Here is a 57,671-nt window from a genome sequence, read left to right on the forward strand (position 1 = left end):
GGCCGTCAGCGATGTCGCGGTCGAGCCGGCAATGGTCAGCGAGTCGGAACCCGCGCCGAGGTCCATCGAGCCGTTGGTCAGGCCCGAGGCGATGGTCAGCGTATCCGCGGCCGAGCCACCGACGACGGTCTCGATGTTGAGGACCGACGCCGTGTTGGCGAAATCCCCGAGGGTCAGCTTGTCGCTGCCGGCGCCGAGATCGAAGGTGCCGTCGGTGACCACGGTCGACAGGGTGACGTTGTCGGCGCCCGTGCCCGCGCTGATGCTCTCGACGTTGGCGACCGACAGCTTGTTGGTCGCGCCGGTCAGGTTCAGCACGTCGGAGCCGGCACCGAGGTCGACGGAGACGTTCGAGGTGCTGCCCATCGTGACGGTATCGACGTCGGAGCCGCCGGTGACGGACTCGACGTTGGCGATCGTGGCCGTGTTGACGAAGCCGCCGAGCGTCACGGCATCGGAGCCGGCGCCGAGGTCGATCGAACCGTTGGTCAGCTGCGCGCCGACCGTCAGCGTGTCGGCGCCGAGGCCGCCGACCACGGTCTCCACATTCGCGGTCGTGAGGCTGTTGGCGCCGTTGGCGAGCGTCAGGCGATCGTTGTTCGCGCCGAGGTCGATCGAGCCGTTGGTGAGGAGCGTCTTGAGCGTCAGCGTGTCGCTGCCGTCGCTGCCGACGACGGTCTCGACGTTGGCGACCGTCAGTGTGGAGGCCGAGGAGCCCGCAACGGTAAGCGAGTCAGAACCTGCGCCGAGGTCGATCGAGCCGTTGGTCAGGCCCGAGGCGATGGTCAGCGTATCGACGTCCGAGCCGCCGACCACCGTTTCGACGCCGGTCAGCGACGCGGTGTTGGCGAAGTCGCCGAAGGTCAGCTTGTCGGACCCCGTTCCGAGATCGACGGTCAGGTCGGTCGCGGCGGAGGCGATGGTCAGCGTCTCAGCGCCGGTGCCGCCGGTCACGCTCTCGACGTTCGACAGCGTGGCGCGGTTGGTCGCGCCAAGGAAGCTCACCGTATCGCTGCCCGCGCCGAGGTTGATCGTGGCGTTGGCGGCCGAGGTGACCGTGATCGTGTCGACGTCGGAGCCGCCGACGACGGTCTCGACATTGGTCAGCGAGGCGGTGTTGGCAAAGTCGCCGAGGGTGACCTTGTCGGTGCCGGCGCCGAGGTCGATCGAGCCGTTGGTCAACTGGGTCGAGACGGTCAGGATGTCGTTGCCACCCGAGCCGGTGACAGTCTCGACGTTGGCGACCGTCAGCGTGTTCGGCAGGTTGGCGAGGGTCAGCCGGTCGCTGCCCGAGCCGAGGTCGACCAGCGCGTTGGATGCCGCAGAGCCGAGGGTGATCGTGTCGGAGCCGGTGTCACCGAGCAGGGTCTCGACGTTCGAGATCGTGGCCGAGTTGTCCACCGAGGCGAGGGTCAGCGTGTCCGAGCCCTTGCCGAGATCGACGCTGCCGCCGACCAGCGCGGTCGAGAGCGTGATCGTGTCGGTGCCCGAGCCGGCGATCACCGTCTCGGTGCTGGCGACGGTCGCGGTATTGTCGAAGTTGCCGAAGGTGACCTTGTCGTTGCCGGTACCGAGGTCGACCTTGCCGCCGGTCATCTGGGCAGCGATCGTGACCGTGTCGGCGCCGGTGTTGCCGGTGACCGTCTCGACGTTGGCGACGGTCAGCGTGTTGGCGCCGGCGGCGAGCGTCAGCGTGTCGGAGCCGTCGCCGAGGTTGATGGAGCCGTTGCTCGAGGCGGTCGACAGCGTGATCGTGTCGGTGTCGCTGCCGCCGATCAGGGTCTCGACATTGGCGAGCGTGCTGATCGTGTTGGCGAAATCGCCGAGCACAAGCTTGTCGGCGCCGCCGCCGAGGTCGACGCTGGTCGCGGCGACCGTCGTGAAGGTGATGGTGTCGGCGCCCGCGCCGGCCGTCACGGTCTGAACGTTGGCGAGCGAGACCGAGCTGGTGCCGCCCGCGAAGGTGACGCGGTTGTTGCCGGTGCCGAGGTCGATCGTCATGCCTGCGACGGCAGCGTTCACCGTCACGGCGTCGTCGCCGAGACCACCGGTCAGAGTCTCGACGTTCGAGACGCTGATCGTGTTGGTGACGTCGGCCAGCGTGAGCTGATCCTTGCCGGCGCCGAGGTCGACCGTCGAGGCGGTCGTCTGCAGCGTGATGGTGTCGGAACCGGAGTTGCCGGTCACGGTCTCGACGTTCGAGATCGACGCGGTGTTGGCGTAAGCGCCGAAGGTGACCTGGTCACTGCCGCCGCCGAGGTCGATCGAGGCGTTCGAGGCCTGGCTCGTCAGCGTGACGCTGTCGTTGCCGGTGCCGATCGAGGCCATCTGGATGGTCTCGACGTTGCCGACCGAGACGGTGTTGCCGCCGAGGGCGAGCGTCAGCGTGTCGGAGCCGGCGCCGAGGTCGACCTTGCCGTTCGAGATCGTGGCGTTGAGCGTGACGGTATCCGCGCCCGAACCGGCGAGCACAGTCTCGACGTTCGAGAACGACACGGTGTTGTCGGCCGCCGCGAGCGTCACCTGGTCGGAGCCGGCGCCGAGGTTGAACGACGCGCCGGTCAGCGCACCGACGACGGTGACGGTATCGGCACCGCTGGTGCCCGTGGTGGTCTCGACATTGGCGACGGTGACGGTGTTCGAGGCACCGCCGAGGGTCAGCGTGTCGGAGCCGTCGCCGAGGTCGAGCGAGGCGCCGGTCAGGCCGGTGCCCATGGTGATCGTGTCGGCGAGCGCGCCGCCGGTCAGGGTCTCGACGTTCGAGGCGACGAAGGTGTTGGCGAAGTCGCCGAGGTTCAGGCGGTCGTTGCCGGCACCGAGATCGATGGTGCCGCTCGCCTGCTGGGTCGCCAGCGTGACGGTATCGACGCTCGAGCCGCCGACGACGGTCTCGACATTGGCGACGGTCACCGTGTTGGTGAAGCCGCCGAGGGTCAGCTTGTCGTTGCCGACGCCGAGGTCGATCGAGCCGTTCGCGATCGCCGAGGTCAGCGTCAGCGTGTCGGCGGCGCTGCCGCCGGTGACGGTCTCGACGTTGGCAAGGCTCGCGGTATTGGCGAAGTCGCCGAGGCTCAGCGTGTCGGAGCCGGCGCCGAGGTCGACCGAGGCGTTCGAAAGCTGGGTGCCGATCGCGACCGTGTCGGAGCCGGCGTTGCCCGTGATCGTCTCGACGTTGAGCGTGGTCAGCGTGTTGTCGAAGTTGCCCAGCGTCAGCTTGTCGGAGCCGGCACCGAGGTTGACGGTCAGGACTTCGGCCTTGGTGGTCAGGGTGACCTGCTCGGCACCCGTGCCGCCGCTGATGCTTTCGACGTTGGCGGCCGAGACGGTGCTGGTCGAGCCGGCCAGCGACAGCGTGTCGGAGCCGTCGCCGAGGTCCATGAGGACGTTGGAGCCCGAGGTGACGGTGACGGTGTCGGCACCGAGGCCGCCGACCACGGTCTCGACGTTGACGACCGAGACGGAGTTGTCCTGGTCGCTCAGGTAGACCTTGTCGAGCGTGCCTGCGCCGAGGTCGATCGAGCCGTTGGTGATCTGCGTCTGCAGCGTCACGACGTCGGTGCTGGAGCCGCCGACGACGGTTTCGATGTTGGCGAGCGAGATCGAGTTGGAGCCGTTGGCGAGCGTCAGCTTGTCGTTGCCGACGCCGAGGTCGACCGAGCCGTTGGCGAGCGCGGTGGCGAGGGTAACGGTGTCGGTCGAGCTGCCGCCGACGACGGTCTCGGTGTTCAGCACCGTGGCGGTGTTGGCGAAGTCGCCGAGCGTCAGGCTGTCGGAGCCCGCGCCGAGATCGTAGCGGACGTTGCTCGCCTGGGTCGCGACGGTGATCGAGTCGGAGCCGGACGAGGCCGTGACGGTCTCGACGCCCGACACGGTCGCGGTGTTGCCGGCGCTGCTGGCGAAGGTCAGCTGGTCGGCGCCGAGGCCGAGATTGATGCTGGCATTGGACGCGGCGGTGGTCAGCTGGACCACGTCCGCGCTCGAGCCGCCGAGCACGGACTCGACGTTGGCGGCGGTGACGGTGTTGCCGGCCGAGGCGAGGGCGAGGCTGTCGGAGCCGGCGCCGAGGTCGATCGACGCAACGGCACCGCCGGTGCCGAGCGTGATCACGTCGGCGTCGGAGCCGCCGACGATGGTCTCGGTGTTGCCGACGGTCGCGGCGTTGGCGAAGTCGCCGAACGTGACCTTGTCGTTGCCGCCGCCGAGGTCGAGCGAGGCATTGACCGCGCCGGTCGTCAGGGTGACGGTGTCGCTGCCGGCGTTGCCGACGACGGTCTCGACGTTGGCGAGCGACAGCGTGTTGGTGCCGAGCGCGAGGGTCAGCTTGTCGTTGCCGTCGCCGAGGTCGGCCGACAGGCCGGTCACGGCCGAGCCGAGCGTCAGCGTATCGTTCAGCGCGCCGCCCGAGATGGTCTCGACGTTGGTGACGGTCGCGCTGTTGATTGCGTCGGCGAAGATGATCCGGTCGCTGCCCGCGCCGAGGTCGACCGAGCCGCTGGTGACGCCGGTCGTCAGCGTGATCACGTCGGAGCCGGCCGAGGCGACGACGGTCTCGACGTTCGAGACCGTGGCGGTGTTGTTGCCGGAGTTGGCGAAGGTCACCTTGTCGGAGCCGGCGCCGAGGTCGATCTGCGCGCCGACCGCCTGGGTCGACAGCGTGACGGTGTCCGCGCCCGTGCCGCCCGAGATGGTCTCGACGTTGGCGACGGTGGCGCTGTTGGCCGCGTTGGCGAGCGTGATCTGGTCGTGGCCGGCGCCGAGGTCGACCGAGACGTTGGTCAGACCGGCCGAGAAGTTGACGGTGTCGTCGCCGGTGCCGCCGGTGACGGTCTCGGTGTTCGCCACGGTCAGCGTGTTGCCGCCGGCCGCCAGTGTGAGGTTGTCACTGCCGCCGCCGAGGTCGACCGAAACGCCCGCGACCGGGGCCGACAGGGTGACGGTATCGGCACCCGTGCCGCCCGCGACGGTCTCGATGTTGGCGACCGAGATGCTGTTGGTGGCGCCCGTCAGGGTCAGCTTGTCGTTGCCGTCGCCGAGGTCGGCGGTCGCGTTGGTCACGCCGGTCGTGTAGGTGATGACGTCGTCGCCGGAGCCGCCGGAAACCGTTTCGGCGCTGCCGACCGAGGCGGTGTTGCCGCCGTCCGCGAGGGTCAGGCGGTCGGAGCCGGCGCCGAGGGAGACCGAGGCGTTGCTGGCGTTCGACGCCAGCGTGACCGTATCGGCGGCCGAGCCACCCGTGAGCGATTCCACCGAGGAGGCCGTGAGGGTATTCACAACGTCGGTCAGAACGACCTGATCCGAGCCCGTCCCGCCCGCGATCGATTCGATGTTCACCGCCGTGACCTTGTTGGCCGCGTTGGCCAGCGTCAGCGTATCGGAGCCGGCGCCGAGGTCGACCTTGCCGCCCGAAATCGCCGTGGTGAGCGCAACCGTGTCGCTGCCCGCGCCCGCGGTGATGGTCTCGACGTTGGAGAAGCTCGCGAGATTGTTGCCTCCACTCGTCATCGCGAGGGAGTCGTTTCCACCCAGCAAATCGATACTGGTTCCGGTCAGCGTCGCTGACACGGTCACGGTATCGGCTGCGGTTCCGCCGACGATGCTGTCGAAGGCGCTGGAGACGGTCGCGGTCCCTGAGACGGTAGTGGTGGTCACGGCACACCTCATTCTGAGGCATCGAGCGGGCGATACGGACGGATGACCCGGTCGACGCTGGTTCGTCCGGGCACGACGCCCGCACGATCCCTACATTTTCCCGTGATCAGTTAGGGGGTTCGTTACTAAATTTTCGGTTAACCGAATCCGGAAAATCGGATGAAAACGAAGTCTACGACAGTCCCAAAGCCGGCTTTGCGATGTGCACCGCCGCAAAAGACCCCATACACCCTGAGATTTCAATCAGTATTGATCAGTAAATACTTTGTTAATAAAATAATCCAACTTCTACGGTTTCGAATCTCGCTCGGTCATGTCACGAGTCTTCGCAATCAGAACCGCGAGTCTATCCAGGGGATCGATCGAGTCTTCGGGGAGCAGTGCGGCTAAACGCTGGGTTACGATCGGAGCGAACCTGACAATCGGGCTACAGGGCAATACTTCGACACGAAGCATCAACGTTTTCGCCAGCGTTTCGACAATTGCGGCGTGGCTCGTGTTCCTGCCGCGCGCGACGTTATAGAGCCGCTCGGTGCCGCGCTCGGCGATCGCCGCGAGCGCGCGCGCCACGTAATCGACCGCGACATAGTCCTTCTCCGAGCCGAGATCCTGGCCGAGCACGATGCGGCCGTCGACGACCGCATCGCGGATCAGCGAGCCGAGGAAGTTGGTCGGCCCCATGTCGTCGCCGAAGACATTCGACAGCCGGGCGACGCGCACGGTCGGCTCCGGCCGCGACAGGCACAGCGCCTCGCCCATCAGCTTGGAGATGTCGTAGAGATCGGACGGGTCCGACGGCTCGACCGGGATCGGCGCCTCCTCGCGCGTCGACGCCGCCGCCGAATAGACCCGGGTCGAGGACAGATAGACGAGGCTGTCGAATCGCGCCTGCCGCAGGACGTCGGCGAGCATGCCGACATGCGCCTCGACGGTCTCGAACGGGCGCTGGCGGAAATTGGCGGTCAGGCCGATGCAATAGAATACGTGGCCGAGCTCGGCACCGCGCCAGCTCTCGTCGCCGCGCCGGATCGCGCGGACGCTCCAGCCCTCGGCCTCGAGATGCGCCACCAGATGCCGGCCGACGAAGCCGGCGGCGCCGAACACGGTCGCGCGCCGGCGCGCATCGGGGGCGGCGCTCACTTGCGGCGTCCCACGACGCGCAGCGGCTGCCCGGCGACCACCGTATAGGCCGCGACCTCGCCGCGCACGACCGAGCCGGCCGCGATCACCGCGCCGCGCCGGATCAGTGCGCCGTCGAGCAGCACGACATTGGCGCCGATCCAGACATCGTCCTCGACCACGATGCCGCCGCGGCTCGGCAGGAAGCCCTGTTCCATGATCGGGCGCGAGGCATCCCCGTAGGCATGATTGGTGGCCGCGAAGGTACAGTTCGCCGCCACCGCGACCATCTCGCCGATCGTGACGCCGTTACCGGTATAGATGACGCAGCCGGAATTGATCACGCTGCGCCGGCCGATCACGACATCGCCGGCGCCGCCGGCCGGCTTGATCTTGACGAAACTGTCGATCACCACGCCGGCCTCGATGACGATCCGGCTGCCGCGGACGCTGTCCTCGATATCGGCGAGCGGCGAGATGCGGGCCTCGCGCGAGATGATCAGCGTCATGGGCCGGGCTCCGGGGCGAAATCGGCAAAGAGCGGGAAGGCGCGATCACGATCGGAGACGATCGCGCGGTCGAGAAGCGGCCAGGCGATCGCCAGATCCGGATCGTCGAAGCGGATGCCGGCCTGGGCCGCGGGCGCGTAGTCGGTCGACATGCAATAGACGACGTCGGTCAGGTCCTCGAGCGTCTGGAAGCCGTGCGCGAACCCTCTCGGCACATAGACCTGCCGGTGATCGGCGCCCGACAGCTCGATCGCGACATGCCGGCCGAAGCTCGGCGAGCCGGCTCGGACATCCACGATCACGTCGAGGATCCGCCCCCGCGCGCAGCGCACCAGCTTGGCTTCCGCCTCCGGCGCGCGCTGCAGATGCAGGCCGCGCAGGGTGCCGGCGCGGGCGTTGTGCGACAGGTTGATCTGGCGGAGCGCCGGGTCGAGGCCATGGGCCGCGAAGGTCTCGGCGCAGAAGGCGCGGGCGAACCAACCGCGATCGTCCCGGATCGGCTCGGGCTCGACGAGAAAAGCCCCGGGAAGATCGAGCGGCGTCAGGATCACGGCAGCACCCTCGCCTCCGGCAGCGGTACGATGAAGCGCCCGCCCCAGTCCCGGATCGCGGCCATCTGGCCGACGATCTCGTCGGTCAGGTTCCAGGGCAGGATCAGCACGTAATCGGGCCTCGTCTCGAAGATCCGCTCCGGCGCGTGCACGGGGATGGTGGTTCCGGGAAGGAAGCGGCCCTGCTTCGCCGGGCTGCGGTCGACCGTGTAGTCGAGGAAGTCGGTGCGGATGCCGCAGTAGTTCAGGAGTGTGTTGCCCTTGGCGGGCGCGCCGTAGCCGACGATCGAGCGGCCGTCGTTCTTCAGGCCGATCAGCAGCGACAGGAGGTTCCGCTTGGCGGCACGGACGCGGGCGGCGAAATCGGCATAGGCGTCGAGCCCGTCGAGGCCGGCGGCGGCCTCTCGGGCGCGGAAGGCGACGAGCCGCTCGGTCGGCGCGAGGCCGCGAACCGCATGGGTCAGGAACACGCGCAGGGAGCCGCCGTGGGTGGCGAGCTCCTCGACATCGAACACCGCGAGACCGTGGCGGGCGAAGGCACGCTCGATCGCCAGCAGCGAGATGTAGGAATAGTGCTCGTGGTAGATCGTGTCGAAGTAGTTCGCCTCGATCATGCGCAGGAGGTGCGGGAACTCGAAGGTCGCCACGCCCTCCGGCTTCAGCACCATTGCGACGCCGCCGATGAAGTCGTTGAGGTCGGGGACGTGGGCGATGACGTTGTTGCCGAGCACCAGATCGGCCTTGCGGCCATCCGCGGCCAGCCGCTCGGCGACGCGCACGCCGAAGAAGTCGACGACGGTCGGGATGCCGCGCTCCTTCTCGGCGACCGCGGCGACGTTGGCGGCCGGGTCGACGCCGAGGACGGGGATGCCCTTCGCCTTGAAATACTGCAGCAGATAGCCGTCGTTGGAGGCGAGTTCGATCACCTGCGAGGCCGGCCCGAGGCCGAAGCGCGGCACCATCATCTCGACATAGGCGCGCGCGTGCGCGAGCCAGCTGTCGGAATAGGACGAGAAATAGGTGTAGTCGTCGTCGAACAGCTCGTCGGCGCGGTGGAAATCCTGCAGCTGCACGAGCTTGCAGGCCGAGCAGACGAAGGTCTTCAGCGGATAGAAGGTCTCCGGCCCGTCGAGCTGGCCGGGCTTGCGCATGGCGTTGGAGATCGGCTGCATGCCGAGATCGACGAGCGAGACGTCGAGGGCCGTGCCGCAGCTTCGGCAATGCGGGCGGGCGGATCCGTCAGACACCGATGTGCTCCTCGATCTCTTCGAGCGTGCGGGCGCGCATGTCGGCGCCCGCGTAATAGGCCCTGTACCAGCCGACCGTCCGCGCCAGCGCCTCGTCGAGCGTCCAGGTCGGCGACCAGCCGAGCTTCGCCGCGGCAAGCGAGGAATCGAGCGTCAGGTGACGCGCCTCGTAGGGGTGATGGCCGTCGTCCTGCACCCAGCCGGGCGAAATGCCCCAGAGCGCGGCGAGCCGATCGACGATCTCGCGCACGGTGCGGGCATCGGCGGCCGTCGGTCCGAAGTTGATCGCCTTCGGCGCCTCGGCCGGGCGCTGAACGAGATCCTCGGCCAGCATCAGATAGGCGCCGACCGGTTCCAGAACATGCTGCCAGGGGCGGATCGCGCGCGGATTGCGCAGCGTGACCGAGCCGCCGCGCGCGAAGGCGCGCATCGCATCGGGCACCAGCCGGTCCTCGGCCCAGTCGCCACCGCCGATGATGTTGCCGGCGCGAACCGTTGCGGCCGCGATGCCCTTTTCGGCGAGGAACGCCTGCCGCCAGCACTCGACCGCGATCTCGGCGGCGGCCTTGGAGGCGCCATAGGCCTCCTTGCCGCCGAGCCGATCGGTCTCGCGATAGGGCCAGGCCCATTCGACGTTGTCGTAGACCTTGTCGGAGGTCACGGCGACGACCGCGCGGACGGTCTCGGCCCGGCGCAGCGCGTCGAGCAGGTGCACCGTGCCCATGACATTGGTCGCGAAGGTCTCGACCGGTTCCAGGCGCGCGCGCCGGACGATCGGCTGGGCGGCGAGGTGCAGCACGACCTCCGGCCGCGCCTCGACCAGCGCCGCCTCGAGCGCAGCACGGTCACGGATGTCGCCGATCAGCGACCGGCAGCCGGACGCGACGTCGGCGACGGTGAAGAGGTTCGGCTCGGTCTCGGGCGCGAGCGCGAAGCCGGTCACCTCGGCACCGAGACGGGCGAGCGCCAGTGCCAGCCAGCCGCCCTTGAAACCGGTGTGGCCGGTCAGGAACACGCGCCGGCCGCGCCAGAACGCCGGATCGGGACGGCGGGAGGCGCTCGCTTCGCTCAAGCCCAGATCCTCCAGGGCGCGCGGCCGGAATTCCACATGTCGTTCAAGAGCTGCATCTCGCGGTACGTGTCCATGCACTGCCAGAAACCGCCATGGCAGTGGACCGCCAGCTCGCCGCTCTGCGCGAGTTCCTCGAGGAGCCCGGTCTCGAGGGGCACGTTGCCGTCCGGATCGAGCCGCTCGAAGGCCTTCTTCTGGAACACGAAGTAGCCGCCGTTGATCCAGCCGGTCGCGACCTGCGGCTTCTCGGCGAAGCTCGTGATCATGCCGTTGCCGAGCGCCAGCTCGCCGAAACGCGAGGACGGATGCACGGCGGTGACGGTGGCGAGCCGGCCCATGCGCCGGTGCGTGTCGATCAGCGCGTCGATATCGACGTCGGCAACGGCGTCGCCGTAGGTCGCGAGGAACGTGTCGCCGTCGATGTGGCGCAGCGCCTTCAGCATGCGCCGGCCGGTGAGGCTTTCGAGCCCGGTCTCGGCGAGCACGACGCGGGCGTCGAGGATGTCCTCGTCGCGGCCCGGCATCACTTCCAGCGCGCCGGCGCCGCAATCGACCTCGAGGTCACGGGAGCGGTGGTGATAGTTGATGAAGTAATCGCGGATCACGTCGCCCTTGTAGCCCAGGGCGAGGATGAAGCGCTTGATGCCGTGGTGGCGGTAGTGCTTGACGATGTGCCAGAGGATCGGCCGGCCGCCGACCTCGACCATCGGCTTCGGCCGAAACTCGGTCTCCTCGCGCAAGCGCGTGCCGAGACCGCCGCAAAGAATGACCGCGTCCATGGATGCCCCGCCTTCCCCCGGCGATCGCGTGCCGCGAATCGCCTGCGGGAGCCATGTTTAGCCGATTCGGCGCGGGAACGGACGTCGTGTCAGGCCGGATCGATCCGGAATGCGCTGCCGGATCGTGCGACGCGGCCGAAACCCAGATGACCGCCGGCGATCGTCCAGCCCTCGGTCGCGGCCCGATCGAGCGTCGCGACACGGGTCGCGGCGGCGACGGCGGGATCGACGTCGAAGACGAAACCGAGCGCGGGGTCGGCGGCCTGCGGGCCGTCGAGATGGAGGGTGTCGCCTAGGATCAGCAGTCGCTCGGCGCCGGAGCCGATCAGGAAGCCGGTCTGGCCGGGCGTGTGACCCGGCAGCGCGACCGTCTCGATCTCGGGCAGGATCTCCCCTTCCTCGCCGGTCGTCACCTGTGATCCATAGGCGCGCAACAGCCGCTCGGCGACCCGGAAGCCACCGCGGCGCGCCTCCGGCGTCGCCTCGCGGGCGGCGGCATCGGTGAAGTAGGCCAATTCGCGCGCCGGGACGACGATCTCGGCGTCGGGAAACAGCGCCGCATCACCGTCGAGGAGCCCGTAGGCGTGATCGCCGTGCAGGTGGGTCAGCAGCACGGTCGGCACGTCGGCGGGTGCGATCCCTTGCGCGGCGAGAGCGGGGAGCCCCAGCCCGAGCCCCGCCGCGAAGGCGGGACCGCCGCCGGCATCGACGAGGATCACGCCCGACGGTCCGCGCAGCAGGTAGAAGTTGACGTCGAGACGCAGCGTCGGCGCACCGTGGGCCGCGATCGCGGCGGCCGTGGCCGCTTCGCCGCCCGTGTGCAGCAACGCGCCGACGGGCAGATCGATGCCGCCGTCACAGATGCGCGTGACGTCGTAGGATCCGAAGCGTCGCGGATGGTCGGACATGGGCGCCTCGTTGATGAGCCATCGATCGCGCCGCCTCGAGCGGCTGTCGGGATCGCCGGCGGCCGGCGACCCCGATCGGGCGTGGTCAGTCAGAGACCCCGACCGGTCTCGCGCATCTGATAGGCCGCGAGGTCCATGACCTTGGCGTAGTCGCGCGCCTTGAGGCGGTAGGCTTCGAAACTGTCGTGGACCTCCTTCGCCATCGGGCCGGAGGCGGCGATCTCGGCCATAACGGCGGTCGTCTCCTTGGCGAGCACCTTGACGATGTCGTCGGAGAGCGCGCGGATCTCGACGCCGTCCTTCTTGGCGACCGGCTCGAGACTCATGGTGTTGTGGAAGGTGAAGTCGGCCCAGCTCTCCGCGGCGGAGGCGAAGGCGGCGCGCTTGACGATCTCCTTCAGATCCGCTGGCAGTCCGTCGTAGAGCTTCTTGTTGACCATCACCTCCAGCGCCGGGCCGAACTCGAAGAACGACGGCATGTAGTAGTACTTGGCGACGCGGAACAGGCCGAAGGCGAGGTCGTTCCACGGGCCGACCCACTCGGCCGCGTCGATCGTGCCCGACTGCATGGCCTGGAAGATCTCGCCCGGCGGCAAGAGCACGACGTTGACGCCGAGCCGGCGCAGCACCTCGCCGCCGAGGCCGGCGATGCGCATCTTCAGGCCCTTGAAATCGTCGACGGTCTTGATCTCCTTTCGGAACCAGCCGCCGGCCTGCGGACCCGACGAGCCGGCATAGAACGGCACCACGCCGAACGGGGCGTAGGCCTTCTCCCACAACGCCTGACCGCCACCGTACCAGAGCCAGCCCATGTGCTCGTTGGCGAACAGGCCGAAGGGCACGCCGGTGAAGAAGTGGAAGCTCTTGTCCTTGCCCTGCCAGTAGTAGGGCGAGGCATGGCCCATCTCGGCCGCGCCGGAGGAAACCGCATCGAAGACTTCGAAGGGCGGCACCAGTTCGCCGGCGGCGTAGAGCTGCACGGTCAGCCGGCCGCCGGACATGGCGGTGATCATGTCCGCGACGCGCTGGGCGTTGACGCCGACGCCGGGGGCGTTCTTCGGCCAGGAGGTCGCCATCTTCCAGACGCGCTTCTCCTGCGCCTGCACGATCGCGGGGGCCGCGAGCGTCGCGGCGCCGGCCGCGGTCAGGCCGAGAAGGGAACGACGGGAAGCGGACGGACGATCGGCGCGGTCGGTCATGGCGAACCTTCTGAAATCCAGGCGGAGAATGCAGCCTCGGGCGGCCGAACCGTAGGCGCGGGGCGCGGGGCGAGCAAGAGCGGAAACGGTGACCGGGTCTTCAGTTTTCACGCTTAAGCTGGTGCATGTGGGCGGCGCGGGACTCCCTCCCGACAAGCGCCCTTCCCCTGCCTTCCTCGCAGTCATAATGTGCCGCTTCGCCCCGGCACATCCTTTCTCGGGACAGACCACGACATGGCCGCCACGCCGCGCATGGAAGACCTGATCGACTCGAATGCGCTGCGCCATCGGCTGTCGGCGCTCTGCCCCGACGGCGCCGACGGCGGACAGCCGGCGATCCGCTCCAAGGTGCTGCAGATCTTGAAAGAGGTCCGCAACGAGACCCGCGCCCGCGTCGAGCAGCTGCTGCTCGAGGACCGGCAGGGCTCGCTGTGCGCCGCCCGGCTCAGCCATGTCCAGGACGAGATGATCCGCGTCATCTACGATTTCGCGGTCGCCCACGTCTATCCGGTCAAGAACCCGTCCTCGGCCGAGCGCATGGCGGTGACCGCGGTCGGCGGCTACGGCCGCTCGACGCTGGCGCCGGGCTCGGACATCGATCTCCTGTTCCTCCTGCCCTACAAGCAGACCCCCTGGGGCGAGAGCGTCGTCGAGTACATCCTCTACATGCTGTGGGATCTCGGCCTGAAGGTCGGCCACGCGACCCGCAACGTCGAGGAATGCGTGCGGCTGTCGCGATCGGATCTGACGATCCGGACCGCGATCCTCGAGGCGCGGTTTCTCTGGGGCGAACAGGCGCTGTTCGACGATCTCGCGCATCGGTTCGATACCGAGGTCGTGCAGGGCACCGGCGCGGAATACATCGCCGCCAAGCTGCAGGAGCGCGACGAGCGGCACCGCCGGCAGGGCGGCTCGCGCTATCTGGTCGAGCCCAACATCAAGGAGGGCAAGGGGGGCCTGCGCGACCTGCAGACGCTCTACTGGATCGCGAAGTACTTCTACCGCGTGAAAGATCCGGCCGATCTCGTCGGCAAGGGCGTGTTCTCGCGTGAGGAATACCGGCGTTTCCTGCGCTGCGAGGAATTCCTCTGGGCCGTGCGCTGCCACATGCATTTCGTCACCGGCCGGCCGGAGGAGCGGCTCTCCTTCGACCTCCAGCGCGAGATCGCCGGCCGGCTCGGCTATGCCGACCGACAGGGCCTGCGCTCGGTCGAACGCTTCATGAAGCACTACTTTCTGGTCGCCAAGGACGTCGGCGACCTGACCTTGATCTTCTGCGCCGCGCTCGAGGAGCAGCACGTCAAGCACCGGCCGGTGCTGAACCGGATCATCAACCGGTTCACCAAGCGCCGGCCGAAGCCGCTCGCCGGCTCCAGGGCCTTCGTCGTCGACAACGACCGTCTGACGGTGGCCAGCGACGACGTGTTCGAGCGCGATCCGGTCGACCTGATCCGGTTCTTCCATGTCGCCGACAAGCACCGCGTCGATTTCCATCCCGATGCGTTGAAGCTGGTGACCCGGTCGTTGAAGCTGATCGATGCGGAGCTGCGCGAGAACAAGGAGGCGAACAGCCTCTTTCTCGACATCCTCTGCTCGAAGCACGAGCCGGATACCATCCTGCGCAAGATGAACGAGACCGGCGTGCTCGGCCGCTTCGTGCCGGAGTTCGGCAAGGTCGTCGCGATGATGCAGTTCAACATGTATCATCACTATACGGTCGACGAACATCTGATCCGGTCGATCCGCGAGCTGTCGGGCATCGAGAAGGGTCAGTTCCCGAACGAACTGCCGCTCGCGACCTCGCTGATGCCGGGCGTGCAGAATCGGCGGCTGCTCTATGTCGCGCTGTTCCTGCACGACATCGGCAAGGGCCGGGTCGAGGACCATTCGATCGTCGGCGCGAAGATCGCGCGCAAGCTCTGCCCGCGACTCGGCTTCTCGGCCGCCGAAACCGACACGATCGCCTGGCTGGTCGAGCAGCATCTGACCATGAGCATGGTCGCGCAGGGCCGCGACCTCAACGACCGCAAGACGATCCGCGACTTCGCCGAGACCGTGCAGAGCCCCGAGCGGCTGAAGCTGCTCCTGATCCTGACCGTCGCCGACATCCGCGCGGTCGGGCCCGGCGTGTTCAACGGCTGGAAGGGCCAGCTCCTGCGCACGCTCTACTACGAGACCGAGCCCTATCTCGCCGGCGGCCACAGCCAGATCACGCGCGACCAGCGCGTGAAGGCGGCGCAGAACGAGCTGATGGCGAGCCTCGCGGGCTGGAGCGACAAGGACAAGAAGGCTTATGTCGAGCGGCACTACGCACCCTACTGGCTGCGCGTCGACCTGCCGCGCAAGGTCGAGCAGGCGGAGTTCATCCGCGAGGCGACCAAGGCCGGCAAGAAGCTCGCGACCCGCGTCACCCCCCGCGCCTTCGAGGGCGTGACCGAGATCACCGTGCTCGCCGACGACCATCCGCGGCTTCTGTCGACCATCGCGGGCGCCTGCGCGGTCGCCGGCGCCAACATCGTCGACGCGCAGATCTATACGACCACCGACGGGCTGGCCCTCGATACCATCTTCGTCAGCCGCGAGTTCCCGGACGACGGTGACGAGCAGCGGCGCGGCAACCGGATCTCGGCGCTGATCGAGCGCACGCTCGCGGGGGAGGAACGGCTGCCCGAGCAGATCGAGCGCAAGGCGCTGGCCAAGCCGCGCCTGAAGGCCTTCGAACTGCCGACCGACGTGATCGTCAACAACTCGTGGTCCGACCGCTTCACCGTCATCGAGGTCTCCGGCCTCGACCGGCCGGGGCTGCTCTACGACCTGACGCGGGCGATCTCGGACCTCAGCCTCAACATCGCCTCGGCGCATGTCGCGACCTTCGGCGAACGGGCCGTCGACGTGTTCTACGTGACCGATCTGACCGGCCACAAACTCGACAACAAGGCGCGCGAACGCACGATCCGGGAGCGTCTGGTCAAGGCTTTTCACGGAGTCCGTGCCGAGGCCAAGGACGCGAAACGCGGCGCGGCGTGAACGCCGCCTTCCCCCATCAGACGGCCGTAGACACGGGCCGACGGAGACAGACATGACGGGTCAGCCGACCAGCCGGCCGCGGCCGATGAAGACCATCGGCATTCTCGGCGGCATGAGCGACAAGGCGACCGGCGAGTACTACCGGCTCGCCAACGCCATGATCAACCAGCGCCTCGGCGGCTGGGACAATGGCGAGATCGTCATCGTCTCGGTCAATTTCGGCAACATCGAGCACTTCGTCCGCACCGATGACTGGGAGGCGGCAAGGGCTTACGTCGATGACAAGCTCGACCGGCTCGAGGCGGCGCGGGTCGACGTGATCGTCTGCGTCTCCAACACGATGCACCGGGTGGTGGTGCCTGCCATGGCCGGTCGGCGCACGCCCTTCGTCCATATCGCCGACGCGACCGGCGCGGCGATCCGCGCACGGGGCCTGACCAAGATCGGGCTGCTCGGCACCATGCCGGTGATGGCCGGCCGCGCGCTCGCCGACCACTATCGCGATCGGTTCGGCCTCGACATCGTCGTGCCGGACGAGGCGGGGCGGACCCGGATCGACCGGATCATCTTCGACGAGCTGGTCAAGGACGTCGTGCGGCCGGAATCGCGCGAGGTCTATCGCCAGGAGATCGCCAAGCTGAAGGCGGCCGGTGCCGAGGGCATCATTCTCGGCTGCACCGAGATCTACATGCTGACCGGCCGCGGCGAGCTGGACGGCCTGCCGCTGTTCGACACCACGGAGCTGCATGTGAAAGCCGCGGTCGACGTCGCGCTCGGCGCCGTCGACAGCGCGGCCGCCGCACGCATCTGATCCGACCGACCCGATGGCGAGCCGGCTCTTCTCGAACTTCCTGACCGTCGGCGGCGCGACGCTGATCTCGCGCGTGCTCGGCTTCGTGCGCGACACGATGATCGCAGCCGAACTCGGCACCGGGCCGGTCGCGGATGCCTTCTTCGTGGCGTTCCGGCTGCCGAACCTGTTCCGCCGGCTGTTCGCGGAGGGCGCCTTCAATTCCGCCTTCGTGCCGCTCTATGCCCGCACGCTCGAGGGTGAGGGCGAGGCGGCGGCGCGGACCTTCGCCCGCGACACATTCGGCATGCTGGTCCTGTCGCTCGCCGCGGTCAGCGCGGTCGCGATGATCGGCGCACCGTGGCTGGTCGGGCTGCTCGCGCCGGGCTTCGGCGAGGAGCCGGCCAAGTTCGACCTGACCGTGTTCCTGACCCGGATCTGCTTTCCCTATCTCGCCTGCATGTCGCTGACTGGGCTGTTCGGCGGCATCCTCAACTCGCACGGCCGCTTCAAGGCGGCGGCCTTCGCGCCCGTGCTGCTCAACGTCGTGTTGATCGCGGTGCTCGTCGGCATCGCGGCGAGCGGGCAGGCGCGCACCTCGCAGGCCGGCGTTATCCTGTCCTGGGGCGTCGCCGCAGCCGGGCTCGCGCAGCTCCTGCTCGTGGTCGTGGCGGTCATGCGCGGCGGCTGGGGCTTTGTCCGGGGCGGCCGCGCTGGACCAAGGCGCTCGGGCGGCTCCTCGCGCTCGGGCTGCCGGGGCTGATCGGCGGCGGCGTCACCCAGATCAACATCGCGATCGGCACGATCATCGCCTCGCTGCAGGCGGGCGCGGTGTCCTATCTCTACTACGCCGACCGGGTCTACCAGCTGCCGCTCGGCATCGTCGGCATCGCGATCGGCGTCGTGCTGCTGCCGGAGGTCGCCCGCCGCGTCCGCGAAGGGCGGCCGGATCTCGCCTTCGAGGCCCAGAACCGCAGCCTGGAATTCGCCGCCGTGCTGACGCTGCCGGCGGCGGTGGCGCTCGTCGTCGCGGCGCATCCGATCGTCGAGGTGCTGTTCGAGCGGGGTGCTTTCGGGGCGATGGACACGACCCAGACCGCCCGCGCGCTCGCCGCCTTCGGCCTCGGTCTGCCGGCCTTCGTGCTGGTCAAGGTCCTGTCGCCGGCCTTCTTCGCCCGCGAGGACACGCGCACCCCGATGGCGATCGGCATCGTGGTGATGATCGCCAACGTGGTCGCGAGCCTGGCGCTGTTCCCGAGCCTCGGCCATGTCGCGATCGCGGTCGCGACCAGCGCGTCCGGCTGGCTCAACGCCGGGCTGCTACAGCTCGTGCTCGCCCGGCGCGGCCACTGGCGCGTCGATGGCGAGCTTCGAGGCGCGGCTGCCGCGCATCCTCATCGCCGCGCTCGCCATGGGCGTCGCTGTCGGCTTCGCCGGCAGCTGGCTCGGCCCCTGGCTCGGCGCGGAGAACCCGCTCGCGGTCAAGATCTCGGCGCTGGCGGCGCTCGTCGGCGGCGGCGCGGCGCTGTTCTTCGGTCTCGCCCATGCCATGGGCGCGGTCGATCTCGCCGCCATCCTCCGCCTCGCGCGCCGTCGCCGCTCCGACGGGTGAGACGTCCTGCGGCCGCAAGCACTTCGCAAGGGTCGCATCAGCATGTGCCGCACTTGGCAAGCGCCCCGCCTTGGCCCATAACGCGGCCGCCGCATTCCGAAGGATCGATCATGACCGCCGCCGAGACCCCCGCCGCCGCAACCGTCGCCAATCCGGGCTTCCAGCCGCTCGTCTTCTCCGGCATCCAGCCGACCGGCAACCTGCATCTCGGCAACTATCTCGGCGCGATCGTCCGCTTCGTGGCGATGCAGGAGACCCATGACTGCATCTATTGCGTCGTCGACCTGCACGCGATCACCGCCCAGCTCGTCCAGCCGGAGCTGAAGACCCAGATCCGCGAAGTGACCGCGGCCTTCCTCGCCGCCGGCATCGATCCGAAGAAGCACATCGTGTTCAACCAGAGCCGCGTCGTCGAGCATGCGGAACTGGCCTGGGTGTTCAACTGCGTGGCGCGGATGGGCTGGCTCAACCGCATGACGCAATTCAAGGACAAGGCCGGCAAGGATCGCGAGAACGTCTCGGTCGGCCTGTTCGCCTATCCGAACCTGATGTCGGCCGACATCCTGGTCTATCGCGCGACCCATGTGCCGGTCGGCGAGGACCAGAAGCAGCATGTCGAGCTCGCCCGCGACACCGCGGCGAAGTTCAACAACGACTTCGCCGAGCGCATCGCCGCGCTCGGGCTCGGCGTCGGCGAGGCGGGCGGGTTCTTCCCGCAGCCCGAACCACTGATCCAGGGCCCGGCGACGCGCGTCATGAGCTTGCGCGACGGCACCAAGAAGATGTCGAAGTCCGATCCCTCGGACTACAGCCGCATCAACCTGACCGACGACGCCGACACGATCGCGCAGAAGTTCCGCAAGGCGAAGACCGATCCGGAGCCGCTGCCGACCGAGGTGAAGGGCCTCGAAGGCCGCCCCGAGGCCGACAATCTGGTCGGCATCTACGCCGCGCTCTCGGGCGCGACGCCGGAGGCGATCCTCGCCGACTACGGCGCCGGCCAGTTCTCGCGCTTCAAGCAGGCGCTGACCGATCTCGCCGTCGACAAGCTCGGACCGGTCGGCGCCGAGATGAAGCGGCTGGTCGCCGATCCGGCCTATATCGACGCCGTGCTCAAGGACGGCGGCGAGCGTGCCAGCCTGCGCGCCCGCAAGGTGATGGACGATGTCAAGGACATCGTCGGCTTCCTGCGCTGAGGCCTCAACCTCCGAACCTGGTCCGGCGGAGCGCCGCTCCGCCGACCTCGCATCCGGGCCGACGCCGATTTCCTTCAAGACCGGCCGGCACGCGGTGCTAGACTGCCGGCCATGACCGGTCTGATCTGCCCCTCCCCCGTCTCGCAATCCGACGCGCTGGCGATGAACCCGCTCGGGGCGGACGAGGCCGCGCGGTTCTTCGTGGCGCCGCGGCTCGCCGGCCTCGATTGCCTGCGCGCGACCTACGTCACCCATGCCTACGCCCCGCACACCCACGACACCTATGTCGTCGGCACGATCGAGCGCGGTTGCGAGGCCTGGACGCTGCGCGGCGAGCGGCATTACGCCGGGCCGGGCGATCTGGTGTTCGTCAATCCGCTCGAGGTCCATGACGGCAGTCCGCATGCCGGCGGCTATTCCTATCGGACCACCTACCCGCCGGTCGCGGTGCTGCGTGAGATCGCCGAGGCGCTGACCGGGCAACGGCAGCTCGCGGATCCCTATTTTCCTGAAGCACGCGTGCACGATCCGCTGATCGCCGGGCTGTTCGCCTCCGCCCATGCGCAAGTCGAGGACGGCGACGATCCGTTCGGCGCGGAGGAGCGGTTGAACCGGGCCTATGCCGCCATGCTGGTGCGCCATGCCGGCATCCGGCCGGCGACGCTCGGCGTCGAGACCGGACCGGTCGCGCGGGCGCGGGCCCTGATCGAGGGCGCCTACGCGGGTGACCTGTCGCTCGACGCGCTCGCAGCGGAAGCCGGGCTCTCGACGCATCACCTGATCCGCGCCTTCCGCCGTGCCGTCGGCATGACGCCGCACGCCTATCTGGTCGATGTGCGCGTGCGCCGGGCCAAGGATCTGCTCCGGCGCGGCGAGACGCCGGCGGAGGTCGCCGCGACGGTCGGCTTCGCCGATCAGGCGCATCTGACGCGCGCCTTCAAGGCTCGCGTCGGCGTCGGTCCGGGGGCCTATCGCCGGGCGGCGGCGTGAAGGTTTCCCGCGGAGGAATCACGAGGCGATCCGGCGGCATTCTGGTTGGTAAGTCATAGGGTTATCCCCGCAAGCCCATGCTCGCACGGCGTTACACTCCGATGGTGTTCCCGATCGGAGTTCCGTCCCATGCGTGCTTACGACCTCGCCAAGTCCCTCTGCCCGAACGGGCGCCCGAACTACCTCGCCGCCTTCGCCGCCGGCGACGCGCTGCTCGCCGAGAAGCGGATCGACCGACCGCTCCGGCTGGCGCATTTCCTGGCCCAGGTGTTCCACGAGAGCGACGGCTTGACGGTCACCGTCGAGTCCGGCCGCTACACCGCGCAGAACCTCGCCGACATGTGGGACCGCAAGGTCTGGCGGCGCTATTTCGCCTCGCGCGAGGCGATGATCGCCATGGCCGCGCAGTGCCGGATCGACGGCGGCGAGCGGCTGTTCTCGATCGTCTATGGCGGCCGGATGGGCAATGGCGACGCGGCGACCGGCGACGGCTGGCGCTATCGGGGCCGCGGCCTGTTGCAGACCACCGGCAAGGACGCCTATCGGCGCTGTGGCGCGCTGTGCGGTGCCGACTTCGTCGCCGAGCCCGATCTCGTGCTCGACCCGCGCTATGCACTGGTGCCGGCCGCCGCAGAATGGGCCGAGGGCGGGTGCAACGCGGCCGCCGACCGCGACGATCTCGAGGCGGTCACGCGCGTTGTCAACGGCGGTACGATCGGCCTCGCCAGCCGCGCGCGCTGGCTCACGCGGGTGAAGCGGGCCATGGCGATCGGCTGAGCGGCGGGCGTGCGCGGGGCCGATTTTGTTCAAGACCGGGCCCCGCAACCGGGCCAGAGTGCGGACATGACAGACGCAATGCCTTCCCGGCCGACGGCCGCCGCCGAGATCCGACGCGCCGTGCTCGATCTGATGCCCGCGCTCGTCGCGGCGATGCCGCTCGCGCTTCTTTTCGGCGCGATCGGCACCTCGAAGGGCCTGTCGCCCTTCGAAGTCGCGCTGGCCTCGGCGACCATCTTCGCGGGCGGCGCCCAGATGGCGGCGATCGAGATGTGGCGCGAGCCGGTGCCGATCGCCGCGCTCGTCGTCTCGACGCTGCTGATCAACGCCCGTTACGTGCTGATGAGTGCCTCGATCGCGCCGAAGATCGCGCATCTGCCGCTGGTCGGTCGGCTCCTCGGCGTGCACGCGCTCGCCGACGAGAACTGGGCGCTCTACGAGACACGCGCCGTGGCCGAGGCGCGTCACGGGCGCAGGCTGACCGGCGCCTATGTCTTCGGCATGGCGGCGGTGTTCTGGCTGAACTGGGTCGCCGTCAGTTGGCTCGGCGCGCTGGCCGGGCCGCTGCTCGGCGATCCGAAACGGCTCGGCGCCGATTTCGCCTTCACCGCGATCTTCATCGCACTGGTCGTGTCCTTCGCGGGCCGCGCGAACGGCGTGATGGTCATTATCGCGAGCGGGCTCGCCGCGGCGCTCGCCTATCGCACGCTCGGCACGCCCTGGCATGTCGGGGCCGGCGCCGCCGCGGGGCTCGCCGCCGCCGCGCTGCTGCATCGGCACGAGGCACCCTCCCACGCGACGGACAGGTCGGTCCACGACCGCCGCCCCGAGGAGGCGCGGCCATGACCGCGGCGCATGCGTTTATCCATTGGGACACGCTCGCCGCGATCTTCGGCATGGCGCTCATCACCTATCTCTGCCGCGTGTCGGGCATCGCGCTCGCCGGGCGGCTGAAGCTCGGCGGGCGGGCGCTCGCGGCCTTCGAGGCGATCCCACCGGCGGTGCTGACCGCGGTGATCGCGCCGACGGTGCTGGTGACAGGGCCGGCCGAGACGATCGCGAGCCTGGTGGCGATCGCGGCGGCGACGCGCCTGCCGATGCTCGCGACGGTCGGCCTCGGCGTCGCGGCGGTGGTGGCCCTGCGCGCGAGCGGGCTCTGACGGCCCCAAGCTTTTCCGACCGGTTCGGTCCGGAATGACCGCTTGTCCGCCCCCCGGCTCGTGTGCCAGCATCCGTCCCATGGTGACGAAGCGACGCTCCCACGAAGAAGGCCACCGCCGGAAATTCCTGGTCGTGGTCGACGACACACCCGAATGCGACCGCGCGGTCGTCTATGCCTCACGCCGCGCGGCCCGGACGGGCGGCGGCGTGGTGCTCCTGTTCATCATCGACGATTCGGACTTCCGCGGCTTTCTCGGCGTCGAGCAGGCCATGCGCGCCGAGGCCCGCGAGGCGGCCGAAATGACGCTCGCCAAGGTCGGCGAGCGCGTCAAGGCGATCGCCGGCATCGAGCCGGATCAGGTGATCCGCGAGGGTACGCGCTCGGCCGAGATCCTGGCCGCGATCGAGGCCGACGAGGACATCGCGATCCTGGCGCTCGCCGCCGGTACCGGCTCCGAGGGACCGGGCCCGCTGGTCACCTCGATCGCCGGCCGCGCCTCCGGCACCTTTCCGGTGCCGATCACCATCGTGCCCGGCCACCTCGGCGACGACGAGATCGCCGCCATGGCATGAGACAGGGTATGGGACATCGGGCCGCGCGGTCCAGCCTCCGCAAAGGCGCGTAGAACCCTTCCAGAAAGCGCGGTGGCATCCGGCCCGGCGAAGCATTATATCCAATCGCACCGACAGCCGCGCCCGGACCTTGCCCCCGGCCACGCGAAGGACGAAAACCCATGTTCATCCAGACCGAAGCCACGCCCAATCCCTCGACGCTGAAGTTCGTGCCCGGCCGCACCGTGCTCGCCGAGGGCACGCGCGAGTTCCGCACCGCCACCGATGCGACGCAGTCGCCGCTCGCCGAAGCGCTGTTCTCGATCCCCGGCGTCTCGTCCGTGTTCTTCGGCAGCGACTTCGTCACCGTCACCAAGGACGGCGCCGAGTGGCCGCACCTGAAGCCGGCCGTGCTCGGCGCGATCATGGAGCACTTCACCTCCGGCGCGCCGATCCTGAAGGGTGAAGCCGAGGAGGACGCCGACGAGTTCTTCGACGCCGGCGACAGCCAGACCGTCGCGACCATCAAGGAACTGCTCGAGACGCGCGTGCGCCCGGCGGTCGCCAACGACGGCGGCGACATCACCTTCAAGGGCTTCAAGGACGGCATCGTCTATCTGAACATGAAGGGTGCCTGCGCCGGCTGCCCGTCGTCGACGGCGACGCTGCGCCACGGCATCCAGAACCTGCTGCGCCATTTTATTCCGGAAGTGCAGGAAGTCCGCGCGGCGTAAGCGGTCGCGAGGACGCCGCCCTCAGCCGGCCTTGTGTACCGCCTGACGCTTCGCGCCGACGCCGCCGAGCACGAGATCGACATGCAGGGTGACCAGCTCGTCCTGCGTCATCGGGCCGTCGGCGCGATACCAGTTGCAGATGCCGGTCAGCATGGCGAGGATCGCGAAGGCGGCGACGCGTGGCTCGGCCGCATGCAGCGCGCCGGCCGCCTGTCCTTCGCGCAGGATGTCGATCAGGATCGCCTCGTAGCGCTTACGCATCGCGACGATGATCGCGCGATTGTCCGGCTCCAGACTGCGCAGTTCCATGTTGGCGATATAGACGTTGCTCTTCAACGTCATGTGGTAGCGCAGGTGAAACGCGGCGAAGGCGGCCAGACGCGCAACCGGGTCGACGATCCCGTCGAGTGCGTCGGCGATCTTCGCCAACAGATCTTCCAGGTGCTCCCGGACGATATCGAACAGCAGATCCTGCTTCGTATCGAAATACTTGTAGAGCGAGCCGGGCTGCAGGCCGACTTCCGCCGCGAGCTGACGCAGGCTCATCGCCTCGAAGCCGTGCTCGTAGATGAGCCGGATGCCCGCCGCGCGGATCGCTTCCGCCGTCTTCGGGCCGCTGGAGCCGACCGTCCTCGCCATTCCGCCCTTGCGCTCCCCGCAAACAGAAACCCCGATCCGGTCAGCATACCGGATCGGGGCACAAGAACAAAACAATCGTTCGATTCCGCCGGCTCGAGCGCCCTTGGCTCAGGCCTTGGCGCCGATCGACGGGCTGAAGTGCATCAGGCTCAGGATCTCGAAGGCCATCTGCGCGCCGGCATGGGCGGTGTTGGTGGTGGCGTCGTAGGGCGGCGAGACCTCGACCATGTCGCCACCGACCAGATTGACGCCCTTGAGGCCGCGCAGGATCGCCTGCGCCTCGCGGGTGGTCAGACCGCCGATCTCCGGCGTGCCGGTGCCGGGCGCGAAGGCGGGATCGATCGAGTCGATATCGAAGCTCAGATAGGTCGGGCCGTCGCCGACCACGGCGAGCGCCTTGGCGATCACCGCCTCGAGGCCGAGGCCGGCGATCTCCTCGGCATGGATCACGGTCATGCCGCTCGCGTAGGAGAACTCCCAGAGATATTCCGCCGCGCCGCGAATACCGATCTGGATCGTCCGCTTCGGATCGAGCACGCCGTCGAGCACGGCCTGGCGGAACGGGCCGCCATGGTGGAAGCGGCAGGAATCGAACTCGCCGGACGTATCGCAATGGGCGTCGATGTGGATCATGCCGACCGGCCGGTCGCGGCCGAGCGCGCGCAGGATCGGGTGCGAAATCGAATGATCGCCGCCGATCGACAGCGGCGCGACGCCGGCCGCGACGATCTTGGCCGTGGTCGCCTCGATGTCCTCATGGGCCATTTCGAGCCGGAACCGGCTGCGAAACGGCACGTCGCCGATGTCGGCCACCGCCATTTCCATGACGGGGGCGGTGCGCAGCACGTGATTGTAGGGGCCGATGCGCTCGATGGCGCGCACCGCGCGCGGACCGAAGCGGCAGCCGTTGCGGTTGGTGATGCCGAGGTCCATCGGCACGCCGATCAGCGCGACGTCGAGGCCGGCGAGCCCCTCGGCCGGGTTCTTCCAGTCGATCGCGCGATACGGCGCGTCAAGCAGCGTCGGCAACCCGGCATAGGGCGCCGAGCGCGTGCCGGACGGGTCGATGATCCGCGCGGCGACCGCCTTGAACTCCGGATCGTGGATCACTGGCCCGGCCTCCGGGCCGAACAGCTTGCGCAGGCGTTCCAAATCGTTCGGCTCGGTCATCGTGGGATCCCTCGGGGCGTTTCGGGCGGCCAGCCGGCAATGGAACGCTCGGGTGGGCCAGCCCGCTGGTCTTTGTCTCAGGCGGGCCAGCCCGTTGATCTTTGTCTCAGGCGGGCCAACCCGCCAGCTCATCCCTCAGGCGGGCCAGCCCGCCCAGGTCTCGCCGACGAGCTTGCGGGCCTGCATGTGCCGGCGCGGATGATTGATGCTGTCGACGGCGAGCAGGCGGTCGCCGGCGAAATAGGCGACCGAGAACTTCTCGCTCGCCGGATCGCCATCGACCTCGTAGCGGTCGTGGCCGGTCGAGAGGCCGACGATCTGAAGCTTCAGATCATACTGGTCGGACCAGAACCACGGCACCGGGTCGTAGACGACGGTCTCGCCGAGCGTGGTCGCGACCGCGGCCTTGGCCTGGTCGATGGCATTCTGAACGCTCTCGAGCCGGATCGAACGGCCGAAGCGCGCCGAATCGAAGCGCGTGCAGTCGCCGGCCGCGAAGACGTTCTCGGCGCTGGTCCGCGCGCCCTGATCGACACGGATTCCATCCGCGACGTCCAGGCCGGCCGCTTCGGCGAGGCGGGTTTCCGGCAGGGCGCCGATCGAGATCAGCACGACATCGGCCTCGACCCGGCCGCCATCGGCGAGCGCGACAGCGCGGACCCGATCGGTGCCCTCGATGCCGACGACGCCGGTCGCGGTGCGCAGGTCGACGCCGGCGCGGCGATGCTTGGCCGTGAAGAATTCGGAGACCACCGGCGCGACGACGCGGCCGAGCACGCGCTCGGCCGCTTCCAGCACGACGACCTCATGGCCGAGCGCGCGGGCGACCGCCGCGGTCTCGAGGCCGATATAGCCGCCGCCGATCACGACCAGACGGGCGCCGGGCGTCAGCGCGGCCTTGATGCGCGCCGCGTCGGCGAGGCCGCGCAGGGTCAGGACGCCGGGGAGATCGGCGCCGGGGATCGGCAGCGGGCGCGGCCGCATGCCGGTCGCGATCAGGAGCTTGCCATAGGGCAGCGTCGTGCCGTCGGCCAGATGCACACGCGCGGCGGCGGTATCGATCGCCTCGGCGCGGACGCCGATCCGCAGATCGACGCCCCAGTCGCGGTAGACCGTCTCGGGCCGGAACAGCAACCGATCGGCATCCATCTCGCCGGTCAGATACTTCTTCGACAAGGGCGGGCGCTGGTAGGGCAGCACCGGCTCGTCGCCGACGAGCGCGATCGGCCCCTTGAAGCCCCCATTCGGGCCGGTGCTGGAGCCGCCTTGGCGAAGCGACTGGATGGCTTGGGCGGCGGCCTGGCCGGCGCCGACGATGACGATCGGATCGAGCATGGTCAGAGCTTGTAGCTCGGGTCCAGCCTGTCCAGAAGCCTCAAATGCGCAGCCCACTCCAGCAGGAGATCGCCATCGTCGAAGGCCATCTGATCGAACTGCCGACCCACGCGCTCGGCGACCGCCAGCGACGGCATGTCGAGCGCGGCGCCGGTCGCCTGGGCGGCGAGCTGCACCTCGCAGGCCTTGTCGACATAGTACATATGGCTGAACGCCTCCGCGACCGTGCGACCGACGGTCAGGAGGCCGTGGTTGCGCAGGATCAGCACCGGCTTCGAGCCGAGATCGGCGATGATGCGCTCGCGCTCGTCGAGGTCGAGCGCGATGCCCTCATAGGCGTGATAGCCGACCCGGCCATGGTACTGCATGGCGATCTGGGTCAGCGGCAGCAGACCCTCCTTGAGCGCCGAGACGGCCATGCCCGCCTTGGTGTGGGTGTGGATCACGCAGGCCGCGTCGTGGCGGCTCATGTGCACGGCGCTGTGGATCGTGAACCCCGCCGGGTTCACGCGCTCCGGCCGATGCGCGTCGACCTTGTTGCCGTCGACATCGATCTTCACCAGCGAGGAGGCGGTGATCTCGTCCCAACGCCAGCCGTAGGGGTTGATCAGGAACCGGCCCGGCTCGTCCGGAACCCGCACGGTGCAGTGGGTGTAGATCAGGTCGGTCATGCGGAAATGCGCGATCAGCCGATAGCAAGCGGCGAGCTCGACGCGCACGGCCCATTCGGCCTCGGACATGCCGGCGGGCCGGCCGGCGGACGGGGTGGCGACTGCGATGGTCATCGGAGGGACCCTCCAGGTTCGACGCGGCAGTGACAGGGCGACCGGCTCGTCGCGGCCGTCGCGACGGCCGTGCGGGAGACGGGCGCTTCGTGCGATCAGGCGATGGTCTTGCCGAGATCGCGCAGGATCTCGCGGGCGGCATTGTGGCCCGGAATGCCGGAAACGCCACCGCCCGGATGCATCGACGAACCGCAGATGTAGAGCGACTTCAGCGGCGTGCGATAGTCGGCATAGCCCGAAACCGGACGCTGGAAGAACAGCTGATCGGTCGACAACTCGCCATGGAAGATATGGCCCTGCGGCAGGTTGACGATCCGCTCGATGTCGGGCGCGACCAGGAGCTGCGCCTCGATGATGTCATTGCGGAAGCCCGGCGCGAAGCGCTCGACGGCGTCGAGCACGTTCTTCTTGAAGTTGTCCTTCTCGGTCGTCCAATCGCCGCCCTTCAGCGTATAGGGCGCATGGCCGCCGAACAGGTTGACCACGTGCTTGCCGGGAGGCGCCAGCGTGTTGTCGACGATAGTCGGCACCACCGGCGTGATGAACGGCTCCTTCGAGTACCAGCCGTATTTGGCGTCGTCGAAGGCGCGCTCGAGATAGTCGATGTCGGGCGCGATGTGCATGTAGGTCGGGTAGGAGAACGAGCCGAGCACACCGTCGCGGCGGACGCGTTCGAGGATCTTGTACTGCGGCGGGCGTTCGCAGGCGATGTTCATCTTGAACGCCGCGCCCATGGTCCGGTAGCCCTTGATCTCGCGCACCACCTCGGCCGGCAGGTTCGCCTCGCCGACGAGGTCGAGATAGAGATGCTTGGCCGAGGCGTTCGAGGCGATCGCCTTGGCGCGGTAGACCGAGCCGTCGGCGCAGAGCACCTCGGTGGCCTTGCCGTTCGAGGAGCGGATCTCCTTGACCTCGGCTTCGGTCACGATGTCGACGCCGAGCGCGGTCACCGACGAGGCCAGCGCCTGGGTGATCGAGCCCATGCCGCCCTTGATGAAGCCCCAGCCGCCGGCGCCCTCGTGCTCGCCCATGACGTGATGCATGATCACATAGGCCGAACCGGGCGTCTTCGGGCCGGCAAAGGTGCCGATCGAGGCATAGTAGGCCAGCACCGCCATGACGCGGTCGTCCTCGAACCACTCCTTCAGGAAGTCGTAGGCCGACATGGTCAGCATGTCGACGATCCGGTACATCTTGCGGCCGACCTTGCGGTATTTCCACAGGAGCTTGGCGCCGTCCTTGAATGTCTTCCAGTCGCGCCGGGCCGGATCGATCGGCGTCTCCCACAGGATCTGCCGGACGATCTTGGTCGCCTCGAGCAGATAGGCGTCGAACTCCGGATAGATCGCGGCGTCGGCCTTGGAGAACTTTCCGAACGAGGCTTGAGTCTTGGCCATGTTGTCGGAAAAGGTGATGTATTCGTCGCCGTCGTCGACCGGCGACACCATGTCCGAACAGGGCAGCACTTCGAGCCCGTGCTTCTTCAGCTCGAAATCGCGAATGATGCGCGGGTGCAGCAGGCTCATCAGGTAGGAGAAGATCGAGGCGCGGAAGCCGGGCGCGATCTCCTCGGTCACCGCCGCGCCGCCGACCATCTTGCGGCGTTCGAGCACCGCCACCTTCAGCCCGGCGCGGGCGAGATAGCCGGCGCAGACGAGGCCGTTATGGCCGCCGCCGATCACGACGGCGTCGTAGTTGCGCACGGCGGTACCCTGAACCACGGACATGGTTTCACCTCCAGAGCAAGGCCCGGTCGGAGCGACCCGCTCCGATCGGAAACGACTTGCGAGATCAAGAACCTGAGAGATCGGATCCGACCTGATCGGATCGCTCCGACGCATTGCGATCGGGGGACGGCGGGTCAGAACGACGGCGGCGTGACGGCCCAGATCACCACCGCCTCCTGCGAGGCGGACGGGTTGCGATAGCTGTGCGGACGCATCGAGGCGAAGCCGAAGCTGTCGCCGGCCTGGAGCAGGTATTTCGTGCCATCGACGGTCAGTTCGAGCGCGCCGGCGATCAGGTAGCCGGCCTCGTCTCCCTCGTGGACGTAGTCGCCGGCGCCGCTGGTCGAGCCCGGTGCCAGCCGGCAGAGCAGCAGTTCGAGCTGGCCGTCGAGCGACGGCGACAGCAGCTCGTCGACGATGCCGCCGCCGTAGTCGAGCCGCTTGCGCGCGCCGCGGCGGACCACGACGCCGTCCGCCACCGGCGCCGTTTCGGTATCCTCGCGGAAGAACCAGCCGATGGTGACGCCGAGGGCGGTCGCGATCAGGTGCAGTGCCTTGACCGAGGGCTCCGACAGGCCGCGCTCGATCTGGCTGAGCAAGCCGACCGACAGGCCGGTCTTCTCGGCGAGGGTTGCGAGCGTCACGTCCTTCTCGTGCCGCAGCGCGCGGATGTCGCCGCCGAGGCGGGTGCCGATCGCCTCGGCGCTCTCCAGCGCGGCGGCGTGTTCCGCCGCCGTCGTTGCCAAACCGTTCGACGGCGCGCTCATCGCCGCCTCACTCGGCCGCGACCGCGCGCGGACCGGTCGGCCGCAGCGCCTCGTCGCACATCCGATCGAAGGCGATGACCGCATATTCCTCGGACTTGGACAGCGGCGACTGCTTGAACGTGCCGGCGTTGATGTTCTTCTGCACCGTGGTGATCACTTCGAGATCCTCGGTGATGATCTGCGCCGACCATTCCGTGGTGGCGAAGTTCTCCTCCGCCTTCTCGGGCGAGACATCCTCGAAGAAGTACCAGTTGATGTGCTTGATCCTGCCCGGGCCGAGCGGCTCGACGGTCGCGATCGAAGACCCCCAGTCGTAGAGGTTCAGCATCAGGAACGGGAAGCGATAGAGATAGCAGCCCTGCGTGTCCCCCGGATTGCGACCGGGCGCATGCAGATGGAAGAACTTCTCTTCCGGGAACACGTTGATCTGGTATTTTTCGATGTCGAGCGTCTGGCACAGGCCCGGATGCATGGCCCGGCAGTGATAGCACTCGAGATAATTCTCGCCATAAATCTTCCAATCGACGTCGACGATCCGCTCCTTGGTGCGGAAATAATGCTGCTTCTCGAGCGGGAACGGCGCGGCGAGGTCGGCGACCGGGCCGAGCCACTCCAGGAGCGACGGGCCTTCGGTCGCGATGCGGACGAAGATCAGCCCGCGCCACTCGGTACAGTCGGCGGCGATCAGGCCCCATTCATGGGCGTCGAACTTGGTCTCGGGACCGAAGTTGACCGCCTTGTGCAGCCGGCCGTCACGGCGGTAGCTCCAGCTGTGATAGGGGCACACGACCAGGCCGCCGCAGCTGCCCGTCTCACCCTTGACCAGCTCGGCTGCGCGATGCCGGCAGACATTGTGGAAGGCGCGGACGACGCCGTCGTCTCCGCGGATCGCGAAGATGTTGTGGCCGGCGAGCGTGCCGTTCACATAGTCGCCGGGCTTGGCCATCCGCTCCGACCAGGTGAACAGCAGCCAGTTCTTCTCGAAGATCTCCTTGCGCTCCAGTTCGAAGCGCGCCGGGTCGCGATAGGCATGTGCGGGCAGCGACCATTCCGCGTCGGATCCGAGAGAGACCATCGCCAGCTCCTTTGATCGATTTATATTCACGATACTGAAGAGCGACAGCCTCGGCAAGCCGAATTTTCAGATTTGTGAATTTTCAAGCGGCCATTTCGCAGCCGTGAAAAACGCCATGCGGCGTGCCGACCGATCCCGGCCGGCGCCGACAGGCCAGCGTATGTCGGGCCGGCGGCATGACGGGCCGGCGCGCGACGCTGCGCGCCGGACCCGCTCGTCAGGTCACGATCTGCGCCGTCGGATCGTCGGCGAGCTCGGCCTTGCGGCGCGCGGCGGCCGCGCGGGCGACTTCGCGGCGGCGCATGATCTCCCAGACGACCGCGCCGGCGATGGTGATCGCAATCAGGATCAGGCCGAGCGCGTTGACCGCCGGGGTCAGGCCGGTTCGCACCTTCGAGGCGATGTAGATGGTCAGCGTGATATCGGTGCCGCGGGTGAACAGCGTGGTGTTGTAGTTCTCGAACGACTGGAAGAAGGCGAGCACGCTGCCCGCGATCAGCGATGTCTTGAGGTACGGCAGCAGGATCTTGCGGAACACCTGCGGATGCGAGGCCCCGAGGTCGAGCGCGGCCTCCTCGAGGCTGCGGTCGAAGCGCTGCAGACGGGCGAGCACCATCAGCATCACATAGGCGGTGATGAAGCTCGACTGGCCGAGCACGGCCAGATGCAGGCCGCCCTTGACGCCGAGCCGATCCCAGAACACCAGCGTGGAGATGCCGATGATCACACCGGGAGTGAGCAGCGGTGACACCATCACCGCGTAGAGGAAGTTGCGCGCGCGGCTGTGCAGGCTGTCGAGCAGCATCGCGGCGGCCGTGCCGAGCGGCACCGAGACCGCCACCACCGCGAAGCCGACGATCAGCGAGTTCCACAGGCCGTCCCACATCTGGGCGTCGGCGAACAGTGCGTCGAACCACTTCATCGTGGTGCCGGTCCACGGCGTCACCGTCGGGAACCGGCTCAGGTTGAAGGTCGCGATCGCCATTACGGCGAGTGGCGCGAGCAGGTAGAAGAAGAAGAGCCCGAGATAGGCCCGCATGAGGATGTCGCCGCCGGTGATCCGCCGCATCACGCGCCCCCTCACTTCGCGATGTCGGTGAGGCCGACGCGGAACAGCCGCATCACGCCGAGAATGAACAGCACGCAGAGCCCGAGCAGCATGAAGGCGTAGGCCGAGCCGCGCGGCCAGTCCTGACCCTCGAAGAACCACTGGTAGATCGTCTCGGTGAACCAGCGCGTGCCGGGCGAGCCGAGCAGCGCCGGCACGATATAGCTCGATGCCGCCAGCACGAAGACCATGATCGCACCGACCGCGATACCGGGCTTGGCGTGCGGGATCACGATGCGGCGGTGGATCTGCCATTCCGGCGCGCCGAGATCGCGCGCGGCCTCGACCTGATTGATGTCGAGCGTCTCGATCGCGTTCATGAGCGGGAACATCATGAACAGCAGGAAGGCGTAGGTCATGCCGATCAGCACGCCGCTGTTGCCGGAGAGCCAGCGGTAGGGCTTGTCGAAGATCCCGACGCCGACCAGCGCCGCGTTGAGCGGGCCGTTGTAGGCGAGGATGATGTACCAGGCGAAGGTGCGCAGGATCTCGTTGATCCAGAACGGCACGATCAGGAGCAGCACCAGGAAGCCGGCGCGCGCCGGCGTCGCGACCTTGGCCAGGTGCCAGGCGACCGGGTAGCAGACCGCCAGCGAGAGGAACGTCACCAGGCTCGCGCCCCAGATCGTGCGCACGAAGACCTTCAGGTCGTCGGCGAGATCAAGCGTGAAGATGTCGGTGCCGGCGAACAGCGAGGCGTAGTTCGCCAGCGTATAGACGTCCTTCGGGCCGCCGCGTTCGAGCTCGGGCACGTTCACATGGAACGAGTACTCGGCCATGACGAAATAGGGCAGCACGACCATCATCAGGAGCCAGACGGCCGTGCCGGCGATCATGATGGTGGAGAGCAGCGGACCATAGCGGTTGACGAGCCGGCTCATCGGTCAGTTCCTTCAGCGCCGAGGACCAGCGCGTCCTGGGGCGCGAAGGCGACCGTGAAGATGCTATCCTCGCCGATATGGGCGAGACACCCGTCGTTCGAGAGCTGCATCAGGATCGGCTTGCCGCCGCCCTCGATCGGCTTCAGGAACACGTTGGCGAAGCTGCCTTCGAAATCGACGTGGTCGACCGGCCGCGACAGGCGGTTCGGACCTTCGACGCCGTCGACCGGCTTCATCCGCTCCGGCCGGACCGAGACCAGCACTTTCGCGCCGACGCCGAAGCCGCGCGGGTTGCGGGCGAGGAGCGGACCGGCCACCGTGTCGATCCGCGCCTCGGCGCCCGAGACGGCGGCGATCGTGCCGGGGAAGACGTTGTTCTCGCCGACGAAGCCGGCGACGAAGGCGCTCGCCGGCTCGTCGTAGATGTCGGCCGGCGCGCCGACCTGCTCGAGCTGGCCGCGCGACATGACGCCGACACGGTCCGACATGGTCAGGGCCTCGCCCTGGTCGTGGGTGATGTAGATGAAGGTCAGGCCGGTGCGGCGCTGGATGGCGCGCAGTTCGGCGCGCATGTGCTGGCGCAGCTTCAGATCGAGCGCGGAGAGCGGCTCGTCGAGCAGCATGACCTGCGGCTCGACGGCGAGCGCACGGGCGATGGCGACGCGCTGCTTCATGCCACCGGAGAGCTCGTCGATGCGCTTGTCGGCGGCGTCGGGCAGTGCGATCAGCTCGAGCAGCTCCTGGGCGCGCTTGCGGCGCGCCTCGCGGGCGACGCCACGCATTTCGAGGCCGAAAGCGATGTTCTCGGCCACGGTCATCATCGGGAACAGCGCGAGGTTCTGGAAGATCAGCGCGGTCGGCCGCTTGTTCGGCCCGATGCCGCGCATGTCCTGGCCGCCGATCAGCACGCGGCCGGCGGTCGGGTCCATGAAGCCGGAGACCATGCGCAGGATCGTGGTCTTGCCGCAGCCCGAGGGACCGAGGAAGGAGAAGAACTCACCGGCGCGGATCTCCAGCGACACGTTCTTCACGGCCGTGAAATCGCCAAATCGCATGGTCACGCCATCGAGCGTCACGTCGCGGCTCATTCGCTTCTCCTCCAACGCCGTCGCCCCGACGGCACGAGCCTGTCCCCGCTCGACGGAATTTCACCGCCCAAAGGGAATGCGGAAGCGAGCATGAGATCCCGCACGGGGAAACGCAAGGCCGCGCCTGCGTTGAAATGCGTAGAACTTGAGCAGCGCTCAGGTCCGCCAAATATTTGATCGAATAAGGTCTTTTGCCGATTTTGACCCGGTTGGGCGAAGTGCAAGTCGCCCTGAGGCCGAAATAAATTTAACGCCGCGCCTGCCGGGGACGGGGCGTCCGCCGGCCAGGGGCGGAGCGACGAAGGCGCCTCAGGCCCGCCGGGCCCGCTCGCGGGCGACGAGACCGTCGACCCAGTCCTCGCAGACGGTGACGCCTTCAGCAGGCTGAAAACCACCGGGGTTCAGTCCGCCATCGAGCCAGAGGCCGTCGAGCAGGGAGGAGAGCCCGAGCGCCGCGCGACGGGCATCGAAGTCGACGAAACCCTCCTCGCCCGCCAGCGCGGCGAGCTCGCGCTCCAGGCTGGCGCGATAGTCCGAGAAGGTGCGCTTCTGGATCTCCTTCAGCGCCGGCGCGTGCGGCAGCATGCTCCAGAACACCACCCAGATGTTGATCAGCTTCGGGTCGAACACCCGCGGCGCGAAGGAAGCCTCGAAGAAGGCGGTCAAGCGCGCGCGTGGGCCCGCGGCGGTGGCGACGTGCTCCAGGATATTGTCGAGAATGTCGACCGAGGCGGTCTCGTAGGCCGCCGCGATCAGTTCCTCGATCCCGGCATAATGGTGATTGATCAGGCCGGGCGACACGCCGGCCTCGGCCGCGATGCGACGGGCCGAGACGCCGGCGTGGCCATGCGCCGCCAGACAGCGCAGCGTCGCGTCGACGAGCAGACCACGGCGGGTCTGCGGCTGGACGCGGCGGAACTTCGGTTCTGGTTTGATCATAAGAGCCTCGATCCCAGTCCCTCGATTCCAGTCGCTCGATCCCGACGTCCCGCTCGGGGCGTGGCCCATCCGGTCGGCGCGCCGATCCGGGGGCAGGACGAAGGCCGGGGCTTCCCCACCCCTCGATCCTTGCCGGGCAGATAGACCCCTGCTTCGGGGGCGGACAAGCCCGGCGCCGTCATCCGGCCCGCCTACCGACTGTTAAGGTTTATACGGACCCGCCGGTTCGGCTTTTAAAATGTTAGAGCAAAGTGTCGCTGGGCGCGAATCGCTGACGCAGCGGCGGCGCGAGCGACGTCGCGGCACGCGTCATCGGGCCGCGCGCCGCGCTTGCCAGCCCCCGGCGCGACTGCAATCATCCAGAAACGCGACAGTGTTTCCGTCGGCTCCGAATGGGCATTGGCAACCCGATACCGCCGCCCCCTACCACCGCCAGGGCGGTCGACCGAACCATCTTCGCAGGGAGTTTCGACATGACGACCAAGTCTCTCGTCGCCGGCGCACTGGCTGTCGCGCTGGCGGCTCCGTCTCTGGTGACCCCGTCTCCGGTGCTCGCCCAGATGAGCAAGGAGGATCAGGGCACGATCGGCGGCGCGCTGCTCGGCGGCGCGGTCGGCCTCGATGTTCGGCGGCGGCACCGGCGGCCATGTCGCCGGCGGCATCATCGGCGCCGTGGTCGGTGGCGTGATCGGCAACCAGATCGGCCGCGCGCTCGACGAGGAGGATCGCCGGCAGCTCGAGCAGATGACTCGGCGCACCATCACCACCGGCGGCGGCCAGACCTACCGCAACAGGAAGACCGGCGTCGTGGCCAAGACCCGTGTCACCAAGCAGAACAAGAACGCCAAGGGCGAGGCCTGCCGCACGGTCGAGCAGGAGGTCGTGCTCAAGGACGGCACCGTCAACCGCGACACGGTCAGCGCCTGCCGCGGCCCGAACGGCTGGGTGGTCTGACGCCTTGCGCAAGCTTCGGCGAACCGCGTCCCTGCTCGCGCTCGCGACCGTCGTCGCGGGCGCTTGCGCTTCGGCCTCGGCCGAGGAGGCGATCCGCGGCCAGTCGAAGGACCTTGCCATCACCATCGCCTCCGAGGCCGGCGAGAACTGGTGCGAGCCGATGGTGCGCATCCGGCTCGAAGCGGCCAACCCCGCGAGTTCAGCCGCGACTTCGTCGCCTTCCAGCAGATGGTCGGCCGCATCCGCGCGATCGTTCAGCCACGCTGCCAGACCGCCGAGGGCATCCGCTTCACCGGGCTGGTCGGGGAGGCCAGGGTCATCGCCGGCGAGATGCTGCGGCTGACCAACTGGCGCTATGTGCCGCTCGACCCCGCAGAGCCGGGCGAGCCGCTGTGCACCCCCGCGCTCGACGCCTCCGGCGCCTGCGCCACCCGGCGCGGCGCCTATACGACCGCGCGCGACCTGTTCTTCGCCAGTGATGCGCCGGCCGCGATGCGCTTCACGGCCTTTCTCGATCCGGACGGCGCCAGCGACCTCGAATGGAAGGTCGAACGCACGCTCGGCAAGATCAACGTGCTGCCGCGCCAGGACATTCCGGCCGGCTTCGACACGGCCGCCCTGCTGGTCGAGCGCATCCTGCAGGACGTCGAGACCGCCTGCCGGGCCGAGAAGGGCCAGGCCACCATCGCGCCGCCGGAAGACGTCAACGCCAATCTGGTCGTCCGCAGCCTGCGCTGCCGCTCGCCGAAGGCCGACCGGACCAATCAGATCGTGCTGGCCATGGGCACGGAACAGGCGATGGTGTTCACGATCGGCAGTTTCGACGGCGACGATGCGCTCGGCCGCTCGGTCGTCGCGCGGATTCTGGCCGCAGCCGATCAGCACCAGTGAGGACGGCCGCAGGGGCGCGAACCTGCGGGCGAGCCCCCCACTGGCACGCGAACCGGCCGACGAACCGGTTCCGCCCGATCGCGCCTCAGCCGAACACCCGGTATTCCGTCACCTGCCGATAGATCTCGCCCGGCCGCAGCACCGCGCTCGGGAAGCTCGGGTGGTTCGGGCTGTCGGGAAAAACCTGCGGCTCCAGGCAGAGCGCGGCGCGGCGTCCGGCGATGCGGCCATCGAGGCCGGGGCGGTCCATGGCGAGACCGCCACCGTCGTAGAACTGCAGGCCCGGCTCGGTCGAATGGACTTCAAGCGTGATCCCGGAGGTCGCGCCGGTCAGCCGCGCATGCAGGCGCGGCGTTGCGGCACGCTCCATGGCGATGACGAAGTTGTGGTCGTAGCCTGGATCGTCGGCGGTCGGATGCACCGGCCGGGGGGCACGGAAATCGAAGCGGGTGCCGTCGACGGGCGCGATCTCGCCGGTCGGGATCAGGCGATCGTCGACCGGCGTATAGGCCGCCGCCGGGATCTCGAGCGTGTGCGCAGAAATGTCCGGGCCGCCGTCAAGGTCGAAATAGCTGTGCGCGGCGAGGTTCACGAGCGTCGGCGCATCGGTGGTGGCGCCGAGCTCGATTATGAGCCGGCCCTCGCCCGCCTCGCCCGGCACCAGCGCGTAACGGCAGGTCGCCCGCACCGTGCCGGGATAGCCCTCCTCGCCATCAGGCGAGACGAGGCCGAGCGTGATCGACGTCGCGTCGACGGCCTCGACCGTCCAGATCTTGCGCGAGAAGCCGAGTGCGCCGCCGTGCAGGTGGGTGCGGCCCTTCTCGTTCAGGGTCACGCGATGCTCGACGCCGTCGAGGGTGAAGCGGCCGTCGGCGAGGCGGTTGGCGCAGCGCCCGGCGATCACGCCGAAATAGGGCGAGGCGGCGCGATAGTCTTCAACCGTCGGCAGCCCGAGCACGAGACGGCGCGGGTCGCCGGGCCGGAGCAGGCGCAGGTCCTGAATGATCGCGCCATAGGTCAGGATCGCGACCTCGAGCCGGCCGTCGGAGAGTACGATCCGGTCGACGTCGCCGTCGGGCAGCACACCGAAAGGCGTGATGGTCATCGGCATTCCCTCCCTCGTCGGCGCGTGCCTTCGGTGGACGCGCTCCGTTGTCCCGCTTGATGTACCCGAGCGCCGACGCGGGCTACAGAGCCCGCGCCGGCGGATCGTCTCGCCGGATCAGACCCAGCCGCCGTCGACGACGTAGTGCTGGTTGGTCATGCCGGAGGCCTCGTCGCTGGCCAGGAACACGACGAACTTGGAAACGTCGTCGGGTACCATTTTCCGCTTCAGGCACTGACGCGCGAAGATCTCCTTCTCGGCCTCGGGCGTGACCCAGTGGGTGAGCTGGCGCTCGGTCATGATCCAGCCCGGCGCGACCGCGTTGACGCGGACATTGTAGGGACCGTAGTCGCGGGCGAGCGAGCGGGTCAGGCCGATCACCGCCGATTTCGACGCCGTATAGGCCGCCATGCCGCCCTGGCCGATCATCCAGGAAACGCTGCCGAGATTGACGATCGCGCCGGCGCCGGCCTCGCGCATGTCGGGCAGCACGGCCTGGGCGGCGAAGAACTGGTGCTTCAGGTTCACCGCGATGCGACCGTCCCAATATTCCTCGGTGACGGTCTCGGTCGCGTGGCGCTCGTCGTGGGCGGCGTTGTTGACCAGCACCTGCACCGGGCCGAACTCCGCCTTGATCGCGGCCAGCGTCGCCTTCAGCGCCGGAATATCGGTCAGGTCGCAACGATGAAACCGGACCGTCTGGCCAACGCCGACCAGCTCGGCGGCGAGTGCCTCGGACGGGCCAACGGCGATGTCGAGGAAGGCGACCTTGGCCTTCTGGCGCGCGAAGCCGCGCACGATCGCCTCGCCGATGCCCGAGCCGCCGCCCGTGACCACCACAACCTTGCCTTCCAGATCCGGATAGATCGCCGCCATCGGCCGCCTCTCTCATCAGTTTCACCGGGCAGCGACCGCGGCCGGGCAGAGCTGCCCGGACCGGTCGGCCCCTGAAATTTGCTCCCACGCCCTGCGAACGCGGTCAGCGGAACCGCGCCCCTCGACGGTCGTTCCCCTGTCCGGGCCGCAGGCTGGATATGTCGCCACCCATGACGCTGTCGCCGTCCGCGAAAGCCGTCGGTCGAGTGTCGACATTATTTGTATGATAAATTAAGGTCCGTCCAGCCCTACCATCCGGGAGGCCACGGATCCCGGCTCCGAGCAGCATGATCATGAACAGCAAAGACACGACGACGAGCGACGCACCGGCGGCCGCCGCGACCGGGCCTGGTCGGCCGGCGCTGATCGCGCTCGATTGGGGGACCAGTTCGTTCCGCGCCGCGGTGGTCGATCGCGACGGCCGCACGATCGCCGGCCGCAGCGCCGATGCCGGCATTCTCAAGGTCGCGGACCGCGCTTTCGTCACGGTGCTCGAAGCGCGAGGTCCGACCGCTGGTCGACGTGCATGGCGCGCTGCCGATCCTGGCGAGCGGCATGATCGGCAGTCGCAACGGCTGGGTCGAGGTTGCTTACGTGCCCTGCCCGGCCGACCTCGCGGACGTGGCGGCCAGGGTCGTCACCCACCACGAGGCGGATTGGACGCTGCACTTCGTGCCAGGACTCGACCATCTCGGCCCCGGCGACGTGCCGGATGTCATGCGCGGCGAGGAGGTGCAGGTGTTCGGCGCGATCGGCGCGGGCTCGGGTCGCGTCGTGCTGCCGGGCACGCATTCGAAGTGGGTCGACATCGCCGAGGGGCGAATCACCGGCTTCCGGACCTTCATGACCGGCGAGATCTTCGCGGCGCTGCGCGCGCATACGATTCTCGGCCGTCTCGCCAGCGGCGACGGCTTCGAGGCCGACGGCTTCGCGCGCGGTGTCGCGGCGGGCTTCGCCAGTCCGGCGCTGCTGCACACGCTGTTCAGCATCCGGACCCTGCCGCTGACCGGCCGCTTGCCGGCCGAGGCGGTGGTCTCCTACCTGTCTGGCATGCTGGTCGGCGCCGAATTCGCCGGCGCCACCGCCGGGGGCGCCGAGATGGCGATCGGGACGCCGATCGTCGTGATCGGCTCGTCGACGCTCGCCGAGCGCTATCGCCTCGCCGCCGAGATCCTCGGCCTCGCGGTCACAATCGGCCCGGAGGACGCCGCCGCGCGCGGTGTCGCCGCGATCGCCCGCGCCAACGGTCTCATCTGAAACCGGCATTCCCAATCCCGCACCGTCCTGGCGAAGAACGGTGCGGTTCAGGAGCACGAGACATGACGTTCGAACAGGCCTATGCCGCCTTTCCCCTGGTCGCCATCCTGCGCGGCGTGAAGCCGGGCGAGGTGATCGACATCGCCGAGGCGCTGGTCGCGGCCGGGTTTCGGCTGATCGAGGTGCCGCTCAATTCGCCCGATCCGCTGACGAGCATTGCGACGCTGGTCCGCCATCTCGGCGATCGCGCCATGGTCGGCGCCGGAACGGTGCTCGATCCCGACATGGTCGAGCAGGTCGCCGCGACGGGGGCGAAACTGATCGTTTCGCCGAACGCCGATCCGGCCGTGATCGGCCGGGCGCGCGCGCTCGGCTGTTCGGCGCTGCCGGGTGTCGCGACACCGACGGAGGCGTTCATGGCGCTCAAGGCGGGTGCGGCGGCGCTGAAGGCCTTCCCGGCCGAGGCGATCCCGCCCGCCGCGATCAAGGCATGGCTCGCCGTCCTGCCGAAGGGGACGAACATCCTGCCGGTCGGCGGCATCGCGCCGGAGACCATGGCGTCCTATCGCGTCGCCGGGGCGACCGGCTTCGGGCTCGGCTCGGCGCTCTACAAGCCCGGACAGAGCGCGGCGGAGGTCGGCGCGGCGGCCGCGCGCTTCGCGACCGCGTGGGCCGGCTGAGCGCGACCCGGCGCCGCGGATCAGCCGACCGTATCGGGCTGGGCGCGGGCGATCAGGGCCGCCATGGCTTCGCGGGCACGCGGGCCGTCCTGCTTCTCGATCGCCTCATAGACGTCCCAGTGCTCCTGGAACGCATCCTGATCGAGCTGGCCACGGGCGCCCTTGAACTGGTTCGACCACTGGATCGTCATGCCGATCGCCGGCGACATCGAGACCAGCGGCTCGTTGTGAGCCGCGAGCAGGATGGCGTGATGGAAGTCGAGATCGGCCTGTTGCCCGGCGACATTGGACAGCCGCTCGCGCCGCATGACGGCGAGCGCGGAGGTCATGTTGGCGAGATCGGTGGCGGTGCGGCGCTGCGCGGCCAGTTCGGCAGCGCGCGGCTCGACCATGTCGCGCACCTCGTAGAGCGCGGCGACGAAGGACGGGCTCGCCTCGGCGGCGAGCAGCCAGGCGAGCACGTCGGCATCGAGGAAGTTCCAGTCGGTGCGCGGCCGGATGCGGGTGCCGATCTTCGGCCGGCTCTCGACGAGGCCCTTGGCCGCCAGAATGCGGATCGCCTCGCGATAGGCCGTGCGCGAAACGTCGAGCTTCTCGCTGAAGTCGTCCTCGTTGGGCAGGATCTCGCCGGGCGCATACTGGCCGCCGACAATGCCGACGCCGATCTTGTGCGCGATCGATCCATGCAGACGACGTCGATCGTTCGGCGCGTGCGGGGCGTGCGGGCGATCGCCGGGCGCGTTGGCGCGCTCTCGGTTGAACATGTGCCTCATAACGTCCCCAACCCCCTCCGGCATAAGCAGCAATTTCTCTATATACATTTGAATTACCTCGGGATCTTGTCAGGTCGTAGTCGTGCGTATGCCGGACATCGATGGAGCGCGATCTGCGGATCGACATGCACTTCTTCTTCGTTCGATTGCGGATATGACATCGCGGTAACGCTGAAAATTGTCAGAGGATTAACGAAATCCTTCACCAGGCGGGCGCCCCGCCGGCCGTCGGATCGGCCGCGAGGCGACCGCCCGGAACCCGGCGCGGCCTCGGCCGTTGGCCGACATCGATCCCGGCTTCGATCCAGAGGAGACCACCATGCAGACCAGCCCCACGGCCGAGGAACCGGCCGCCCGCCTCGTCGTCGATGCCCGTGACGGGCTCGGCGAAGGGTGTTTCTGGGACGCCGAGACGGCGACGCTCTGGTGGGTCGACATCGCCCGCGAGGGGCGGCTGCAGTGCTACGTCCCAGCGACCGGCGCGCACCGCCGCTTCGAGGGGCTGCATTTCCCGACCGCGATCGCGCCGCGCCGCGACGGCGGCCTGATCGTCGCCACGATGGACGGGCTGGCGGTGTTCGAGCCCGATACGGCGCACTACCGGATCGTCGCGCATCCGGGGCCGGAGCCGGAGGACAACCGCCCCAACGACGGTGCCGCCGATCCGCGCGGCCGCTTCTTCATCGGCACGATGCAGCAGAACATCGGGCCGGAGGGCGAGGATCTGCCGGTCTCGCGCGACAGCGGCCGGCTCTACCGGATCGAGTCGGACCTGTCGTTCACCGCGGTGGCCGCCGACATCGGCATCTCGAACTCGCCGATCTGGTCGCCGGACGGGAAGATCTTCTACTTCGCCGACACCAAGGCGCAGGTGATCTACGCCTACGACTACGACGCCGAAACCGGCACGATCGCCAATCGGCGCGTGTTCTCCGACGAGACGCGCTACGGCTTCCCGGACGGCTCGGCGATGGATGCGGAAGGCTGTCTGTGGAACGCGCGCTGGGATGCCGGCGTGATCCTGCGCCTCGCCCCGAGCGGTGAGATCGATCGCGTCGTCAAGGTGCCGGTCGCGCGGCCGACCTGCTGCTGCTTCGGCGGCGAGGAGATGACGACGCTGTTCGTGACCTCGTCGCGCCGCGGCCTGTCGGAGGATGCGCTCGCGCAGCAGCCGGACGCCGGCGGCGTCTTCGCGCTCGAAGTCGGCGTCGTCGGGTTGCCGCGTAACAAGTTTGGCGGCTAATCCTCGGCTTTCCCCGCGCCGTTCGGCGCTCGATACAAAAACGGCCCCGCTCACGCGGGGCCGTCGTCGTTCGTTGCATTCAGTCCGGGGCGATCACTCCAACCCCTCGAACAGCGCGGTCGACAGATAGCGCTCGGCGAAGGACGGGATGATGATCACGATGGTCTTGCCCTTGAACTCGGGGCGCTGGCCGACCTTGACGGCGGCAGCGATCGCAGCACCCGAGGAGATGCCGACCGGGATGCCCTCCAGGCGCGCCGCGAGGCGGGCGGTCTCGAAGGCCTCCTCGTTGGTGATCTGGACGACCTCGTCATAGACGTGGGTGTCGAGCACACCGGGCACGAAGCCAGCGCCGATGCCCTGGATCTTGTGCGGGCCGGGCTGGCCACCCGAGAGGATAGGCGAGGCGGTCGGCTCGACGGCGACGACATGGACGCCGGGCTTGCGCGCCTTCAGCACCTGACCGACGCCGGTGATGGTGCCGCCGGTGCCGATGCCCGAGACGAACACATCGACGCCGCCGTCGGTGTCGTTCCAGATCTCTTCGGCGGTGGTGTTGCGGTGGATCTCCGGATTGGCCGGGTTCTGGAACTGCTGCGGGATCACCGCGCCGGGGATCTCGGCGAGCAGTTCCTCGGCCTTGGCGACAGCGCCCTTCATGCCCTTCGGGCCCTCGGTCAGCACGAGTTCGGCGCCGAGCAGCTTCAGCATCTTGCGGCGCTCGATCGACATGGTCTCCGGCATGACCAGAATCAGCCGGTAGCCGCGGGCGGCGGCGACGAAGGCGAGCGCGATGCCGGTGTTTCCGGAGGTCGGCTCGATCAGGGTCGCGCCGGGCTTGATCTTGCCCTCACGCTCGAGCGCATCGATCATCGCGACACCGATGCGGTCCTTGACGCTCGCGATCGGGTTGAAGAACTCGAGCTTGGCGAGCAGATTGGCGCCGACGCCCTTGTCCTTGGCGATCTTGTCGAGGCGCACGATCGGAGTGTCGCCGATGGTCTCGGTGATCGAACCATAGATGCGCCCGCGACCCGGACGGCTTTTCTCGACGCTCATCGCGCTCTCCTCGCTCGGGGATCTCTCGATCTCGTCCCCGCTTTTTCATCGCGGGCGATCTTAGGGCGAGGCGCACCGGCGGCGCGAGTCCGGCGCTTGCGCGATTCGGCATGGGATTGGAAAATTTTTGCCGCAGCATCTCCGTAGCGCAACGCCCGTCCTGTGCGGGCGGCCGGCGTCCGCCGATTGGGGGAACACCGTTCCAAGCTTTCGGCCGTGCAACCCGATTCAGGACCGGCCGGTCGAGCCGAAGCCGCCACTGCCGCGCGCCGTGTCGGTGACTTCCGAGACCTCGACCAACCGGGCCTGCACGACGGGAGCGACAACCAGCTGGGCGATGCGCTCGCCGCGGCGGATCTCGAACGGCTCGGCGCCGAGATTGATCAGCGGCACCTTCACCTCGCCGCGATAGTCGGCGTCGATGGTGCCGGGCGCGTTCAGGACCGTGATGCCGTGCTTGACCGCCAGCCCCGAGCGCGGCCGGACCTGCGCCTCGTAGCCGGAGGGCAGCGCGATCACGAGGCCGGTCGGCACCAGCGCGCGGCCGAGCGGGGCGAGCACGAGCGGCGCATCGGCGGGCACGGCAGCGGCGAGGTCGAGGCCGGCGGCCTCGGCGGTCTGATAGGCCGGCAGGGCGAGATCGGCGCCATGGGCAAGGCGCTTCACGTCCACTTTCACGTCCCGCATATGCTCGTCCCCACGCCGTAGATGTCCGTTGCGGCGCTTGTCGACGAGCGGCCGGGCCGCGTCAAGCGGCCCGGATCACGTTGAGGGGAGCCGTACCAAGCGGCCCGGAAACGAGCCCGCGCGAGCGCGGTCACGCGCTGCCGATCAGGATACCGGTGAGAAACACCAGCGCGCCACCGAGCACGATCTGCAGCGCGGCCCGCCAGAACGGCGTATCCATGTACTTGTAGCGGATCCAGGAAATCGCCCAGAGCTCGACGATCACCAGGAGCACCGCGACCGCCGTCGCGGTCCAGAAGTTCGAGATCAGGTAGGGCAGCGCGTGGCCGAGACCGCCGATCATGGTCATGCCGCCGGACGCCAGGCCGCGGATCCAGGGCGAGCCGCGGCCGGAGAGTTCGCCGTCATCGGACAAGCCCTCGGCGAGGCCCATCGAGATGCCCGCGCCGATCGAGGCGGCGAGACCGACCAGGAACGTGTCCCAGGTGTTGTGGGTGGCGAAGGCGGTCGCGAACAGCGGCGCCAGCGTCGAGACAGAACCGTCCATCAGGCCGATCAGGCCGGGCTGCACGTACTGCAGCACGAACATGCGCCGCGCGGTCTCGTCCTCCTCGGCGCGCGCGTCGGCCGGCAGGTGGGTCAGGCCGAGCCGATGGGCGAGCGAGATGTGGCTGCGCTCGGCCTCGGCGAGATCGCCGAGCAGCTTGCGGATGCCGGCATCCGACGTCTTCTTCGCGGCCTGCAGATAGAACCGGCGCGCGCCGGCTTCCATCACCATGGCCTCGCGCCGGATGATGTCGAGGTCGAGGTGCTGCACCAGCCAGACCGGACGGCGATCGATGAAGCCGCGCACGTTCTCGCGCCGGACGAGCGGAATATGTTCGCCGAAGCGCGACCGGTGCATCTCGATCAGCATGCGCCGATGCTCGCCCTCTTCCGCCGCCATCTCGTCGAAGACCTTGGCCGAGGCGGGATATTTGTCGCGGAGCGCATCGGAGTACATGCCGTAGATCCGCGCGTCGTCCTCTTCCTGCGAGATGGCGAGGCCCAGGATCTCCTGTTCCGTGAGGGATCCAAAGCTGCGCTTGCCGAAGCCGAACAGGTTCATGACGGGGCCCAACATGTTTAGAAAACTTCAAAACTAGCTAGCGTCTCGACGCAGTCCCGGCAAGGGCAAAACCGCATCGCTGCCGCGCCGATCGACGCGCGGATATCCGAGGCCGGCAGTTTCGGCCGGCGCGGGCGCCACCACGCGCGGCTTGGCGCGATTTGTCCGCAAGTCGTCCCGAACCGGCATTTCGGCGCGTGACCGGACGGCTAGGATCGCTTTATCCTCAAACGCATGGAGATCAAGCGATGAACCGCTCCGATACCGCCCTGATCGTCATCGACGTGCAGGAATCGTTCCGGCACCGCGACTATTATGTCGCCGACGGCGTGCCCGCCTATGTCGAGCGCCAGCAGGCGCTGATCGACGGCGCGGTCGCGGCCGGCATTCCGGTCGTGCAGATCTTCCACGTCGCCGATGCTGGCCCCTTCGCCGAAGCGTCGGGATATGTGAAGACGCTCGCGCCGCTGTCGATCGCTCCGGCGGCCGTGTTCCGCAAGCGCCGGCACAGCGCACTGGTCGGCTCCGGGCTCGACGTCTGGCTGACCGCGAACGGCATCCGCCGTGTGATCATCTCCGGCATCCGCACCGAGCAGTGCTGCGAGACGACCACGCGCCACGCCTCCGATCTCGGCTATGCGGTCGACTATGTCGGCGAGGCGACGCTGACCTTCCCGATGACCGACGCGACCGGCCGGCGCTGGAGCGCGGAGGAGATCCGCGCCCGCACCGAGCTGGTGCTCGCCGGCCGCTTCGCGCGGATCGTCACGGTCGAGGAAGCGCTCGCCGGTCCGGCCGAGGCGATCGCCGCATGACCATGCCGGCCCGCACCCCGCGCGAGATCCCGGTCTATGTCGTCGTGCCGCCGCGCGTGCTGCTGCTCGACGTCGCCGGGCCGATGGAGGTGCTGCGCAAGGCCAACCTCGAACAGACGGCGGTGCGCTTCACCGCCGTCTATGTCGGACCGCGACCGAGCGAGGGCTCCTCGATCGGACTGACGGTCGCCGGCATCGCGCCGCTGCCCGACCACGTGCCGGACGGTGCGCTGGTGGTGATCTCGGGCGCTGCCGACGAACCGCTCGGGGCACGCGCGACCACGCGAGCGGAGGATGCGCAGGCCGAGGCGGCGATCGTCGCCTGGCTCGGGCTGGCGATCCGCCCCGGCGTGCGGCTGGCGACGATCTGCTCCGGCGCGCTGCTCGCGGCCCGCGCCGGCCTGCTCGACGGCCACGAGTGCACGACCCATCATGCGACGATCCCCGAGCTGATCCGGGCGGCGCCGCTCGCCCGCGTGCGCGAGAACCGGCTTTATGTCGACGACGGCGACCGGCTGACCAGTGCCGGCATCACCGCGGGCATCGATCTGATGCTGCATGTGGTGGCCGAGACCGCCGGCCATGCCACGGCGCTGGCGGTGGCACGCTATCTGGTGGTCTATCTCCGGCGCGCCGGGGCCGATCCGCAGTTGTCGCCCTGGCTCGAGGGTCGCAACCACCTGCACCCGGCGATCCACCGCGCACAGGACGCCGTCGCCGCCGATCCGACGCGCGACTGGTCGGTCGCGGCGCTGGCGGATGTCGCGGCGGCGAGCCCGCGCAATCTGTCGCGGCTCTTCAACGAACACACCGGCATGAGCGTGACCGACTACGTGAACCGCATGCGCGTGGCGCTGGCGCACGAGTTCGTCACCCGCTCGACGCTCGATATGGAGGCGATCGCCGAGCGGACCGGCTTCGGCTCGACGCGCCAGCTCCGGCGCGCCTGGAGCCGGCTCCACGGCGCGCCGCCGAGCCGGCTGCGCGGGGCGACGGCCGGTCCATGACCGGCCATCGCGACGGATGGTTCAGCCGTTCATGTCAAAGGCGGCGAGCGCGGCCATGTTGACGAGGTCGGTGTCGCGGGCGCCGAGCGAGACGATCTGCACCGGCTTCGAGAGCCCGACAATCAGCGGACCGATCACGGTCGCGCCGCCGAGCTCCTGGAGCATGCGGGTCGAGATCGCGGCCGAATGCAGCGCCGGCATGACCAGCACGTTGGCCGGGCCCTTGAGGCGGCAGAACGGATAGGCCGCCATCTTGGCCGGGTCGAGCGCGACGTCGGCCGACATTTCGCCGTCGAACTCGAAATCGACGCGCCGGCGCTCGAGGATCGACACGGCCTCCTGCACCTTGGCGGAGCGCTCGCCCTGCGGCTGACCGAAGGTCGAGTAGGCGAGCAGCGCCACGCGCGGCTCGTAGCCGAGCCGGCGCGCCGCACCGGCGGCCGCCTCGGCGATGTCGGCCAGTTCCTCGCCCGTCGGCATCTCGGTCACCGCCGTATCCGCGACCAGCACGTTGCGGCCGCGGACCAGTACCAGGCTCGCGCCGATCACCCGGTGACCGGGCTTCGGGTCGATGACGCGCTGGACGTCGGCGAGCACGGTCGCCGCGTGGCGGGTCGCGCCCGACACCATCGCGTCGGCGTCGCCGAGCGCGACCATCAGCGCGGCGAAGTAGTTGCGGTCCTGGTGCACCAGACGCTGGCAGTCGCGCAGCAGATAGCCGTGGCGCTGCAGGCGGGCATAGAGGTGGTCGATATAGGCCGTGTTGCGGCTCGACAGCGCGGCATTGTTGATGACGATGCCGTCCTTGAGCTCGATACCGGCCTGCACGGCGGTCGCGCGGATGCGGTCGTCGCGGCCGATCAGGATCGCGGTGCCGAGGCCCTGATTGACGAAGGAGGCGGCGGCGCGGATGACCTGCTCCTCCTCGCCTTCCGCGAAGACCACGCGGCGCGGCTCGGCGCGCAGCTTGGAGAAGATCCGCTGCAGCGTGCCGGCGACGGGGTCGCGGCGCGCCGAGAGTTGCGCCTTGTAGGCCTCGATATCGACGATCGGCCGGCGGGCGACGCCTGAATCCATCGCCGCCTTGGCGACCGCGGCCGGGATCTCGGAGATCAGCCGCGGATCGAACGGCACCGGAATGATGTACTGCGGCCCGAACTTCGGCCGGACGCCCGAATAGGCGGCCGCGACCTCGTCCGGCACGTCGGCGCGGGCGAGCGCGGCCAGCGCATGGGCGGCGGCGACCTTCATCTCGTCGTTGATGGTGGTCGCGCGCACGTCGAGCGCGCCGCGGAAGATGTACGGGAAGCCGAGGACGTTGTTGACCTGGTTCGGATAGTCCGAACGTCCGGTCGCGACGATCGCGTCGTCGCGGATCGCGGCGACCTCCTCCGGCGTGATCTCCGGATCGGGATTGGCCATGGCGAAGATGATCGGCTTCGCCGCCATCGAGGCGACCATCGCCGGGGTCAGCGCACCCTTGGCCGACAGGCCGAAGAACACGTCGGCGCCGCGCACCGCGTCTTCCAGGCTGCGGGCGTCGGTCTCGGCCGCGTGGGCCGACTTCCACTGGTTCATGCCCTCGGTGCGACCCTTGTAGACCACGCCCTTGGTGTCGCAGAGGATGACGTTGTTGGGCGAGAAGCCCATCGCCTTGGCGAGCTCGATACAGGCGATGCCGGCCGCGCCGGCGCCGTTGCAGACGAGCTTGGTGTCCTTCATCGAGCGGCCGGTCAGGGCGAGCGCGTTGATCAGGCCGGCAGCCGAGATGATGGCGGTGCCGTGCTGGTCATCGTGGAAGACCGGGATGTCCATCAGCTCGCGCAGGCGGCTCTCGATGATGAAGCACTCCGGCGCCTTGATGTCCTCGAGGTTGATGCCGCCGAACGACGGCCCGAGGTATTTCACGGCGTTGATGAACTCGTCGGCGTCCTCGGTCGCGACCTCGAGGTCGATCGAATCGACATCGGCGAAGCGCTTGAACAGCACCGCCTTGCCTTCCATCACCGGCTTGGAGGCCAGCGCGCCGAGATTGCCGAGGCCGAGGATGGCCGTGCCGTTCGAGATCACCGCGACGAGATTGCCGCGCGTCGTCAGGTCGAAGGCCTTGGCCGGATCCTCGGCGATCGCGCGCACCGGCACGGCGACGCCCGGGGAATAGGCGAGCGACAGGTCGCGCTGGGTCGCCATCGGCTTGGTCGCGACGATCTCGAGCTTGCCGGGCCGGCCACGCGAATGGAACTGCAGCGCTTCCTGATCGGTGACGGTAATGCGTCCCTTCTTCGGGATCTCGTCGAACGTGTCCATGAACTGCCTCTGGCGACTGTCGCGCGCCCGCTCTCGACGGTCGGTCGAGAGCGGGAGCGCGGGAGCGTATTGACCTGGAGCCGGGCTTCCCGCGGCGGTTGGCCGCATCGATAACCGCTTCCGCCGCGGGATGCCAGCCACGCGACGCCGTCACGCGTCGCCCGAGGCGACCTTGGCGCCATATTCCTCGATCGTGATGAGACCCCCGGCCGCCGCGGCGCGGCCCTGATCACGCGCGGGCAGTGCCTCCTGCACGAGATCGATGCGCTTCCAGGCCGGGACCGGCGTCTCGCAGCCCGCGGCCGGCACGTATTTCGAGGTCTCGGCCTTGATGCGCCGATGCACATAGCGCGGACAGTTCACGAAGATGCGGTCGACGTCGATGCGGACCAGGAACTGCGCCTCCGGATAGGCCGCCATCAGCGGGTCGTCGCGCAGGATCGCAGCCGCGCCCTGCACCCTGAGCCGGTGCGGCGTCTCGAAATCGATGAACAGGAGCCCGACCCGCGCGGTCGCGGCGATGTTGCCCATCGAATAGAACATGCCGTTGCCGTCGTAGGACGGGAACACCAGCGTCTTCGGATCGACCACGCGGACGAAGCCCGGCGCGCCGCCCTTGTAGGAGACCGTCGGCTCGCCGTTCGGGTCGACCGTCGACAGGAAGAACATGTCGCGGCTGGCGACGAAGGCGGTCTCCATCTCGTCGAAGGCGTCGTGGACGATCGCGGCCTGCATGAAGTCCGCCATGCGGCGGCTGTCGAAGGCGTCCTGGAGCGCCCGGTGGCTGGCGGAATAGAGCTCTGGTGCTGTCATTCTTGCTTCCTCCCATAGGGGAGGCTAGGCGGCGGGCCGCGCGCTGGCTACATGCGCCGCACCATGCCGCAACGGACGATCCGCGATGCAGTCCCGGTGGCGCAAAACCGTGGAATTCGCGGCGGATGGCGCGCCTGCGACCTCGCCCGACCGGTTAACGATCTGCTACGGTCCCGCCCCATGAACCGCATCGTGACCGAGCCCGCGCCCGAGACCATCGACACCCTGCCCGAGCCCGCCCCGAACGAGGCCGAGGGCAAGGTCACGCCGTCCATGGCGCAATATATCGAGATCAAGGCCGCCAATCCGGACTGCCTGCTGTTCTACCGGATGGGCGACTTCTACGAGCTGTTCTTCCGCGACGCCGAAGAGGCCTCGCGCACGCTCGGCATCGTGCTGACCAAGCGCGGCAAGCACCACGGCCAGGACATTCCGATGTGCGGCGTGCCGGTGGTGCGCGCCGACGAATACCTGCAGCGGCTGATCGCCGCCGGCCATCGGGTCGCGGTCTGCGAACAGCTCGAGGATCCGGCCGAGGCGCGCAAGCGCGGCTCGAAGTCGGTCGTGCGCCGCGACGTGGTCCGGCTGGTGACGCCCGGCACGATCACCGAGGACAATCTGCTCGATACCGGCCGGTCGAACTTCCTGCTCGCGGTCGCGCGCTCGAAGGCCGGGGCGACGAGCGACGACGACGCGCGTTTCGGCCTCGCCTGGCTCGACATCTCGACCGGCGCGTTCCGGGTCGCGGAGACCGACGGGCGCCGGCTCGCGGCCGAGATCGCGCGCATCGATCCGAGCGAGATCGTGCTCGCCGAAAAGCTGTTCGACGACGAGGGCCTGAAGCCGCTGTGGCGCTCACTGAAGAGCGCGACGACGCCGGTATCCTCGGCCTTCTTCGACGGCGCGACCGCCGCCGATCGGGTCGCGGCCTATTTCGGCGTCTCGACCGTCGACGGCTTCGGTCTGTTCAGCCGGGCCGAACTGGCGGCGGCGGCCGGCGCGGTCGCCTATGTCGACAAGACCCAGCTCGGCCGCCGCGCGCGGCTCGACATCCCGGTCCGCGACGGCGGCACCGCGATCATGCTGATCGACGCGGCGACGCGGGCCAATCTCGAACTGCATCGCACGCTTTCCGGCGACCGGCGCGGCAGCCTGTTCTCGGCGATCGACCGCTGCGTGACGCCGGCCGGGCAGCGCCTGCTCGCCGAGCGGCTGGCCGGGCCGCTGACCGAGCCGGCCTCGATCCATCGCCGGCTCGACGCGGTCGACCGGCTGATCGCCGAACCGGTCCTGCGGGGGCGCCTGCGGGAAGCGCTGGCGGCCGCGCCCGACATGATGCGGCCGCTCGGCCGGCTGTCGCTGGCGCGCGGCGGCCCGCGCGATCTCGGCGCGATCCGCGACGGGCTCGCCGCCGCGGCCGCGCTCGCCGACCGGCTCGCCCGCGACCTCGCCGAGGCGCCGGACGAGCTGGCGGCCGCGCGCGACGCGCTGCTCGCGGCGCCGCATGATCTCGGTCGGCTGCTCGGCACCGCGCTCAAGGACGACCTGCCGCTGATCCGCCGCGACGGCCATTTCGTGCGCGAGGGCTATTCCGACCAGCTCGACGAGTTGCGCGAGCTTTCGGCTGACAGCCGCCGCCTGATCGCGCGGCTGGAGGCCGACTACCAGCTCGAGACCGGCATCAAGTCGCTGAAGATCCGGCACAACAACGTGCTCGGCTTCTTCGTCGACACGACCGCCGTGCACGGCGAGAAGCTGATGGCGCCGCCGCTCAACGCGCGCTTCATCCATCGCCAGACGCTGGCCGGCGCGGTGCGCTTCACCACCACCGAACTCTCCGAGCTCGAGGCCAAGATCGCCTCGGCGGGCGAGCGGGCGCTCGGGCTCGAAAACCAGATCTTCGACGATCTCGCGACCCGCGTGCTCACGGCGGGCGATGCCATCAACGCCGCCGCGCAGGCGATCGCCGCGATCGACGTCGCGGCCGGCTTCGCCGAGCTCGCCGACCGCGAGGGCTATACCCGCCCGGAGATCGACGACAGCCTCGATTTCCGCATTGCCGGCGGCCGGCATCCGGTGGTCGAGCAGGCGCTCCGCGCCGGTGCGGGCGACCCGTTCGTCGCCAACGACTGCGACCTGTCGCCGTTTGCCGCCGGCGGCGCCGAGGCGGGGCGAATCGTGGTCGTGACCGGTCCGAACATGGGCGGCAAGTCGACCTACCTGCGCCAGAACGCCCTGATCGCGATCATGGCGCAGATCGGCTCGTTCGTGCCGGCGGCGAGCGCGCGGCTCGGCGTGGTCGACCGGCTGTTCAGCCGCGTCGGCGCCGCCGACGACCTCGCCCGCGGCCGTTCGACCTTCATGGTCGAGATGGTCGAGACCGCCGCGATCCTGAACCAGGCCGGCAACCGGGCGCTGGTCATCCTCGACGAGATCGGCCGCGGCACGGCGACCTTCGACGGCCTGTCGATCGCCTGGGCGGCGATCGAGCATCTGCACGAAACCAACCGCTGCCGCTCGCTGTTCGCGACCCATTATCACGAGCTGACCGCGCTCGCCGAGCGCCTGCCGCGGCTTGCCAATGCCACCTCGCGGGTGCGCGAGTGGAAGGGCGACGTGGTGTTCCTGCACGAGATCGTGCCGGGCGCCGCCGACCGGTCCTACGGCATCCAGGTCGCCCGCCTCGCCGGCCTGCCGGCGGCGGTGATCACGCGCGCCAAGCAGGTTCTGAAGCAGCTCGAGGAGCACGACCGCAAGCGCCCCGCCGCGACGCTGATCGACGACCTGCCGCTGTTCTCGGCGCTGAAGGCCAAGCCCGTCGAGCCGGAGGTGCCGGCCGCGCCGCCGGCGGCTCCGGGCAGCACGGAAGTCATCGCCGCCCTCGACGCGATCGCGCCGGACGACCTGTCCCCGCGCGAGGCGCTGGAGGCGCTTTATCGGCTGAAGGGCGTGCTGGCAGCGGCGCGGAAAGGCTGAAACGCAGCAGCCCTCAGCCGCCGCGCATCCCCGTAATCTCAAGCCGCGTGGCGGCCCGCATCGGCGCCATAGTAATTGACGTGGCGCTGCGACAGTTGCGCGACCGGCATGATCACGCAGACGTCGGTGGTGCCGAACTGGTGGTCGACCACCGCGCCGTCGCCGATCATCGCGCCGAGGCGCAGGTAGCCCTTGACCAGCGGCGGCAGGGCGTGGAGCGCCTGACGCATGTCGAGGCTCTCCTTGCCCATGCGATTCATGTCGACGTAGCGGCCCGGCAACGCACGGACGGCCCATTCGGCCGAAGCGCCGGCCGTGTGATGCAGGAACGACAGCGGCAGCGCGAGGCGGCGCGGGTCGGTGCCCTCGAGGCTGGCGCAGCCGATCATCACGTCGATGCGGTGGCGCAGGACGTAGGTCCAGATGCCGTGCCAGAGCAGTTCGACCGTGCGCTTGGTGCGGTAGGGCGGCAGCACGCAGGAGCGGCCGAGTTCGAGGAACTCGAGGTCCGGCTTGCGGGCGAACAGCGGCGCGAGGTCGTATTCGTTGGCGGTGTAGAAGCCGTCGAAGCGGTCGGCGACCGACTGGCGCAGCACCCGGTAGGTGCCGACGATCTTCGGCCGCGACTTGCCGAAGGGCTTCGTCTCCATCGCGTCGTGATCGAGCACGAGGATGTGGTCGCAGATCGCGTCGAAGGCGTCGGCGTCGCGGCGGGTCAGCAGCGTCTTGGCGTCGGCGATCGCCGACATCTCTTCATAGAAGACCTGATAGCGCAGCTCCTGCGCACGCTTCACTTCGCCGACGGTGCGGGCGAGACGGACCTCGAGCGAGCCGATCCGGCCCAGCGTCGCGTCCGGCGACGAACCCTTCAGCGGCCCGACCGGCGCCGGCAGCCGGATGCCCGGCAGGACCGGGATGCGGCCGGCGGGCAGATGGCGCTGCGGCATCATGCGGGTGATGAGCTTCAGCGGCTTGAGGGCAGTGGCGGCAGCGGTGGCGGTGCGGGCGGACATTGTTGAACCCTTTGCGACCGCATGGGATTCAACGCGTCGACACGTGATGTGCCCGCGCCGATCGCCGTCCCCCGGTCTCATGCGACGATCTTCTATCGTCTCACCACAGGGTTTTGACAAGTCCATGACAATGTGACGGCTAACCGAAACAACATTGACGCATAGGGAATTACCGCGCAGGGCCACTGAGCCGGTTCAGGACCGGGCGAGGCGCGTCTCGAACAACGCGGCGAGCGCGGCCGAATCGACCGGCTTGACCAGCGTGGCGTCGGCGCCTGCCGCGGTCGCCTCGGCGCGCGAGGCGGCCGTCGCGTCGGCGGTCTGAACGATCGCGAGCAGGCGCGGGCCGGCACCGGTCTCCGCCCCGCTCTCCGTCTCCGCGGCCCGAATGGCCCGGATCGCGGCTGCCCCGCCCATGCCCGGCATGTGCAAATCGGTCAGGAAGGCGTCGAAAGGTCGGCCTTCGGCCCTGCGGCGCGCGACGGCGGCGACAGCGGCGCGGCCGTCGGCCACCACCTCGACGCGGTGGCCCAGGTTCTCCAGCATGGCGCGGCCGAGCAGCGCGTTGATCTCGTTGTCGTCGGCGAGCAGCACGTCGAGCGGGCGACCGATGGCGCGGATCGGCGGCTCGCCGAGATCGGCCTCGCCCGGATCGGCCTCGATCGGGCGCCCGGCCGCGAGCGCGGCGGCGACGCGCACGAGCGAGCGGGCGCGCACCGGCTTGACCAGATGCGCCGCAAAACCAGCGCCACGCAGCCGATCGAGCGACACACGATCGGCCGGCGCGACCAGCACGGCGGCCGGCAGCGTGACGCCGGCAGCGCTCAGCGCGCGCAGGACGAGGCCGGCATCGCCGCCCTCGATGTGATCGACCATGAGCCCGTCGGCGCGGCCGACGAGACTGAGGCCGCGCGGCGACAACGCCTCCGCGGGCGTCAGCACATCGACAGCCGCCCCGAGCGCCATCAGGCGTTCGACCAGTACCGGGGCTTCGATCGGAGAGCCCGAGACGAGCGCAATGCGGCGACCGGCGAGATCGACGGCCGCGGGGGCGCCTCGGCGACGATGCCGAGATCGACGGCGAAGCGGAACGTCGAACCGCAGCCTTCGCGGCTGTCGAGTTCGATCCGGCCGCCCATGCGGTCGACGATCTGGCGGGCGATGGCGAGACCCAGACCGGTGCCGCCGTAGCGGCGGGCCGGGCCCTGCTCGACCTGTTCGAATTCGCGGAAGATGCGCTCGGCGTCGGCGGCCGGCACGCCGATGCCGGTGTCATGGACGGCAACCGCGATGCGGGCAAAGCCCGGCACGGCGTCGGCACGGCGACCGATCTCGATGGTCACGCCGCCGCTGTGGGTGAACTTCACGGCGTTGCCGACCAGATTGATCAGCACCTGCCGGAGCCGGGCCGCATCGGCCATGACCTCGGCCGGCACGTCGGGCGCGATGCGGCCGACCAGTTCGATGCCTTTGCCATGGGCGCGCGGCGCGAGCAGCTCGACGACCTCCTCGACCAGCGCGCCGAGATCGACCGGCGCCTCGGCCAGATCGAGCCGGCCGGCCTCGACCTTGGCGAGGTCGAGCACGTCGTCGACCAGCGACAGGAGGGACGTGCCAGAGGAATGCACCGCGCGGACATAGTTGGACTGGGCCGGCGACAAGGGGCTGTCGGCGAGCAGGTCGGCCATGCCGATGATGCCGTTCAGCGGCGTGCGGATCTCGTGGCTGGCGAGCGCCAGGAAGCGCGACTTGGCGGCGCTGGCGGCCTCGGCCTCGTCGCGGGCCCGGCGCAGCATCGCCTCGGCCTCGAGCCGCTCGGTGACGTCGGTCAACACGACGCTGGCGACCGGCCCGCCGGCGACCGGATCGGGGACACCGGTCTCGGCGACGGCGAAACGGCGCGGACCAACGCAAGTTTGCAGCAGGAGAAGGCTCGCGTCGACCTCGCCCGGTTCGGCCGGCTCGGCGGCGCGAAAGCGGGCCAACACCGCATCGATCGGCTGGCCGCGCAGATCGGGTTCGGCGGGGCCAAAAGTCTGTTCGAAGCGGCGATTGGCGAAGACGATGGCACGGTCGGCGTCGATGGCGAGCACGATATCGCCGGAGGCGCCGAGCAGGCCGCGCCAGTCCTCGACGGCGGCGGCGAGATGCCAGATCCGATCCTGAAGCGCCTCCCGCTCGGCCGCGGCGACGGCATCGGCCTCGAAGCGACCGTCCGGTCAGCCGGGCGACGAGGCCGCCGAGGCCGAGGCCGGCGACGAGGACCGCGGCGCCCTCCGCCGGACCGCCGAGGCCGGCGACGAAGGCGAGCGCGGCGAAGCTCGACACGGCGAGCGTCTGGTCGATCCGGTCGAGGCGGCCGACGAGATCGCGCAGGCGCGCCCGCTCGCGCCGCGCAGCTGGAATCGAGCGGAGCGCCTCGATGTCGTCCGGAGCCGCGCGCGCTCGCCGCCCGGGGGGCGGCGAGGTCGGCTGTGGTGCGCGACGCTTCGGCCGTGCGCGCTTGTCTCGATCGGACGGGCGACATGCCCGGGAGGATGACAGGCGCGCGTTCAGAAACGATTGACGGCGCGGCGACCATTCATGGATCGCCGCACCGTCGGGTTCAGATCGAGGTCCGGTCGGCGCAACCGGAACCGGCTCAGAGAATGAACCGGCTCAGATCGGCGTTGCGGGCGAGATCGCCGATATGATCGCGCACATAGGCCGCGTCGATCGTGA

General features: G+C 68.9%; 50 protein-coding genes and 2 pseudogenes (2 of these 52 cut by a window edge). 20 read left to right on the top strand and 32 right to left on the bottom strand.

Going from position 1 to position 57,671, the window contains the following annotated elements; translation table 11 throughout:
* The 9 genes from ABS361_17500 to ABS361_17540 form a co-directional block, all read right to left on the bottom strand.
* Positions 1–5,502, bottom strand: the start of a protein-coding gene (locus tag ABS361_17500; protein XBY43841.1) for a hypothetical protein. It extends 9,486 nt beyond the left edge of the window; the window shows 5,502 of its 14,988 coding nt (coding positions 1–5,502); its start codon is at positions 5,500–5,502; the stop codon falls past the left edge of the window.
* 435 nt (positions 5,503–5,937) lie between these two features.
* Positions 5,938–6,789, bottom strand: coding sequence for an SDR family oxidoreductase (locus ABS361_17505; GenBank protein XBY43842.1), 852 nt, complete (start codon positions 6,787–6,789; stop codon positions 5,938–5,940).
* The gene (locus ABS361_17510) at positions 6,786–7,277 is read right to left on the bottom strand and encodes a DapH/DapD/GlmU-related protein (protein XBY43843.1); all 492 of its coding nucleotides are present in this window, start codon (positions 7,275–7,277) and stop codon (positions 6,786–6,788) included. Before ABS361_17510 ends, ABS361_17505 begins: the two co-directional genes overlap by 4 nt.
* The gene (rfbC, locus tag ABS361_17515) at positions 7,274–7,828 is read right to left on the bottom strand and encodes a dTDP-4-dehydrorhamnose 3,5-epimerase (GenBank protein XBY43844.1); all 555 of its coding nucleotides are present in this window, start codon (positions 7,826–7,828) and stop codon (positions 7,274–7,276) included. The genes ABS361_17510 and rfbC overlap by 4 nt, the downstream gene beginning before the upstream one ends.
* Positions 7,825–9,075, bottom strand: coding sequence for a class I SAM-dependent methyltransferase (locus ABS361_17520; protein ID XBY43845.1), 1,251 nt, complete (start codon positions 9,073–9,075; stop codon positions 7,825–7,827). The genes rfbC and ABS361_17520 overlap by 4 nt, the downstream gene beginning before the upstream one ends.
* Positions 9,068–10,147, bottom strand: coding sequence for a CDP-glucose 4,6-dehydratase (gene rfbG, locus ABS361_17525; GenBank protein ID XBY43846.1), 1,080 nt, complete (start codon positions 10,145–10,147; stop codon positions 9,068–9,070). Before rfbG ends, ABS361_17520 begins: the two co-directional genes overlap by 8 nt.
* Positions 10,144–10,926 (bottom strand): glucose-1-phosphate cytidylyltransferase, encoded by a 783-nt coding sequence (locus ABS361_17530; protein XBY43847.1) that lies wholly within the window; start codon positions 10,924–10,926, stop codon positions 10,144–10,146. Before ABS361_17530 ends, rfbG begins: the two co-directional genes overlap by 4 nt.
* An 89-nt stretch (positions 10,927–11,015) precedes the next feature.
* A complete protein-coding gene (locus ABS361_17535) occupies positions 11,016–11,834 on the bottom strand; it encodes an MBL fold metallo-hydrolase (GenBank protein XBY43848.1) in 819 nt (272 codons plus the stop codon).
* Positions 11,835–11,923: 89 nt separating this feature from the next.
* Positions 11,924–13,033, bottom strand: a complete 1,110-nt coding sequence (locus ABS361_17540) for a TRAP transporter substrate-binding protein (GenBank protein XBY43849.1) — start codon at positions 13,031–13,033, stop codon at positions 11,924–11,926.
* Positions 13,034–13,267: 234 nt separating this feature from the next.
* Between ABS361_17540 and ABS361_17545 the strand changes: the two genes are divergently transcribed.
* The 11 genes and pseudogenes from ABS361_17545 to ABS361_17595 all read left to right on the top strand — a co-directional run bounded on the left by ABS361_17545 (position 13,268) and on the right by ABS361_17595 (position 23,872).
* Positions 13,268–16,060, top strand: a complete 2,793-nt coding sequence (locus tag ABS361_17545) for a [protein-PII] uridylyltransferase (protein XBY43850.1) — start codon at positions 13,268–13,270, stop codon at positions 16,058–16,060.
* A 52-nt stretch (positions 16,061–16,112) separates the two neighbouring features.
* Complete coding sequence (locus ABS361_17550) at positions 16,113–16,871, top strand: amino acid racemase (protein XBY43851.1); 759 nt, start codon at positions 16,113–16,115, stop codon at positions 16,869–16,871.
* A gap of 13 nt (positions 16,872–16,884) precedes the next feature.
* Positions 16,885–17,613 (top strand): lipid II flippase MurJ, encoded by a 729-nt coding sequence (locus ABS361_17555; GenBank protein ID XBY43852.1) that lies wholly within the window; start codon positions 16,885–16,887, stop codon positions 17,611–17,613.
* Positions 17,613–18,137 (top strand): annotated as a pseudogene (locus ABS361_17560) (lipid II flippase MurJ). The gene ABS361_17555 and the pseudogene ABS361_17560 overlap by 1 nt, the downstream one beginning before the upstream one ends.
* 435 nt (positions 18,138–18,572) lie before the next feature.
* Positions 18,573–19,658 carry a tryptophan--tRNA ligase gene (trpS, locus tag ABS361_17565; GenBank protein ID XBY46930.1) on the top strand — a complete coding sequence of 362 codons (1,086 nt, stop codon included), beginning with the start codon at positions 18,573–18,575 and terminating at the stop codon, positions 19,656–19,658.
* A gap of 111 nt (positions 19,659–19,769) precedes the next feature.
* The gene (locus ABS361_17570) at positions 19,770–20,648 is read left to right on the top strand and encodes an AraC family transcriptional regulator (protein ID XBY43853.1); all 879 of its coding nucleotides are present in this window, start codon (positions 19,770–19,772) and stop codon (positions 20,646–20,648) included.
* A 129-nt stretch (positions 20,649–20,777) separates the two neighbouring features.
* On the top strand, positions 20,778–21,425 hold the full coding sequence (locus ABS361_17575) for a glycoside hydrolase family 19 protein (GenBank protein XBY43854.1): 648 nt from the start codon (positions 20,778–20,780) through the stop codon (positions 21,423–21,425).
* 66 nt (positions 21,426–21,491) lie between these two features.
* Positions 21,492–22,271, top strand: coding sequence for an AzlC family ABC transporter permease (locus ABS361_17580; protein ID XBY43855.1), 780 nt, complete (start codon positions 21,492–21,494; stop codon positions 22,269–22,271).
* The gene (locus ABS361_17585) at positions 22,268–22,585 is read left to right on the top strand and encodes an AzlD domain-containing protein (protein XBY43856.1); all 318 of its coding nucleotides are present in this window, start codon (positions 22,268–22,270) and stop codon (positions 22,583–22,585) included. Before ABS361_17580 ends, ABS361_17585 begins: the two co-directional genes overlap by 4 nt.
* Before the next feature lie 79 nt (positions 22,586–22,664).
* Entirely contained in the window at positions 22,665–23,159 is a 495-nt protein-coding gene (locus ABS361_17590; protein ID XBY43857.1) for a universal stress protein, read from the top strand.
* A 161-nt stretch (positions 23,160–23,320) separates the two neighbouring features.
* Complete coding sequence (locus ABS361_17595; protein XBY43858.1) at positions 23,321–23,872, top strand: NifU family protein; 552 nt, start codon at positions 23,321–23,323, stop codon at positions 23,870–23,872.
* Positions 23,873–23,893: 21 nt separating this feature from the next.
* Here ABS361_17595 and ABS361_17600 read toward each other — a convergent pair whose 3' ends face one another.
* From ABS361_17600 to ABS361_17650, 11 genes are all read right to left on the bottom strand, one after another.
* A complete protein-coding gene (locus ABS361_17600) occupies positions 23,894–24,511 on the bottom strand; it encodes a TetR/AcrR family transcriptional regulator (GenBank protein ID XBY43859.1) in 618 nt (205 codons plus the stop codon).
* Between the two features lie 108 nt (positions 24,512–24,619).
* Positions 24,620–25,681 (bottom strand): agmatinase, encoded by a 1,062-nt coding sequence (gene speB / locus ABS361_17605; GenBank protein XBY43860.1) that lies wholly within the window; start codon positions 25,679–25,681, stop codon positions 24,620–24,622.
* Between the two features lie 135 nt (positions 25,682–25,816).
* Positions 25,817–27,016, bottom strand: coding sequence for an FAD-dependent oxidoreductase (locus tag ABS361_17610; protein ID XBY43861.1), 1,200 nt, complete (start codon positions 27,014–27,016; stop codon positions 25,817–25,819).
* A gap of 2 nt (positions 27,017–27,018) precedes the next feature.
* Positions 27,019–27,801, bottom strand: a complete 783-nt coding sequence (locus tag ABS361_17615; protein ID XBY43862.1) for a class II aldolase/adducin family protein — start codon at positions 27,799–27,801, stop codon at positions 27,019–27,021.
* A gap of 95 nt (positions 27,802–27,896) precedes the next feature.
* Entirely contained in the window at positions 27,897–29,528 is a 1,632-nt protein-coding gene (locus ABS361_17620; GenBank protein ID XBY43863.1) for an NAD(P)/FAD-dependent oxidoreductase, read from the bottom strand.
* Positions 29,529–29,662: 134 nt separating this feature from the next.
* Positions 29,663–30,295 carry an XRE family transcriptional regulator gene (locus tag ABS361_17625; protein XBY43864.1) on the bottom strand — a complete coding sequence of 211 codons (633 nt, stop codon included), beginning with the start codon at positions 30,293–30,295 and terminating at the stop codon, positions 29,663–29,665.
* Between the two features lie 7 nt (positions 30,296–30,302).
* Positions 30,303–31,370 carry an aromatic ring-hydroxylating dioxygenase subunit alpha gene (locus tag ABS361_17630; GenBank protein XBY43865.1) on the bottom strand — a complete coding sequence of 356 codons (1,068 nt, stop codon included), beginning with the start codon at positions 31,368–31,370 and terminating at the stop codon, positions 30,303–30,305.
* A 217-nt stretch (positions 31,371–31,587) separates the two neighbouring features.
* Positions 31,588–32,439, bottom strand: coding sequence for an ABC transporter permease (locus ABS361_17635; protein XBY43866.1), 852 nt, complete (start codon positions 32,437–32,439; stop codon positions 31,588–31,590).
* Between the two features lie 11 nt (positions 32,440–32,450).
* Complete coding sequence (locus tag ABS361_17640) at positions 32,451–33,359, bottom strand: ABC transporter permease (GenBank protein ID XBY43867.1); 909 nt, start codon at positions 33,357–33,359, stop codon at positions 32,451–32,453.
* Positions 33,356–34,447: an ABC transporter ATP-binding protein gene (locus ABS361_17645; protein XBY43868.1), complete on the bottom strand. Its 1,092-nt coding sequence runs from the start codon at positions 34,445–34,447 to the stop codon at positions 33,356–33,358. Before ABS361_17645 ends, ABS361_17640 begins: the two co-directional genes overlap by 4 nt.
* A 309-nt stretch (positions 34,448–34,756) precedes the next feature.
* Positions 34,757–35,386, bottom strand: a complete 630-nt coding sequence (locus ABS361_17650; GenBank protein ID XBY43869.1) for a TetR family transcriptional regulator C-terminal domain-containing protein — start codon at positions 35,384–35,386, stop codon at positions 34,757–34,759.
* A gap of 621 nt (positions 35,387–36,007) precedes the next feature.
* Between ABS361_17650 and ABS361_17655 the strand changes: the two genes are divergently transcribed.
* Positions 36,008–36,340: a glycine zipper domain-containing protein gene (locus tag ABS361_17655; protein XBY43870.1), complete on the top strand. Its 333-nt coding sequence runs from the start codon at positions 36,008–36,010 to the stop codon at positions 36,338–36,340.
* Between the two features lie 150 nt (positions 36,341–36,490).
* Positions 36,491–37,231, top strand: coding sequence for a hypothetical protein (locus tag ABS361_17660; protein XBY43871.1), 741 nt, complete (start codon positions 36,491–36,493; stop codon positions 37,229–37,231).
* 85 nt (positions 37,232–37,316) lie between these two features.
* Here the strand turns inward: ABS361_17660 and ABS361_17665 are convergent, their stop codons facing one another.
* Complete coding sequence (locus ABS361_17665) at positions 37,317–38,336, bottom strand: aldose epimerase family protein (GenBank protein XBY43872.1); 1,020 nt, start codon at positions 38,334–38,336, stop codon at positions 37,317–37,319.
* A gap of 117 nt (positions 38,337–38,453) precedes the next feature.
* Positions 38,454–39,212, bottom strand: coding sequence for an SDR family NAD(P)-dependent oxidoreductase (locus tag ABS361_17670; protein ID XBY43873.1), 759 nt, complete (start codon positions 39,210–39,212; stop codon positions 38,454–38,456).
* A 293-nt stretch (positions 39,213–39,505) separates the two neighbouring features.
* On the opposite strand from ABS361_17670, the pseudogene ABS361_17675 reads away from it, so the two are divergent.
* From ABS361_17675 to ABS361_17685, 3 genes and pseudogenes are all read left to right on the top strand, one after another.
* Positions 39,506–39,652: pseudogene (locus ABS361_17675) on the top strand (hypothetical protein).
* Between the two features lie 7 nt (positions 39,653–39,659).
* Complete coding sequence (locus ABS361_17680) at positions 39,660–40,469, top strand: 2-dehydro-3-deoxygalactonokinase (GenBank protein ID XBY43874.1); 810 nt, start codon at positions 39,660–39,662, stop codon at positions 40,467–40,469.
* 62 nt (positions 40,470–40,531) lie between these two features.
* On the top strand, positions 40,532–41,149 hold the full coding sequence (locus tag ABS361_17685; GenBank protein XBY46931.1) for a 2-dehydro-3-deoxy-6-phosphogalactonate aldolase: 618 nt from the start codon (positions 40,532–40,534) through the stop codon (positions 41,147–41,149).
* 20 nt (positions 41,150–41,169) lie between these two features.
* Here ABS361_17685 and ABS361_17690 read toward each other — a convergent pair whose 3' ends face one another.
* Positions 41,170–41,913 (bottom strand): FadR/GntR family transcriptional regulator, encoded by a 744-nt coding sequence (locus tag ABS361_17690; GenBank protein XBY43875.1) that lies wholly within the window; start codon positions 41,911–41,913, stop codon positions 41,170–41,172.
* Positions 41,914–42,241: 328 nt separating this feature from the next.
* On the opposite strand from ABS361_17690, the gene ABS361_17695 reads away from it, so the two are divergent.
* The gene (locus tag ABS361_17695; protein XBY43876.1) at positions 42,242–43,165 is read left to right on the top strand and encodes an SMP-30/gluconolactonase/LRE family protein; all 924 of its coding nucleotides are present in this window, start codon (positions 42,242–42,244) and stop codon (positions 43,163–43,165) included.
* Positions 43,166–43,258: 93 nt separating this feature from the next.
* On the opposite strand, the gene cysK is transcribed toward ABS361_17695, so the two are convergent.
* From cysK to mbfA, 3 genes are all read right to left on the bottom strand, one after another.
* Positions 43,259–44,224 carry a cysteine synthase A gene (gene cysK / locus ABS361_17700; GenBank protein XBY43877.1) on the bottom strand — a complete coding sequence of 322 codons (966 nt, stop codon included), beginning with the start codon at positions 44,222–44,224 and terminating at the stop codon, positions 43,259–43,261.
* 228 nt (positions 44,225–44,452) lie between these two features.
* Positions 44,453–44,911, bottom strand: a complete 459-nt coding sequence (gene dut, locus ABS361_17705; protein XBY43878.1) for a dUTP diphosphatase — start codon at positions 44,909–44,911, stop codon at positions 44,453–44,455.
* Between the two features lie 130 nt (positions 44,912–45,041).
* Entirely contained in the window at positions 45,042–46,034 is a 993-nt protein-coding gene (gene mbfA, locus ABS361_17710; GenBank protein XBY43879.1) for an iron exporter MbfA, read from the bottom strand.
* A 233-nt stretch (positions 46,035–46,267) separates the two neighbouring features.
* Here mbfA and ABS361_17715 point away from each other — a divergent pair, with 233 nt between their 5' ends.
* Both ABS361_17715 and ABS361_17720 read left to right on the top strand, forming a co-directional pair.
* Positions 46,268–46,834, top strand: a complete 567-nt coding sequence (locus ABS361_17715; GenBank protein XBY43880.1) for an isochorismatase family protein — start codon at positions 46,268–46,270, stop codon at positions 46,832–46,834.
* Positions 46,831–47,841, top strand: a complete 1,011-nt coding sequence (locus ABS361_17720; protein XBY43881.1) for a helix-turn-helix domain-containing protein — start codon at positions 46,831–46,833, stop codon at positions 47,839–47,841. The genes ABS361_17715 and ABS361_17720 overlap by 4 nt, the downstream gene beginning before the upstream one ends.
* 21 nt (positions 47,842–47,862) lie before the next feature.
* On the opposite strand, the gene ABS361_17725 is transcribed toward ABS361_17720, so the two are convergent.
* On the bottom strand, positions 47,863–50,148 hold the full coding sequence (locus tag ABS361_17725; protein ID XBY43882.1) for an NADP-dependent malic enzyme: 2,286 nt from the start codon (positions 50,146–50,148) through the stop codon (positions 47,863–47,865).
* Between the two features lie 150 nt (positions 50,149–50,298).
* Positions 50,299–50,961 (bottom strand): pyridoxamine 5'-phosphate oxidase family protein, encoded by a 663-nt coding sequence (locus ABS361_17730; protein ID XBY43883.1) that lies wholly within the window; start codon positions 50,959–50,961, stop codon positions 50,299–50,301.
* 180 nt (positions 50,962–51,141) lie between these two features.
* Between ABS361_17730 and mutS the strand changes: the two genes are divergently transcribed.
* On the top strand, positions 51,142–53,937 hold the full coding sequence (gene mutS / locus ABS361_17735; protein XBY43884.1) for a DNA mismatch repair protein MutS: 2,796 nt from the start codon (positions 51,142–51,144) through the stop codon (positions 53,935–53,937).
* Positions 53,938–53,975: 38 nt separating this feature from the next.
* Here the strand turns inward: mutS and ABS361_17740 are convergent, their stop codons facing one another.
* The 4 genes from ABS361_17740 to hslU form a co-directional block, all read right to left on the bottom strand.
* Entirely contained in the window at positions 53,976–54,950 is a 975-nt protein-coding gene (locus ABS361_17740; GenBank protein ID XBY43885.1) for a GNAT family N-acyltransferase, read from the bottom strand.
* 195 nt (positions 54,951–55,145) lie between these two features.
* Entirely contained in the window at positions 55,146–55,916 is a 771-nt protein-coding gene (locus ABS361_17745) for a response regulator (protein ID XBY43886.1), read from the bottom strand.
* Positions 55,916–57,106: an ATP-binding protein gene (locus tag ABS361_17750; protein XBY46932.1), complete on the bottom strand. Its 1,191-nt coding sequence runs from the start codon at positions 57,104–57,106 to the stop codon at positions 55,916–55,918. The genes ABS361_17745 and ABS361_17750 overlap by 1 nt, the downstream gene beginning before the upstream one ends.
* Positions 57,107–57,591: 485 nt before the next feature.
* A protein-coding gene (gene hslU, locus ABS361_17755; protein XBY43887.1) for an ATP-dependent protease ATPase subunit HslU crosses the window boundary here: on the bottom strand, positions 57,592–57,671 show its 3' portion. Its footprint extends 1,228 nt past the window's final position; the window shows 80 of its 1,308 coding nt (coding positions 1,229–1,308); its start codon lies off the right edge, out of view; its stop codon occupies positions 57,592–57,594.

It is taken from the genome of Ancalomicrobiaceae bacterium S20, from assembly GCA_040269895.1.
GTDB lineage: Bacteria > Pseudomonadota > Alphaproteobacteria > Rhizobiales > Ancalomicrobiaceae > Methyloraptor > Methyloraptor flagellatus.

Excerpts from the sequence above, each read along its gene's own strand:
- ABS361_17510 (XBY43843.1), bottom strand. The coding sequence starts at position 7,277 with ATGACGCTGATCATCTCGCGCGAGGCCCGCATCTCGCCGCTCGCCGAT.
- ABS361_17530 (XBY43847.1), bottom strand. The coding sequence starts at position 10,926 with ATGGACGCGGTCATTCTTTGCGGCGGTCTCGGCACGCGCTTGCGCGAG.
- ABS361_17535 (XBY43848.1), bottom strand. The coding sequence starts at position 11,834 with ATGTCCGACCATCCGCGACGCTTCGGATCCTACGACGTCACGCGCATC.
- ABS361_17540 (XBY43849.1), bottom strand. The coding sequence starts at position 13,033 with ATGACCGACCGCGCCGATCGTCCGTCCGCTTCCCGTCGTTCCCTTCTC.
- ABS361_17545 (XBY43850.1), top strand. The coding sequence starts at position 13,268 with ATGGCCGCCACGCCGCGCATGGAAGACCTGATCGACTCGAATGCGCTG.
- ABS361_17550 (XBY43851.1), top strand. The coding sequence starts at position 16,113 with ATGACGGGTCAGCCGACCAGCCGGCCGCGGCCGATGAAGACCATCGGC.
- ABS361_17555 (XBY43852.1), top strand. The coding sequence starts at position 16,885 with ATGGCGAGCCGGCTCTTCTCGAACTTCCTGACCGTCGGCGGCGCGACG.
- trpS (XBY46930.1), top strand. The coding sequence starts at position 18,573 with ATGACCGCCGCCGAGACCCCCGCCGCCGCAACCGTCGCCAATCCGGGC.
- ABS361_17570 (XBY43853.1), top strand. The coding sequence starts at position 19,770 with ATGACCGGTCTGATCTGCCCCTCCCCCGTCTCGCAATCCGACGCGCTG.
- ABS361_17575 (XBY43854.1), top strand. The coding sequence starts at position 20,778 with ATGCGTGCTTACGACCTCGCCAAGTCCCTCTGCCCGAACGGGCGCCCG.
- ABS361_17580 (XBY43855.1), top strand. The coding sequence starts at position 21,492 with ATGACAGACGCAATGCCTTCCCGGCCGACGGCCGCCGCCGAGATCCGA.
- ABS361_17585 (XBY43856.1), top strand. The coding sequence starts at position 22,268 with ATGACCGCGGCGCATGCGTTTATCCATTGGGACACGCTCGCCGCGATC.
- ABS361_17590 (XBY43857.1), top strand. The coding sequence starts at position 22,665 with ATGGTGACGAAGCGACGCTCCCACGAAGAAGGCCACCGCCGGAAATTC.
- ABS361_17595 (XBY43858.1), top strand. The coding sequence starts at position 23,321 with ATGTTCATCCAGACCGAAGCCACGCCCAATCCCTCGACGCTGAAGTTC.
- ABS361_17600 (XBY43859.1), bottom strand. The coding sequence starts at position 24,511 with ATGGCGAGGACGGTCGGCTCCAGCGGCCCGAAGACGGCGGAAGCGATC.
- speB (XBY43860.1), bottom strand. The coding sequence starts at position 25,681 with ATGACCGAGCCGAACGATTTGGAACGCCTGCGCAAGCTGTTCGGCCCG.
- ABS361_17610 (XBY43861.1), bottom strand. The coding sequence starts at position 27,016 with ATGCTCGATCCGATCGTCATCGTCGGCGCCGGCCAGGCCGCCGCCCAA.
- ABS361_17615 (XBY43862.1), bottom strand. The coding sequence starts at position 27,801 with ATGACCATCGCAGTCGCCACCCCGTCCGCCGGCCGGCCCGCCGGCATG.
- ABS361_17620 (XBY43863.1), bottom strand. The coding sequence starts at position 29,528 with ATGTCCGTGGTTCAGGGTACCGCCGTGCGCAACTACGACGCCGTCGTG.
- ABS361_17625 (XBY43864.1), bottom strand. The coding sequence starts at position 30,295 with ATGAGCGCGCCGTCGAACGGTTTGGCAACGACGGCGGCGGAACACGCC.
- ABS361_17630 (XBY43865.1), bottom strand. The coding sequence starts at position 31,370 with ATGGTCTCTCTCGGATCCGACGCGGAATGGTCGCTGCCCGCACATGCC.
- ABS361_17635 (XBY43866.1), bottom strand. The coding sequence starts at position 32,439 with ATGCGGCGGATCACCGGCGGCGACATCCTCATGCGGGCCTATCTCGGG.
- ABS361_17640 (XBY43867.1), bottom strand. The coding sequence starts at position 33,359 with ATGAGCCGGCTCGTCAACCGCTATGGTCCGCTGCTCTCCACCATCATG.
- ABS361_17645 (XBY43868.1), bottom strand. The coding sequence starts at position 34,447 with ATGAGCCGCGACGTGACGCTCGATGGCGTGACCATGCGATTTGGCGAT.
- ABS361_17650 (XBY43869.1), bottom strand. The coding sequence starts at position 35,386 with ATGATCAAACCAGAACCGAAGTTCCGCCGCGTCCAGCCGCAGACCCGC.
- ABS361_17655 (XBY43870.1), top strand. The coding sequence starts at position 36,008 with ATGTTCGGCGGCGGCACCGGCGGCCATGTCGCCGGCGGCATCATCGGC.
- ABS361_17665 (XBY43872.1), bottom strand. The coding sequence starts at position 38,336 with ATGACCATCACGCCTTTCGGTGTGCTGCCCGACGGCGACGTCGACCGG.
- ABS361_17670 (XBY43873.1), bottom strand. The coding sequence starts at position 39,212 with ATGGCGGCGATCTATCCGGATCTGGAAGGCAAGGTTGTGGTGGTCACG.
- ABS361_17680 (XBY43874.1), top strand. The coding sequence starts at position 39,660 with ATGCCGGCATTCTCAAGGTCGCGGACCGCGCTTTCGTCACGGTGCTCG.
- ABS361_17685 (XBY46931.1), top strand. The coding sequence starts at position 40,532 with ATGACGTTCGAACAGGCCTATGCCGCCTTTCCCCTGGTCGCCATCCTG.
- ABS361_17690 (XBY43875.1), bottom strand. The coding sequence starts at position 41,913 with ATGTTCAACCGAGAGCGCGCCAACGCGCCCGGCGATCGCCCGCACGCC.
- ABS361_17695 (XBY43876.1), top strand. The coding sequence starts at position 42,242 with ATGCAGACCAGCCCCACGGCCGAGGAACCGGCCGCCCGCCTCGTCGTC.
- cysK (XBY43877.1), bottom strand. The coding sequence starts at position 44,224 with ATGAGCGTCGAGAAAAGCCGTCCGGGTCGCGGGCGCATCTATGGTTCG.
- dut (XBY43878.1), bottom strand. The coding sequence starts at position 44,911 with ATGCGGGACGTGAAAGTGGACGTGAAGCGCCTTGCCCATGGCGCCGAT.
- mbfA (XBY43879.1), bottom strand. The coding sequence starts at position 46,034 with ATGTTGGGCCCCGTCATGAACCTGTTCGGCTTCGGCAAGCGCAGCTTT.
- ABS361_17715 (XBY43880.1), top strand. The coding sequence starts at position 46,268 with ATGAACCGCTCCGATACCGCCCTGATCGTCATCGACGTGCAGGAATCG.
- ABS361_17720 (XBY43881.1), top strand. The coding sequence starts at position 46,831 with ATGACCATGCCGGCCCGCACCCCGCGCGAGATCCCGGTCTATGTCGTC.
- ABS361_17725 (XBY43882.1), bottom strand. The coding sequence starts at position 50,148 with ATGGACACGTTCGACGAGATCCCGAAGAAGGGACGCATTACCGTCACC.
- ABS361_17730 (XBY43883.1), bottom strand. The coding sequence starts at position 50,961 with ATGACAGCACCAGAGCTCTATTCCGCCAGCCACCGGGCGCTCCAGGAC.
- mutS (XBY43884.1), top strand. The coding sequence starts at position 51,142 with ATGAACCGCATCGTGACCGAGCCCGCGCCCGAGACCATCGACACCCTG.
- ABS361_17740 (XBY43885.1), bottom strand. The coding sequence starts at position 54,950 with ATGTCCGCCCGCACCGCCACCGCTGCCGCCACTGCCCTCAAGCCGCTG.
- ABS361_17745 (XBY43886.1), bottom strand. The coding sequence starts at position 55,916 with ATGGCGCTCGGGGCGGCTGTCGATGTGCTGACGCCCGCGGAGGCGTTG.